Raw genomic sequence first — 56,478 nt, forward strand, 5'->3', positions numbered from 1 at the left:
CCGTCTTGCGCTTGGCCTTCTTCTTGGCTGGAGCCTTCTTGGCTACGGCCTTCTTCGCTACTCGCTTCTTAGCGACCTTCTTGGCAGCAGGCTTTCGCTTCGCAGCGGCCTTTCGCTTCTTTACAGCCATGTGATTACCTCCACTCTGACTAGCCCGTACTTCGGACTGTCATAACTCAACCCCATTGTTGGGGCTTGTGGAAAACTAAAACACAATGTGGATAACTGCAAGCGTGATTTTTCGATTTCGTGCGTGTGGCCACTCTTGACCCCTCTCTCTGTGAGCTGCTGATACCCGGCCACGGGGTGTGCTGACGCCCAGCGCGGAGCAAATCGCCTTTTGGCAGGGGGTGTTTTGTGCGGAATCAACACTCTGGCCCGCTCAGATGCACGCAGAGGCCCCTATTACCGCCGCCGCACGCGAAACTTGTGCGTATGGGGTGAAGTTGTGCGTGTTTTTGCGCTATCGCCCCGCTTCGTGGCGCATTTCCCGCCCTGCGGCGATGTACGGAGCACCAAACTTTTGTGACAAATCCCGCTTTCTTGACCCACGGCGCGCGCCGCCGTAGAGTTTGGGCATGGTGAACCGCTTCTACTTTCGATACCCGGCATGACCAGCCCAGGCGCGTAAGCGTCTGACCGGCGGTCCTGCCGGGATGTGAGCAGAGGGAGACCTCTGCTCTTTTCTTTTCCCCCAGAAGCGGCACCAGGGAGTCCGCCAAGAGAGTGGAGTGACCAATGTTTGTACGAATCAACCAGTCGGCAACCAGCGAACAGATCGCAGCGATCCGTAGCCGCGCTACGGAAGCCGGTCTCGCCGTGTACGACGAGCCATCAGCACGCGGGTTGACCCTCGCCCTCCTCGGCCCGAAGGGCTTCGATGAGAAGTTGAGTGACCAGCTCGTGGCAATGGAGGGTGTTGCCTCCGTGGCGCGCCCATCCCGCGCCTATCGCTTGAGCTCGCAAGAGTTCCGCGAGGAGCCAACGGTCGTCAAGGTGCGTGATGCGGTCATTGGTGGCGGCTCACTGACGCTGATGGCGGGGCCGTGTTCAATCGAATCACGCGAACAGCTCTTCGAAGTGGCCGCTGGCGTCGCCGCTGCGGGGGCAACCCTACTGCGCGGTGGTGCCTTCAAGCCACGCACCTCGCCGTATGCGTTCCAGGGGCTCGGCCTCGAGGGGTTGCGCCTCCTTGCTGAGGCGCGCGAGCGCACCGGGCTGCCAATCATCACCGAGGTGATGGAGCCGGCGCAGGTCGACATGGTCGCCGAGTTCGCCGACGTGCTGCAGATCGGCACGCGCAACATGCAGAACTTCTCGCTCCTCAATGCTGTGGGGCGAACACGCATGCCGGTGATGCTGAAGCGCGGCCTCTCGGGAACACTCGAAGAGTGGCTGCTCGCTGCCGAGTACATCCTGGCCGCGGGGAACCGCCAGGTAATCCTCTGCGAGCGCGGTATTCGCACCTTCGAGACGGCGGCGCGCAACACGCTCGACTTGAACGCGGTACCGATCTTGCGCCGACTCACTCACCTTCCAGTAATCGTTGACCCGAGCCACGCCACGGGGAAGCGCTGGATGGTTGCGCCAATGTCGTACGCCGGCGTTGCCGCTGGTGCCGACGGGATCATGGTCGAGGTTCATCCGAAGCCCGAAGAGGCCTGGTCCGACGGCGAGCAGTCCCTCACCCTGCCGATGTTCTCGCGCTTGGCTGGCGAGCTGCGAACGATTCATTCGGTCGTCTCTCCAATGCACGCGAATCCGGGCGAGGCCTCAGGGCGATGAGCGATCGTCTGCGCGGCGAGCTGCGCCTTCCAGGTGACAAGTCGATGAGCCATCGTGCGCTCTTCTACGCCGCGCTCGCCGATGGCGAGACGCTCGTGGTGGGCGCAGGCGACGGCCATGACGTGCGCTCCACGGCGGGCATCGTTGCCGCGCTGGGCGCTTCGGTTTCGCGCGAAGCGGCTCAGCCTGGTGACGCACCGGGCACCGCGCGCTGGCGCGTGCGCTCTGGCGGACGTGGATCTCTGCGTGCGGCCACTGCGCCGCTCGATTGCGGCAATTCGGGAACCTCGATGCGACTCGGTGCGGGCCTCGTGGCCGGCGTACCTGGTGCTCACACACTGATCGGTGACGCCTCACTACAGAGTCGACCAATGGCACGGGTGCTTGAGCCACTTATTGCGATGGGGGCGTCTGCTGTTGGTTCTGGCGAAGCGGGCACGCGCGCGCCACTCACCATTACGGGCGGCGCACTGCGCGGCGCTACGTGGGCACCAGCCACGCCAAGCGCACAGGTAAAGGGGTGCGTGCTGCTTGCCGCGTTGGCGGCAACGGGCGAAAGCACCTATCGCGAGGCGGTTGCCACACGCGATCACTCGGAGCGCATGCTCGTGGCCCGTGGCGCTGCGCTGCGAACGACTCGCGATGCGAGTGGAACGACCGTTTCAATTGCCCCGGGCGAGCTCTCTGCCCTTTCCCTCGTCACCATTCCGGGCGATCCATCGTCGGCCACCTTCTGGCTGGTGGCGGGGAGCCTGCACCCAGACGCCGATCTACTCATTCGCGGCGTCTCACTGAACCCCACCCGACGCCACGCCATCGACCTGTTGCAGCGCATGGGCGCCCGCATTGACGAGTTCCCTGCCGCCGATGACGGCTCAGGCGAGCCAGTTGGCGACCTACGGGTGCGCAGCGCCGCCCTCCACGGCATCGACATGACACCAACCGACGTGGCGTTGGCCATTGATGAGGTGCCGATCCTCTCCCTCGCGGCCGCCATGGCCACCGGCGCAACCAGCATTCGCGGCGCTGGCGAGCTGCGCGCCAAGGAGAGCGACCGTATTGCCGGCGTTGCCGCGGGCCTTGCGGCACTCGGACTGACGATTTCGGTGACCGGCGACGATCTGCACTTCGTTGGCGGCGGCCGACCAGCCGCTGGATTCACTGAGTCACTTGGCGACCACCGCTTGGCGATGACCTTTGCCATTGCTGGCCTTGTGAGTGGCGCCGCCGTTTCGGTCGATGACCCTTCTGCAGCAGCGGTGAGCTACCCAACCTTTTACGACGACCTGGCGCGCATTGGGGCGGCAGCATGAGCGGGCGACGTATTCTCCTCTTGGGGCATCCGGTGGAGCACAGCCTCTCGCCCGCTTTTCAGCAGGCGGCGTTCGATTCAATCGGCCTGCCAGTGAAGTACGAGGCGATGGATGTGGCGCCAGCTGATTTGGCGCGCGTCGTAGCCGAGTTGCGCGCCGATCCGCTCGTAATGGGAGCGAACGTGACGGTGCCGCACAAGGAGAAGATCGCGCCGCTCCTCGATTCGCTCACCGACGACGCCGTACAGATTGGCGCCGTCAACACGATTACCCGCGCTGGGAGCCGACTTGTTGGTCGCAATACCGACGCGGCGGGCTTCCGCGGCGCGCTCGACGGCCTGCTCGACGGTCGACGCACCCCGCGACATGCGCTGGTGCTTGGTGCTGGCGGCGCAGCGAAGGCGGCGATCTCGGCACTCGTGACCGCAGGCGTTGCTCAGATCTCCATTGCGAATCGCCATCTGGCCCGCGCCGAGCGCCTTGTTGCCGAAGTGCGCAAGGCTTCGCCACACCTCACCGTGCGCGCCGCGCCGTGGCATGAGGGACTCCTTATTGAAGAGGCGCAGATTGCCGGTCTCGTCGTACATGCCACCACGCTCGGCTTGAGTGACGGCGCTCTGCCGCTCCCAGCGGCGGCGTTCCGCGCCGGTCAGTTCGTGATTGACGTGGTCTATGCGCCGGGCGAGACGGCCCTGGTGCGCACGGCACGCGCCGCGGGCGCCGAAGCGATCGACGGACGCGAGATGTTGCTGCTGCAGGGTGCGGCGGCCTTTGAACTGTGGACGGGGCGACCGGCCCCTCTTGCGGTGATGCGCGAAGCGTTTGACACTGCAGCGAAGCAGAACGCGAAGTAGAGGGGGAGATCATGGCCTTTCGATTCTTGACCGCAGGCGAGTCACACGGTCCAGAGCTCGGCGTGATTGTGGAGGGGATGCCCGCGGGCGTGCCGCTCACCGAAGCCGCCCTCGAGATTGATATGCGACGACGCCAGGGTGGCTACGGCCGCGGCGCTCGCCAAACCATTGAGCAGGACCGCGCGCGGATTCGCAGCGGCGTGCGCCACGGCGCGACGCTCGGCTCCCCCATCCTGTTGCTGATTGAGAACCGTGACTGGGAGAACTGGACCAGCGTGATGCAGGTCGCCCCGCTGAGTGCCGACGAAGCGGCGGCTCTTGAAGCGGCCGCAGCCGAGGGGACGAGGCGCGCCATTCCAGTGACACGCGTTCGCCCCGGGCACGCCGATCTCGCTGGCGCGATGAAGTACGGCTTTGATGATGTGCGCAACGTTCTGGAGCGCGCCTCAGCGCGCGAGACGGCGGCACGCGTGGCTGCTGGTGGCGTCGCCAAGGCACTCCTAAACGCCCTCGGCATTGAGATCTGGTCCTTCACCGCCGAGGTTGGCGGCGTGGCGGTGGATCCGGCGAACTGCACGCGCACCCGCGACGAGGCCGACGTGAGCCCGCTGCGCTGCCCAGACCCTGCGGCGGAGGAGCGCATGATTGCGCGCATCGACGAGGCGCGCACGGCTGGAAACACCGTCGGTGGGATTTTTGAAGTGGTAGTGAAGGGGCTCCCGATGGGGCTCGGCAGCTACGTGCACTGGGACCGCCGACTCGACACTGCGCTCGCTGGGGCGATCGCCAGCATCCAGAGCGTGAAGGGTGTGGAGTTCGGCCTCGGCTTCGAGCAGACGCGCATCTTCGGCTCCGAGGTGCATGACGTGATCGAGGGCCGTTCGGCCGACGGCAGCTGGGTGCATCGCACCAATCGCGCTGGCGGTCTCACCGGTGGCGTCTCGAACGGTGCACCGATCGTAGTGCGTGGTGCAGTGAAGCCGATCAGCACCCTGGCACGACCGCTCCCATCTGCCGACCTGATCACCGGTGAGAAGGTCGAGAAGGCGCACTACGAGCGCTCCGACATCAGCGTCGTCCCTGCTGCGGGCGTGATCGGCGAAGCGATGGTGGCACTCGCCATCGTGCCCTTCCTGCTTGAGAAGACGGGCGGCGACTCGCTCGCTGAGATTCAGGCGAACCTCGCAGCACTCCGTGCCCGATCCGCAGCACCGCGCACCACCCCGTCGGCGGGTGGCACCAGCGCCGGCTCCGGCGGCGACGACTAGGTTGCCATGAACGCCCCCCGCGATCTTGCACTCGTTGGCCTCCCCGGCGTGGGGAAGAGCTCGCTCGGCAAGCGTCTCGCAGCGAAGCTCGGCGTTCCTTTCCTTGATACCGACCGCGCGGTGATCGCGGAGACCGGCGTGAAGAACGACAGCGTGGCGTTGATCTTTGAACGCGAGGGCGAGGCGGGTTTCCGACTGCGCGAGCGTCAGCTGATCGCTTCGCTCGTATCCCCTGAACCGCCTGCCGGATCGATCGGCGCAGAGCTCGGCATTGGCCGTGTTGTGGCGTTAGGTGGTGGTGCTGCAGCCGACCCGCGTAGTCGCTGGGCGCTCCGCGAGCGAGCGATCCTCTTCTGGCTCGACGCCCCCGACAACTCCATTGCGCGACGACTGCGCACGGCACGTGTCGTTCGCCCACTGATGAATCACGCCGATCCGGTCGCCACACTCGAGCGACTTCGTGGTGACCGCGAGCGCTTCTACCGACCAGGGGCGCACCTGCGAAGTACGCGCAGCCCAGGTTCGCTTGCCGACGAGGCGATTGAATTACTGCGAACCACTGTGCGATCGACCCGACCGCTGCTGAATGCCGAGACCGTCTCCGGTCGTTGGCTGGTGGGCGACGGGATTGCCGTTGATGCGTTGCGTGCCCTGCTCGCCGAGCGCGGCCTCTCACGCATGGTGCTGGCCACCGAGCCGAATGCGGCGCGCGCCTTTGCCAACGGCCTACGCGATGCACTTGCCGCCACGGGCATTACGGTGATTCCACTCGAGCTGCCGAGTGGCGAGGCGGCGAAGGAGCTGCACGAGATTGGCGCCGCGGCACAGCGACTCGCCAACGCCGGTGTGGAGCGTCGCGATCTGATCGTTGCCGTTGGTGGCGGTGCACTCACCGATGCAGCTGGACTGCTGGCCGCTCTCTATCTGCGTGGCATCGACTGGATCGCCGTGCCAACCACACTCGCCGCTCAAGTTGACGCCTCACTCGGCGGCAAGACTGGCGTTGATCTTCCCGAGGGGAAGAATCTCGTTGGCGCGTTTCATCAGCCGCAGGCGGTCATCGCCGACCTTTCCGCGCTGCGCACCCTCCCCGCTCGCGAACTGATCGCAGCATCTGCCGAAGCGGTGAAGATTGCCCTGCTCGGTGATGTGCGTCTCTTCACCGTCCTCGAGGAGGCGGCTCCGCGACTTGTGGCCGGTGATCCAACACTGCACGACGACGGCACCCTCGCCGAGATCGTGGAGCGCGCCGGTTGGTGGAAGTGCCGCGTCGTTGCCGCCGACGAACGTGAATCAGGCGAACGCATGAGCCTCAACCTTGGTCACACCCTTGGGCACGCCCTCGAACAGGCGGCCGGCTACCAGAACCTGTTGCATGGCGAGGCGGTCGGCTACGGCTTGCGCGCCGCGCTGCAGATTGGCGTGGAGCTTGGCGTGACCCCCGCGGCACTGGCTGCGCGCGGTGTTGCCCTGCTCGACGCACTCGGTCTCGGCGTTGCGCCACGCAGCGAGCCCGTCGCTGCACTGCTGGCTGCCGCCGGTCGCGACAAGAAGGTGGTCGAGGCGAAGATTCGCTGGGTGCTCGCGAGCGACGACGGCTACGTTATTCGCAACGACGTTCCTGCTAGCCTCGTAGAGCGCGCGGCGGCGGCCATGTTGGCCGGCGTCAAGTAAGGGGGAGCCATGGCGGAGATCTCGAAGCGCATCGAACTCGCGGCGATGAGCGCACGAACCCGCGCACATGCCGCTGGCGATGGCCTCCTGATGTTGAGCGGCCCCAACCTGAACCTGCTCGGTGAGCGCGAGCCAGAGACCTACGGCACCACCACCCTCGCCGAGATTGAGGCTTCTGTGGCAACCGCGGCAGCAGCCGCTGGTCTGCACCTTGTTGATGCGGTGCAGTCGAATCACGAGGGCGAGCTGATTGACCGACTCCATGTGCGCGACTTCTCGTGGCTGATCATCAACCCGAGTGGGCTCACCCACACCAGCGTCAGCCTGCGTGATGCGCTCCTCGCCGTGGAGCGACCCTTCGCCGAGGTGCACCTGAGCGATCCTGCGACGCGCGAAGCGTTCCGCAGCGTGAACTTCGTGGAAGACCTCGCCGCCGTTACGGTGCGTGGCTGCGGTGCTACCGGTTATCTGCGCGCCGTTGCCCTCATCGCAGAACTGTGGAACGCCGCTCGTGTGGCGGATGGGCACCAGTGAGCGATCCCGCCGCACGCCTGCAAGAGATTCGCGCCGCCATCGACACCATCGACGACCAACTGCTGACGCTGCTCGCCGCACGAACTGAGCTTGCCCTTGAGGCAGGCGCGGCGAAAGCGGCACTCGGACGCGCGGTACACGACCCCGAGCGCGAGGCGGCACTCCTTGCACGCGTTGCGGCGCGCGGCGCCGGTGCCCTTACTCCTGAGGACCTTGTAGATCTGTGGACGATGCTGATGGCGGCGACGCGTCGGGCGGAGTCTCAGCGCTAAATCCAGCGCAGCGCATTACCGGCAGTCGCGGGTAGCGCGGGAACCGATCATCGGTATCGGAGAGTCCGCAGCGCATAAAGTTCGACCCGCGTCCACTCACGACGAGCCGCGCATGGATGCAGATGGAACAGAGGCCGCTACTCATGAGGCGCAGTGTGGCGCAGAGTCAGCGATTGGGGTGTGGCGGAGGGGGAGGGATTCGAACCCCCGCAGACCGTTACCAGCCTGGGCTGTTTTCAAGACAGCTCCGTTCAACCACTCCGGCACCCCTCCACGAGGGAGTGTATCGGATGCGGCGGCGGCGCTCAGCCGAAGTGTGCGAAGTGATCGGCCCAGTGGGCGCTGCTCTCCATCTTGATGATCTTCTTGAGCGGGTCGCCCTCGAGCGATGGGAAGGCTGCCTCGTCGTAAAGCTGCGCCTCGGAGAGCCCTGCCGCTGCCGCGCGAAGCTCCGCCCACGCGGCGGCCTCGGCGGCTCGCACCTCGCTCGCCTCACGACCACGGTTCTCGGCGGTAATTCTGGCATTCAGTTCGTCGAGGCTCTCCGCGGTGATCTCGGGGGTGCCGCCCCCAATCAGGGTTCGAATCTCATAGGTGCCACGGCGCTCCCACCACTCAATGTGCGCGAGCAGATCGGTGCGAGTGAGATCACCGTCGGCAGCCTGTGCCCATGCGGCCTCGGGGGTTGCGGCGATGGCGGCCTCAAACTCGGCGCGGGCGGCGTCGAGCCGGGTGAAAAAGTTCTGAACGCGTTCGCTCATTGACTACTTCTGCTTCGGTGGGGCGAGATGCGTCCGCCCACCAAGGTACGGGTGCAGCACAGCGGGAAGTTTCACGCTGCCATCAGGCTGCGCGCCGTGTTCCAGGAGCGCCGCCAGCACACGCGGTACCGCGAGCCCTGAGCCGTTCAGCGTGTGCACCAGCTCTGGCTTCTCGCCAGCGGCGGTGCGGTAGCGAATCGCCATGCGGCGTGCCTGGTAGTCGCCAAAGTTCGAGCAGCTCGAAACTTCGAGCCAGCGCTTCGAGCCGGGGGCCCACACCTCCAGGTCGTATTTGCGCATCTGCACGAAGCCCATGTCCCCCGTTGCCATCAGCAGCACGCGGTACGGGAGTTCGAGTTGCTTGAGCAGTGACTCGGCGCGGGCGGTCAGCCACTCAAGTGCGGCGGCTGATTCGGCAGGGCGCTCAAAGCTCACCATCTCCACCTTGTCAAACTGGTGCAGGCGCAGGATGCCGCGCGTCTCGCGGCCAGCGGCGCCCGCCTCGCGACGGAAGCATGGTGTGTAGGCGGCATAGCGAATTGGCAGATCCGCACCGTCGAGGATCTCGTCGCGATGCATGTTCGTCACCGGCACCTCGGCGGTTGGCGCGAGGTAAAAGCCGTCGCGACCAACGACGTACATCTGGTCTTCCTTATCAGGGATCTGCCCCGTGCCGCGTGCCGACGCCTCGTTGATGAGGATCGGTGGCCAGATCTCGGTGAAGCCGTTCTCACGCACATGCGTGTCGAGGAAGAGGTTGATCAGTGCGCGGATCAGTGCGGCGCCATCGGCGCGATACGCAGGGAAGGCGGCACCCGCCACCTTTGCGCCGCGCTCAAGATCAAAGATGCCGAGTCGCTCCGCGACCACGTCGTGCTCTGGCGCTGCTGCAGTGGCTGGATCCTCACCCTTCGCCCCGATTGCAGGGTGCCCCGCAGGTGCCCAGGTGCGAATCGTGGTGTTCGCCTCGGCGCCGCCAACAGGAATATCTTCGTCGGGCGGGTTCGGAATGCGCAGGAGTAGATCTTCGAGTTGTGCCTCGGCGGCGGCGAGCTCCTTCTCGAGCCCCTCCATCTCGGTGGCGACCTTCTGGGAATCAGCCTTCAGCGCGACGACCTTCGGATCAGTGGCAGGGACGGCCGGCTTGCCGCCGAGCAGCGCCCCGACTTCGGCCGAGAGGCGCTTGCGCTCGGTGCGCAGCGTGTCCACACGAACGGAGAGCGCGCGGCGTGCGGCGTCTGCCTCAAGGGCGGCATCAACAACCTTCGGATCTTCGCGCTTGGCGATCGCGCCCGCGCGCAGCCGGTCGGCGTCGTCGCGGAGTCGCTGTGTACCAACACTCATGCGCTTACCCCCTGTACCGCTGCGGCATCGCGCAGCCTAGTAAGGATAAGGGTGCGATCGATCGCTGCGAGCAGCCAACCCGCGCGTGGGCCGTTGGTTCGCCCGAGGAAGGCGGCGTAGAGCGAGGCGAAGGCACGAACCGGCTGCAAGCCAGCCTCCTTGGCGGCGCTGAAGATGAGCGCCTGCCAGGCGTCGCCGCTGCCGAGGGCGGCCGCATCGGCGGCGATTGCGGCTTCAATCTGCGGGGCGAGGGCACCGAGCCAGGCGCGCTCCTCGGCACTGAGGGCGGCAACGGCATCGGTCGGTAGATCAGGGCGCACGGCGATGCGCGCCTCATTGGGGGCGTAATCGCGCAGCCAGGTGGTGACGGCGGCGATGCGCTCGTTCAGTTCGACCGATTCGGCAGCGGTGAGTGGGCTCCCCTTCTCGGCGGCGGCACGCTCAACAACGTTGACCCCAGGAAGCTGCAGCAGCAGCGAGAGCTGCCCGAATGCTGGACGCCACGCTGCGGCAACCTCTTTCGCCGCCTCGGCGGTGCTGTCGGTGATCTGGCTGAAGAACTGCAGTCGCTCGTGATCGGGTGGCAGCTCGCCGCGCACCGTCTTGCCCGCAGTTGCGGCGCTGATGCGGTCGTACTCATCATGCAGGCGCGGAATCGCGTCGCTGCCCGCCGGATCGAAGTCGATCGCGTGGTTCGGTCGTGGCCGCAGGAAGAGGAAGCGCAGCACCTGGGGAGGGATCGACTCGGAGATCGAGTGCACCGCGGCGCCGAGCCCCTTCGAGGTTGACATCTTCTTACCACCCACGTTGAGGAACTCGTACATCACGTTGATCGGCGGCTCGCGGTCGAACACTTCGCGCGAGATTGCCTCGCTGCGATCGCGCGATCCGCCCTTGGTGCCGAGATCCTTGCCGCACCCTTCAATGGTGACGCCCATCAGCGACCACTTCGCCGCCCACTCCACGTTGAACGGCATCTTCGCCTTGCCGCCGAATGGTGCGAGGCGCCCCTCATGGCCGCACCCCTGCGCCCACTTCACATAGTCGGGGAGGCAGCGATAGCGAATCGTCTCGCCATCCCAATCGTCGGAGAGGGTGGTACCAACGCGACCGCAGGCTTCGCAGATCGCCTGAATAGGCAGCCAGCCGGCGGGGCGCTCCACGTTGCTGACGCGCACGTAGAGATCGCGAATCACCTGCGCCTTGTCGAGGGCGGTGCGAATAAATGGATCAAGCTGCCCGGTTGGATAGATCTCGGAGAGCCAGTAGAACTCAGGTCGAATGCCGAGGCGCGCAAACGTCGGGAAGAAGAGCGTGCCAACAAAATGTCGTGCGTAGTTTTCGGCGCTGCTCTCCTCAGGTGCGGGGACGTGTGCGAGCGGCACGCCCATGTAGCGCTCCACCGCATCGGGGGTGAGTAGCGCCTGCGCATCCATCGCATCCATATCTTCGACGCCGTAGCGGAATTGCACGGGGATGCCGCGGTCGCGCAGGGCACGAGCAATGGTGTCGTGCATGACTGGCCCACGAAGGCTTCCAACGTGCACCGTCCCCGACGGGGTCTTCGAGTCGTTGACGACCTGGGGCCCGGAGACGCGTGCGGCGAGTTCGTCTGCCCAATACATGCTGGGAATCCTAGCGCCCGCGGCGGCGGTTAGCCTCGCTGGGCGAGTTCGGTCAAGCGCTTGCGGAGTTTGCGCATCGCCGCCGCATCACGCACAGCCACGAAGAGGGTGTCGTCCCCCGCCACCGTGCCAACAATCTCGGGGAGTCGAAGGCGGTCGAGGGAGGCGGCAATGGCGTGTGCGCTCCCGGGGAGCGTCTTGAGCACCAGGATCGACCCTGCCACCGAGGCGTCGAGTGGGATCGCGCCGAGCAGGGCATGCAACCGCTCTTCCGAAGCGATCTCAATCGAGCGACCTGGGGCGAAGGCGTAGGCCGGCGAGCCGCCGCGATCCACCTTGATGAGGCCGAGCTCGGTGATGTCGCGGCTGAGTGTTGCCTGTGTGGCGGGGATCCCCTGCCGCTTGAGCGCCGTCGCAAGTTCCCGCTGGGTGCGGATCGCCTGCCGCGAAACGACATCGCGCAGGGCACGGTGGCGAACGCTCTTGCCGAGATCCATTACAGACCGCCTTGCAGCACGACAGAGGCAACGAGCACGGCGGCGAAGGCGAAACGATACGCCACAAAAATGCGCGTGCTTCCGCCATCCAAGATGCGGAAGAGCAGCTTGATGGCGAACAGCCCTGAGATGAACGCACTCACCACACCGATCACCAGGAGTGGCGCACTCGCCGCAAGATCTTCGCTCGACTCAAGAAGGTGCTTCAGCTCAATTGTGCCAGCGCCGGCGATAGCGGGGATGCCGAGCAAGAAGCCGAAGCGCGCCGCCGCTTCACGACGGAAGCCGAGAAGGAGTCCACCACTAATGGTTGCGCCAGAGCGACTGATCCCAGGGATCAGCGCCAACGCCTGCGCCAGGCCGACCATGAGGCCATCGGTCACGCCGACACTCTGTAGCGGTCGCTCGCGCGAGCCAACGCGCTCCGCAAACCAGAGCAGCAGTGCTCCTGCAGTAACCGCGCCCGCAACCACGAGTGGTGTGCGCACGGCACTCTCGAGGAGATCACCGGCTGCGACGCCCAGCAGTACGGCGGGGGCGGTGCCAATAACGATCGCAAGGATCAGCCGTTCGTCGGCAGGCTCGCCGCGGTGGCGACCGAACGAGGTAAGGGTGCGCAGCGCAACCCGGGTCAGTCGCATCACGTCACGCCGCAGTGCCACGAGTACGGCGGCGAGGGTGCCCAAGTGAATCACCGCGCCGAAGGCGAGCGACGAGAGCAGCGGATCGCTGATGCCGAAGAGATATGGGATCGCATAGAGGTGTGCCGATGAGGAGATCGGCAAGAACTCGGTTGCGCCTTGCACCAGTCCGAGCAGCAGGGCGATGAGTGCCGCAGATACTGGATCGCTGCTCATCGCCCCTCCTCTCGTGCCGCTATGCGCCTAGCTGGCGCTGTGGGGGCATAGCATGAGGCGGCGCCTTCCAAATGGGAAGCGCCGCCTCAGCGGACTGCTTGAGCGCGCGGACTAGCCGCGAATAAAGAGCGGAGCGAGCACCAGGGTGACCGTTGCCAGCAGCTTCACGAGAACGTGCAGCGATGGACCAGCGGTGTCCTTGAATGGGTCGCCGACGGTGTCGCCAACAACGGCGGCCGCGTGGGCGTCGCTCCCCTTGCCGAGGACCTTCCCCTTCTCGTCCTTGAGTCCGCCCGACTCGATGAATTTCTTGGCGTTATCCCATGCGCCGCCGGAGTTGTTCAACACCGTGGCCAGCAGCACGCCGCTGATCGTTCCGACGATCAAGAAGCCTGCAACCGCCTCAGCGCCGAGCAGCAGCCCAACGAGAACCGGGGTCGCCACCGCAACCACACCTGGGGCGATCATCTCGCGCAGGGCGGCAATGGTGGTGATGTCAACGACGCGCGCGTAATCCGGACGAGCCTTGTAGGTCATGATTCCTGGAATCTCGCGGAACTGGCGACGAACTTCCACGATGATCGCCTGCGCCGTGCGCCCAACGGCGCGAATGGCGAGCGAGCTGAAGAAGTACGCGAGCATCGCGCCGATGAAGGCGCCGATGAAGACGTTCACGTTCGCCAGGTTGACCGACTCGATGAGCGGCTTGCCGGCACGCTCCAAGATCAAGTTCACCTTGTCGAGATAGGCCGAGAAGAGCAAGAACGCGGCGAGCGATGCCGAGGCGATCGCGTACCCCTTGGTGAGGGCCTTCGTCGTGTTGCCGACGGCATCGAGCTTGTCGGTCACGGTGCGCACCTTCTGCGGGGCGCGGCTGAACTCCGCGATACCACCGGCGTTGTCGGTGATCGGCCCGAACGTGTCCATCGCCAAGATGTAGGCGGTGGTCATGAGCATGCCGACCGTTGCAACGGCGGTGCCGAAGATGCCGAACTTCTCGAGCGCGACGCCCGAAAGGCCTGCGGCAAGTCCAGCCTGGGTGCCGAGCCAGTTCGAGGCGAAGATCGCCGCCGAGACGGAGACTGCAGTCACCAGCGTGGTCTCAAAACCAACGGCGGTGCCAGCGATGATGTTCGTGCCTGCGCCCGTGCGGCTCGCCTCTGCGATCTCGCGAACCGGTCGATACGAGCCAGCCGTATAGAACTGGGTGATGTAGACGAACGCGACGCTGGTGGCGAGGCCCACCAGGCCAGCACCGAAGAACCAGAGCCATGCGTTGGAGTCACCAGCGTTCAACATCACTGCGCAGGCGAGTGCCAGACCCGCTGCGGAGAAGATGGTCGTTGCCCAGTAGCCGCGGTTCAGGATGTTCATTGGATTCTCTTGGTCGTTGCCGCGCACGAAGGCCATGGCCAGGATCGTGCTGAGCAGTCCGAAGGCGTGCACCACGAGTGGGAAGAAGATCCACGACTCCGGGTGCGCCCAGCCCATGGCTTGCGCGATGTTGTAGGCGCTAACGCCCAAGATCATTGCGCCGATATTCTCGGCGGCGGTCGACTCAAAGAGGTCGGCGCCGCGGCCGGCGCAGTCGCCAACGTTGTCGCCCACGAGGTCGGCGATCACGCCTGCATTGCGGGGGTCATCCTCTGGGATCCCCTTCTCGACTTTGCCAACGAGGTCGGAGCCAACGTCTGCGGCCTTGGTGTAAATGCCGCCGCCGAGCTGGGCGAAGAGCGCAACGAACGATGCGCCGAAGCCGTAGCCGACGATCAGGAAGGGCGCCTCTGCTGGGCGCTCGAGTCCACCGAAGAAGACGAAGACGGCGTAGACGCCGAGCAGTGAGAGCGCCGCAACGAGGAAGCCTGAGACGGCTCCACCACGCATAGCGACCTGCACCGCCTTGACGACGCCCTGACGGGCGGCGGCGGTGGTGCGCAGGTTTGCCTTCACGCTGACGTACATGCCGACGACGCCCGACACCATCGAGCAGGCGGCGCCAAAGATGAAGGCGATTCCGGTACGAATGCCGAGGTCCGCCCCATAGATTGGGGTGGCGGCAACAGCGGCCGTCTCAAAGTTGGCGATGAGCACGCCGATCAGCACCGCCATTGCCACGGAGAGGACACCGATGGTGAAGTACTGGCGTCGCATGAACGCGACGGCCCCCTCGAAGATCATGCCCGCAACGTCTTGCATGGCGGGCGTCCCCTTGTCGCGGCGCAGCACATCGCTGGCCATCCACAAGGCGAAGAGAATTGCGATAACCGCTGCTGGGAGCACGAGCCCCTGCAGCATGAGTGACGTGATTTCCATATTCGTATTTCCTCCGATGCGTCCAGTCCGTCGCGTGGCCGCGGTGCTTGGCACCGCGCTTCGGGTCGGGCGTCTGTCGGGCTGCAGGTCGCAAGTGCGACCCGCCAGGACGGGCTCCTGGTGAGGTGATGGTACGGGGAGGCCCCGCCGTGGGTCAACCGCACACCCTCCCCCGCCTATACTCAGCGGGATGCGCCTCCGAAGACTTGCCATAGAGATCGTGCAGACGGTGGCGCTGACCATCCTCGCCTTCTATCTCCTACAGACCTTCGTGGCGCAGCCCTTCAGGGTCGAGCAGGGCTCCATGCGCCAAACCCTTGAGCCAGGCCAGTACGTGCTTGCCGACAAGCTCACCGCGGCGCTCACCGGATACCACCGGGGCGACATCGTGATCTTCCGACCCCCCAGCACCTGGCCTGGTGACGCAGCCGGGACCCCGTATATCAAGCGCGTGATCGGCCTTCCCGGCGAGACGATCGACATGGTTGATGGGGTGATCAGCGTGGATGGGGTGCCGATTGACGAGACCTACACCTATCGCGATGGTGGCGGCGGCGGGGCCGGAGAGTCCGGTCGTTGGGTTCTGGGAGCAACTGAGCTCCTCGTCTTCGGAGACCACCGCTCGAACTCCTCCGATTCGCGTGCCTACGGCCCAATTCCCACAGCAAGCGTGATCGGGCGCGCCATCTTGCGCTACTTCCCGATTGACCTGCTCACCATCATCACTCCGCCAACCTACCGACAGGCTGCACCCTAGATGCCCGACCTTGAACTGCCACTCGTCCTCATCGCCATCCTCTCTGGCACGCTGGCCGTCACCAGCGCCAGTCGGGGTGCATGGGTCGCCATCGCTGTCCTGGCGCTGAGCTCGAGCGCGCTGGAGTTCTCTGTCGCAGATCCGAACCGTATCGGCCTGATTCTGCGCCTCTCCGCCATCGGCATCGGCCTCGTTGCCGCAGTCCCTGAGAACCTCTTTGAGCGAGAGGCGTTGCGTCGCGATCTCTCCCTGCGCACCCTGGTGCGCACACTGCGCGAGCACCCTGTTGTCGTCGCCAGCGGTTTGGCTGGCCTCCTGCTAGGCCTCGTGCCACTCGCTCTCCCCATTGAATCGAGTAGCGATGCGCTTCGAGCCGCCGGCATCGCCCTCCTTGTTGTCGGCCTGCCGCCGCTCCTTGCGAGTCGCTTCATTGAGGCAACGACGCGCGCCGCCGTCGTAACCCTTGCGGGCACAATGCTCCTGCGCACCTCAATCTTTGGGGCGCTTGACCCGCTCAGCGCGCTGGCGATTAGCGCAGGGTTCACCTGCATCCTGGTCGTTGGCGGCAGTGTTGCAACGCGCATCTCGAATGCGGAGGAGGAGCGATGACCGAAGAGGGCGTCCTGACGGCAATCCGCGCGCTCTTCCCCGTTCTCACGGCGCTAACCTCCCTTGCCCTGGTTCCACTCATTCAACTCTGGCGCGGATCGCAACGCGACGACGCCGCGACCTACGAAACGCTCGGGGTACAGCTCCTGCTGCTGGCGACCTCTGTTGGCGCGGCGCTCGCTGGCGCCGGCTATCTCTCAACGTTCAAGATTGGCCAGATCACCATCGACCCTTCCGAGCCGGGTCGCCTGCTGGTGCTACTGGGTGGCATCGTCTTCGCCGTCATCGTCGGCGCTGGCGAGGGTCGTCGAGCAGGCACCATGGGGCAGATTGCCCTCTTCGGTATCGCCGCGATTGACCTGGCACTAGCGATTCCATCTGGCATCGCGCCGATTGCGCTCCTCCTCTTCGCCAGCTTGGGTATCTCTGGCGCAGCGGCGAGCGGCAAGGATGATGTGGGTCGTGCACGTGCCGTCTTCCGCGACCTTCGAACCGTCTCGCTGCTGCTCCCTGCAGTTGTGATTGCGGAGATTCTGCGCACCGCAATCTCATACGCCGCAGTCGACGCCTCTTATGCGACGCCCGCATCGCTCGCCGCAGGAACGGCGCTCGGCGTCTCCATCGTGCTCATCGTGGCTGCAGGGGTCTTCCCCTTCCATGGTCGACTGATCAAAATCTTTGAGGCGCTCCCGATCGTGGGCTCGCTCCTTGTTGGTGTGTGGATCCCCTCGGCACTCGCCCTGATTGTGATGAGTGAACTCTCAGCGCTCTCAAGCAGCATCATCGATCCCCTTGGCGGTGCGATCGTGCCCGGTATCCTGCTCGCTGGAGCGGCAACGCTCATCTTCGGTGCAATCTCTGCCCTGCTGCACGACGATATCGGTGAGATCGTTGGGTTCATCGCCGTGGGTAACGCCGGATGGTTGGCACTCGCCGCGGCAGCAGCCCTACAGTCACCGACCGACACCTCGTCACGCCTGATCGTGCTCCCTGGAATGTTGACCATCTCGCTCTTTGGCCTCTGGCTCGTGAGCGTTCGCCGACGATATGGAACCACCTCCATTAGTGAGCTTGGTGGGTGGGCGCGTCGCACTGGCGCAAATGGGATTGCGCTCGTCGCGGCGATCGTTGCGCTGGCTGCGCTACCGCCTGGTGCCGTGCTGGCCGCCCGACTGAATCTTCTGCTGCTCGGTGGCAATCCACTCATCGCACTCTTTGCGGTGATCGGTCAAGTCATGTTGATCGTTGCAGCGGCTCGACTTCTCCTTATCGGTTTCACGCCGCAGAGTCAGACCGTGCATGAAGCGGAGACCCGACCGTTCGCCAACCTCATCACCTTCTCGCTCGTCGCTGGATCACTCTTCGTTGCGGCAGCGGCATCTGGCTGGCTCGCCCTTGAGTCGGGTGGGACTGGTCCACTCCCTCCAGCGCCAAGCGTGTCGCCAGGAACTAGCTTTGACCCGGCTCCGAGCGTTGAGCCAACGCCGAGCGTGACCGCATCACCAGAGGTGTCGCCAGATGTGAGCCCGTCAGGTAGTGGGGAGATCTCGCCAGCGCCGTAGCGACCAATGGCCGCGGGGTGAACTACTCCTCGTCGGAGAGGATCCAGGCGTCGGTGGCGCGGGTGTACTCGACGAGGCCGCCCTCTGGGAACCAGAGTGCGATCTCTGCCGCGGCCGTCTCTGGGGCATCGGAGGCATGAATCAAATTCTTTGCAGTCTCCAGCGCGAAGTCGCCGCGAATCGTGCCAGGGGCTGACTCGTGCGGCTTCGTTGCGCCGACCATAGAGCGGACGACGGCGATGGCGTTCGGCCCCTCAAGGACTATCGCCACAACGGGGCCCGACGAGATGAATTCCACGAGACCCTTGAAGAAGGGGCGCTGTGCGTGCACGGCGTAGTGGGTCTCAGCGAGCTTCGCGCTCACCGGCGTGATCTTCAGGGCGACGATCTTTAGGCCGCGCTCTTCGAATCGCGTGATCACTCGACCGGCAAGCTGGCGCTGTACGCCGTCTGGCTTTACGAGGACAAGGGTGCGCTGGCTGGTGCTCATTGCTGCAGGTTAGCCGATCTCATTCGAGTGCGGTTTGTCGTCGATCGCCGTTGGCCACGCGCCAGTTGGGAGTTCAATCTGCACGTACTGCTCGCCGCGATACTCCAACCAGCTCTTCACGGGTGCAGAGTCTGGAATCTGGGTGCCGGCCTGGTACGCAATCTCCACCGCATCGGCGCCCGAGCGCAGCACGTAGCGAAGGTTCCCCGGCTCGCTCAGATCAAACTCGATGCTCTCGAAGGCATCAACGTTGATGGTGATCGTGAGCGGGGTGAAAATTGACGAGACCTCGGGGTCGTCGCCCAACACCTCCTCGACCCAGCCGTGACCGCGGACGATCTGCTCGCCATCGCGGAGGTGACGGTAGGAGACCGTCTGGTGCAGGAGGGGGCGGAGGATATTCGCCTTATCGGCGCGCTGCACCACGAGGCCTCGATTAACGAAGAGGCCGGGGGCGCGGTCGTGCTGTTCGTGATCCATGAGGGTGAGAGCCTACCGCAGAGCGGCTCCGCGCCGCACCCGCGCCGCCCGCCCTATCATTGAGCGGTGCGCTACGCCGTTGATCTCGGGAATAGTGCGGCGAAGGCCGCCCTGCTTGGCGGTGCCGTGGTGCGCCTCCCCGCCCCGACCGATCCCCGCGACGCCGTCGCCTGGGGTGGCGTTGCCGCCGAGCTGATCGCGGCGATACGCGCCGATGCGCAGCGCGCAGGTGGGGCGGCAACCCTCCGTGTTGCGAGCGTAGTGCCAGCCGGCACCGAGGCGCTCCGTGCTGCAGCGAAGGGCGCGGCCATCCCCATCGAATTTGTGAGCGCCGCCGATGTTCCGCTCGAACTGGCACTCACCCCACCAGCCCAGATCGGCATCGACCGTCTCCTTGCCGCATGGCTCGCCTATACGGAGTACGGCGCACCCGCAGGGCGCGGCGCGATCGCCGTGACCCTCGGCACGGCGCTCACCCTCACCTGCGTCGATCGAGGTGGCCGCCTCATCGGCGGAGCGATCGCTCCGTCTCCGGTGCTCGCCTCCCGCGCCTTGGCCAGCGGCGCCGCCGCACTTCCACTCGTTGCTATCTATGACGAGAGCCCCGATCTCGCTGGGCCGATTGGGGCCGACACCGCCGAAGCGCTCAGCGCCGGAATTCTTCGTGGTGCACGCGGTGCCCTCACCGCGCTAATTGGGGAGTCGATTGAAGAGATGTCACGCCGAGATCCAGGTGCGCCAGCTCCCGCCGTGGTGCTGAGTGGTGGTGCCGCACTGGCCGGATGGTGCGCCACTGTTGCTGCCGATCATCGCGACGCCGAGCTTGTGTTGCGTGCGATCAAGGCACTCCCCGCAGCGGTGCGCGCATGAGCAAGCGCCTCGCCGGACGACTCATCGTCCTCGGCATCACCGGCTCCATTGCCGCCTACAAGTCGCCAGAGGTCGTGCGTGCACTGCGCGCTGAGGGTGCCGATGTGCAGGCGCTCCTCACCCCAGCTGCCACGCGGTTCGTCTCGCCACTCACCCTACGCACCCTTACCGGGCACGCCGTTGATGCCGACCTTCTCGACCTTCTCCCCGACGGCCGTATCGGTCACATCGTTGCCGCCGACTCCGCCGATGCGATGCTGATTGCGCCAGCGACCGCGCAGTGGATCGGCGCCATGGCGAACGGTCTCGCCGGAGATGTGGTCACCGCCGCCTGCCTCGCCACCACCGCACCCGTGATCGTTGCGCCAGCGATGGATGGCGAGATGTGGGCGCATGCCGCAACGCAAACAAATGCAGCGCGACTGCGCGATGACTTTGGCTACGCACTTGTTGCACCAGACAGTGGCGCGCTCGCGAGTGGTGCCACCGGCGTCGGCCGCCTCGCCGAAACTGCGGCGATAGTTGATGCCGTAGTGGCTGCCATTGGCGCCGCACCGATTCGCGAACCGAACGAGAGCCGCCGTCCGCCGGCGGTGCCCGCTGGCGACCTCTCGGGGCGTCGGATCGTTGTCACCGCTGGTGGCACCGAAGAACCGATTGATTCGGTGCGCATCTTGGCGAACCGCTCGTCGGGTCGTCAGGGGATCGCCCTTGCCGAGGCGGCGCGCGATCGAGGCGCCGACGTCACCCTGATCGCTGCCCGTGTTAGCGTGCCGCTCCCTGATGGGGTCACCATCGTGCGCGCCATGAGCGTTAACGCACTTGATGCTGCACTGCGCCACGCACTCCTCGCCGCACCGCACGGCGGTGCAGCAACCCCCGCCGATGCGCTCATTGCCACCGCCGCCGTCTCTGATTTCCGTGTCGCGGGCGGCCCGCTGACAGAGAAGTTACGTCGCGATGGCGAGATCACCCTGCGCCTGACGCCAACCCCCGACCTTCTCTCCGGATTAGCGCAGGCGCTCGGCCCACGTGCCACGCGCCAAACCCTGCTCGTAGGCTTCTCGGCAGAGGCGAGTGCAACACCACGGGCACGCGAGAAGTTGCAGGGCAAGGACCTTGACCTCATCGTCGCCAACGACGTCACGGCACCCGGCATCGGTTTTGAGAGCGCCGAGAATGCGGCAGAGATCATTGGGGCCGACGACCTCGTCACCCGTGTGGGCCCGGCGCCGAAGCGTGTTGTGGCCGACGCCATCCTGGATCGAGTGGCGGCGCTCCTCTCAACGCGAGCAGGCTGATGGCACGGCACACCGTTGCCGACATGCGCGCCGCACGCGCCGCGGGTGGCCACTTCGCCGTTGTCACCGCATGGGATCGCCCCACCGCTGAGTTCGCCGAGGCGGCTGGCATTCAATTCTTGCTCGTGGGCGATTCACTTGCACAGGTTGTGCTCGGACATGAGTCGACCGTTCGCGTAGGAATGAGCGAGATGCTGCACCACACCGCCGCCGTCGTTCGCTCAACGAGCACCGCACTGGTGATCGGCGACATGCCCTTCCTTTCGTATGTGGATGTGCCAACCGCCGCAGAGAACGCCGCGCACTTCATCCGCGATGCTGGTGCTGGTGCCGTGAAGCTCGAGGGTGGCGTCGCCGTCGCCCCCGTCGTTGCTGCGCTCGTGCGCAGTGGCGTTCCCGTGATTGGGCACATTGGCTTCACGCCGCAGTCGTCACTGAATGAGAGCAAGCCGCGCGCGAAGGGTCGCCTCCCCGAGGCGGCGGCGGCGCTCCTCGAGGATGCGATCACCCTGCAGGAGGCCGGCGCATCGGCAGTCGTGATCGAACTCGTGCCGCAGGAGCTTGCAGCCGCGATCACCAGCCGCCTCACGATTCCAACCATCGGCATCGGCGCGGGTGCCGGCTGCACCGCACAGGTGCAGGTGCTCCCCGATCTGCTCGGCCTACTCGGCGCGGCCGCACCACGCCACGCTGGGCGCATCGCCAACCTTCGCGACGAGGCGATCGCCGCCCTCACCACCTGGCGAACCAGCGTGGAGTCGGGGAGCTTCCCCACCGCAGCGCAGGGGATTGCTGGCGACGCAACACTGATCGCCGCCCTTGACGAGCTTCCGCGCTAGCTCAGGCTCTGGGCGATGCGTACCGTCACCACTCGTTCCGAACTCGAGCAGGCTCTCGCCCAACTCCCCCGCCCGGTTGCGCTCGTACCCACCATGGGGGCGCTCCACGCCGGTCATGCGGCGCTGATCACCGCCGCGCGCCGCACCGCTGCCACCGTGGTCCTCTCGATCTTCGTCAATCCACGACAGTTCGGATCTGCCGCTGACGTGGCGCAATACCCGCGCACCCTTGCGGCCGACCAGCACGCTGCCGAGGCGGCTGGTGCGCACCTACTATTCGCCCCCGGCGTTGACGAGATCTATCCGCCCGGTGAACCAGTTGCAACAATTGATCCAGGTCCGCTCGCCACGCGGCTTGAGGGCGCCTCGCGGCCCGGGCACTTCGCTGGCGTGGCGACCGTTGTATCTCGACTCTTTGATCTGGTACACCCCGACCAGGCTCTCTTCGGCGCGAAGGATGCGCAGCAGGTGCGCGTCATCGAATGGATGGCGGCGCGGCGCAGCGACGGAATTACAATCCACCGCGTGGCAACGGTGCGCGATGGTGATGATCTTGCACTCAGCTCGCGCAATCAGAAGCTCTCAGCGAGCGGTCGCATCGCGGCGGCAAAGGCGATCCCCGTCGCCCTCTCGCTCATCGCCGAGGCGTGTGCCTCAGGGGTTACGAGCGTTGCCGCGCTCCGGGCACTCGCCGAGCGGGTGATCGCTGCAGAGCCAAGCGTCGCGCTCGACTACCTCGACTTCGCCGAGAGCGCAACGCTCGCGCCACTTGCAGAAGGTGCACAGGTTGGTGATGCCGCATCTGGCGAGGCGCTTATCTCTCTCGCCGCCGTTGTTGATGGAGTGCGCCTGATCGACGCGATCACGCTCCCGTAGGGGCGTCGGCTAGCGCGTTGGAACGGGGCGTGCCGCCGCAAGGATGCGGCTCACGTCGAGTGAGCCGGCAACGAGCTGCTTGATCTCTTCAATCTTGCGCAGGTCTTCAGGGTGTGTCTTCACCAGTAGGTCGTGCACGTTTGAGGCAACGCTGTACGTATCACCCTCCATCAACACCGCGAAGATGTTCGCCTTACGAATCATCTCCAGCACTCGGGCGCTCGGTCGATAGCCGCCGCTAAGGACGAAGCCGAGCGGTCGGTTCGGATGATCTTTCCCGTCAAGCCATAGCTGCGTGAGCACCTCGATCACATCCTCGCGGTCACCAGGAACGACTACGAGGGCGCTCTCGCCGATGCGCTGCATCACATGCTCAGGCTGCATCGCGGCAACGGAGACGCGACCGATGATTGCGTCCATGTCGCGGCCTGGCCAGAGCGTCTCCCCTTGCAAACCATCTTCGATGATCGCCAGCGTGGGGTTCGAAAGAATCTGGCGATACGGAAGGACACCGAGGAGCGGAATTCCGTGGCGCTCTAGCCCCTTCTCAAGGAGTCGCGGCAACTCTGGCTGCAGGTCAAGGTCAACCTTGTTGACGATCGCCCCCGCAACCTCAACGCCACGCGCGGCGAAGAGTGCCGCGTTCAACACGATCTCGTCGATCGGTCGGCCGATACCGCCCTCGCTGACGATGATCACCGGTGCGCCGAGCAGTGCGGCAACATCGGCGTTACTCAGGCCGATCACGGCACCAACGCCCGCATGCCCTGTCCCCTCGAGCAGCAGCAGTTCGTGCCTCTGTGCGAGCTCCACCTGGGCGGCGATGATCTTCGCGCTGAGGTCTTCGACCACCTGTCCCTCGATTACCTTGCGCGTGAAGCCGCGCGGAATCTGCACCGGCGAGAGAAGGGCGACCGCATCGGTCAGATCAAACACGCCGCGCATCAGGGCGGCATCTTCGTCGGCGGGGGTGTTGTCGATGGTGATCCAGCGTTGGCCAACAGGCTTCATGAATCCCGTGTCCAGCCCCTGCGCGCGGAAGGCGGCAAAGAGTCCGAGTGAGGTGGTTGTCTTGCCGCGGTTCTGCCCCGTCGCGGCGAGGAAGAGCTGCCGTGCGCCCGCGGCGCCGGTCATCGGGTTACGCCTCTTCGCGCGGCGCGGTGCGACGCTCAATCAGGTTGACCGCCTCTTTAAGGCGCGTCACCGACTCTAGGTCAACATCCTCGCGGCTGATGTGTGTGCCGAGCTTATCGAGCACTTCGGCGGCAACTTCAAGGAAGACATTGGCGTCGGCGATAAAGAACTCCGACTCGTTGCTGTAGCGCACGAAGGTGAGTCGCCCCTGCAACGTTCGTCGGTCGTCGGCATGGGCAACCTGCGTGGTGAAGTTATGCCCCTGAATGCCGTCGGGGTTGGAGAGGAAGCTCAGCGCGTTATCAATCGCGAGACCGAAGCGCGCGCGCCAGCCGGCGAGACGATCGATCACCTCGGCTGGCAGTCGTAGCTCTGTCACCTCGTCGAAGACCTCGGGGGCTGCCGTGAGTGCCGTCACCAAGGTGGCCCCCTGGCGCTGGCCGAGCATCGCCTGGAGCGAACGCTCCAGCGTGACCACCTCGGCGTCGAAGTGGCTCGAGGTGATCAGGTCAACGAGCAGGTCCTCAACGTTGTCGAGCGCCGAACCCTCGGTGAGCGCAGCGGCAAGCGCGAGGATCTCCTCGCGAAAGAGAAAGCGCTCTTCGTGGTCTAGGCCAGCCATGTGCGCATCCTAGCGCGCAGAGGGTTTACGGGTAGATACCCCGCACCGTCATGGCATCGGCAACACGCTGCACCGAGAGGAGATATGCGCCTGTGCGCAGGTGGCTCTTCTCCTTCTGGGCCATGTCGTAGACCTCGTGGAAGGCGCGAACCATCTTCTGCTCGAGGCGAACATTGACCTCTTCCTCCTCCCAGAAGTCGCGGTTCAGGTTCTGCACCCACTCGAAGTAGCTCACCGTCACACCACCTGCGTTGCAGAGGATGTCAGGGATCACCATGGCGCCGCTCGCGAAGAGGATGTCGTCCGCCTCTGGCGTCGTTGGTCCGTTCGCCGCCTCGGCGACGATCTTCGTCTTGATCTTGCCGGCATTCTCCGCAGTGATCTGATTCTCGAGGGCCGCTGGAATGAGCACGTCGCAGGCGATCTCCAGGATCGCCTGGTTGCTCACCAGCGTTGCGCCAGCAAAGCCGACGACACTCCCGGTCTTCTTCTTATGCGCATCGACTGCAGCAAGGTCGAGGCCGGCTGGGTTGTGGATGCCGCCGCTGCTGTCGGAAACGGCGATCACCTTCGAGCCGAGCTCGCTGATCAGCCGCGCCGCAATGGATCCGGCGTTGCCGTACCCCTGCACCACGACCGTTGCACCCTTCAGGTTGAGGTTGATCTTGCCCGCCGCTTCGCGAATGCAGAAGACTGCACCACGCGCCGTTGCCTCGTTGCGGCCCTTCGAGCCGCCGAGCGCAATCGGCTTACCGGTCACCACACCAGGAACGGTGTAGCCGACATGCATGGAATAGGTGTCCATCATCCAGGCCATCGTCTGGCTGTTGGTGTTCACATCAGGCGCAGGAATATCAGACTCTGGCCCAATGATGACCGCGATCTCTGTGGTGAAGCGGCGCGTCAGGCGCTCAAGTTCACCGAGTGACAACTTCTTCGGGTCAACGGTGACGCCACCCTTGCCGCCGCCATACGGAAGATCCATCACGGCACACTTCCACGACATCCACATGGAGAGGGCCTTTACCTCTTCGATGTTCACGTCCTGGTGGAAGCGGATGCCGCCCTTCGCTGGGCCGCGTCCGAGGTTGTGCTGCACGCGGTGCCCCTCGAAGACTCGGGTTGATCCGTCGTCCATGCGCACAGGGAAGTGCACCGTGAGCTGTCGGCGTGGCTCGCGCAAGACGGCGGCGATGCCGGAGTCGAGGCCGAGCCGCTTTGCGGCAAGGTCGAACTGCTGCTGCGCAACTGCCCAGGCGCTCTTCTGTGGAGTCATCGTTTCGTACCTCTCCTCTGCCGCCCTGGCGGGTGCCTGGCGGACGCCGTGCGGCGAACTCCCCCACCCTACAACGCGCCCCAAAAAGACGTTGCGCGTAGGTTGCGGCGTGCTCCCGCCCGTGCGGCGCGGCGAGCCTTTGTGGCTAGGCGCGGATCAGCGCGACGCCGAGACCCTTCGGGCCGGTGTGTGGGCCAATGGCCGCACCCGCTCGAACGATCCCTGGCTTCAGGGCGGCGATCTCAGGGAACCGAGCGCAGACCTCGTCACGGAACGCCTCGATGTCGGGCGCTTCCGAATGGAGCATGGTCAGCTCCTGAATTGGTGATGCGCCGATGAGCTCCATGAAACGCTCGCGCGCCTTCGCCGTAGTTCGTGGCTTATCGAGGGTGACAACCTCACCATCAATGATGTCGATGATCGGCTTCACCGAAAGGAGTCCACCGATCGCCGCTCGCGCTGGGCTAATGCGGCCGCCGGCCTTCAAGTAGTCCAGTGAGTCAAGGAAGAAGATCACGTGCGTCTTTGGAATGAGCTCACCGAGCTCAGCGACGATCTGTGGCGCCTTCCAGCCTTCGGCGGCGCGATGATAGGCGCGCGCAACGAGCAGCCCCTCGGCCGCCGATGCGGTCGCGGTATCAACGAGATGAATGTTCTTCGACTGCGGATGATCCGCGGCGGCAATCTCGGCGTTCCGATACGTCGCCGAAAGCTTCGAGGCGACGTGCACCGAGACGATCTCTTTTGCACCACCGGCAAACGCCTTGTCATACGCCGCGGTAAAGGCGGCGGGTGGCGGAGCTGCGGTCTTTGGGAATGGTGCCCCAGGTGCGGTGAGTCGCTTCCAGAACTGATCCATGGAGAGCTCCTCGTTCACCTTGAAGCTCTCGGAGCCGAAGGAGACGATGACCGGCACGATGGTGATGCCGAGCCGCTTGGCTGCATCAGGTGGAATGTCCGATGCGCTGTCGGTGATGATTGCAACCGTTGACTTCGCCATGGTGTCTCTGCCTCCCAGCATGCGTGCGGGCAGATCGCCCCCACGTCTCCTAGAGTCTATCGGCGCCGATCAGCCGTGCGCGCCGTGTTGCCCGGGTGCGCTAGGGAGCAGGATTTCGTGCTCAACGCGGCGCAGGATGAGCAGGAATGTGCCCGCAACCACGAGGAATCCGAGCGTGGCGTAGACCAGGCCGTCGACCCCGAAGGTGACCGCCAGGTCGCCCGCGATCTTCACGCCAATGACCTGGCCGAGTCCGAGGAAGATGGAGTAGAGGCCCATCACCGCGCTTCGATCCGCGTGATACCGCTCGGAGACGTCGGCCAAGAAGCCGAGCGCCGCCGGCGTTGCGCCAGCGATGAAGAACATCGAGCCGCAGAGCACCGCGAAGAGGAGTGCGATCAACGGCAGCTCGTTGCCAGAGAGGCGATTGATGGCAAAGATGGCGGCCATCGCCACGACGAAGGCGATCAGGCCGAGGAGGAGCATGGTGGTGCGGCGGAAGTTGGCGAAGCGATTCCCCCAGAAGAAGAGCCCAACGCCGCCAATGAGTGCAACGAAGGCGAAGCCTGAGGTGACGACGATAAACGGAAAGCCGCTGAGCAGGAACTGACCAGAGAGCTTCACCATCTCGTCACCGAGCAGCAGGTTGAGCCCTTGTGGCACCCAGACGCCGATGATGGCGTTGATTGAGACCCACGTTGGCACGAAGAGCAGGATCCCTCGCTGACTGAACAGCTTGACGTACTTGCGGAGGCGATTCTCAGTCTGAGGTGGTGGTGCGGCATGTTCATCTTTCACGCCGTAGGCGAAGAAGAGGAGGGCGAGAACGTAGATCACACCATTTACGGCGAAGGCTGCCGGCCCGAAGATCGCCCAGAGCGGGCCAGCCAGGGCCGTCCCCGCAACGAGGAGTCCGCCGAGAGTCGCCACTTCAAAGAGGGTGACGACGCGGCCCCGCAGCGCGGCGTCGTGACTCGTCTTCGCCGCGACGTACGAAAGGATCGAGGGGACGCTAGCCGCCGTTGATGCCCCTTCTAGAAGGCGCGTACCAATAAGGAGCGGGATCGTCATGGAGAAGGGCGTCATGATCACCGCTGCGAGGCCGAAGAGTGGCCCAAGCAGCATCACGGGCTTTCGTCCGATGCGGTCGGCAATGATGCCGAAGATCGGCGAGCCGATCAGCTCCGTCACGTAAAAGGCGAGCGTGATGGTTGCAAGATCAACAGGGGTGATCGTGACCGATCCAGTGGAGTTGAGGTACTTGTTCCAGACGATCAGCAGCGCGCCCGTGGTCCCCGTTGCTGTTCGCAACGTTAGGGTGCCGAGGAGCAGGGCCTTCATTGATCCAGTCACCTCTGAAGCATACGGGTTCCCGTCTTCGGTGGTCGGTATACTCAGGCCATGCCAACGAACGTCGCCCAGTCGTATCCCTACAAGCGTGAGAGCGAGGCGGATCGCGCCGCCGCTATTGCGGGGACGCTGGGCGCCCGCGAAGGACTCGCCGAGAAGCTCAGCGCCGAGGCGCTCCCATATGACGGCGCCGAAGGCGATGAGGCGTGGGCCTGGCGCTGCCGCACCGTCGGCTGCCCTGGAGTGCTCCACACCGCCGGCTACGCCCGCGAGAAGCACGCGATCGTCGCCCTCTGCGATGGCTGCGGCCAAATTGCACTCCGCTAGATGAGCGGCGAGCGAGTGCCCGAGATCGTGCCGATCAGTTCGGCGAATAAGCCGACGCAGGTTGAGATCGTTGGAGACCGCATTCGCATCGCCTCGCTCGAGGTGATCGACCGCGCCCTCGCCGGCTTCCTCGAGAGCCGCACCCCCGAGGACCGCGCCGAGACGGTTGAACGCGCCATGCGCGTCGGCCTGATGGCGCTGCAGAGCGCCAGCGGCTCCATTGATGTGGATCACGTGCGTCGCGCCTTCGACAAGCTGCTCAGCGACGCCGGCGAGTCGAACAAGAAGGCGACCGCTGAGGTCGAAGAGATCCTGCGCAAGACCTTCGCAAACGAGGGTGGTGCCCTCCCCGCGACCCTGGAGCGCTTCCTCGGCGATAAGGGCGAGCTCGCCCTCTTCACCAAGGACCTCTTCGACGAGAACCGCCGCGACTCGGCGCTCGGCAAGCTCAACACCATTCTCGGCACCTACTTCGATGGCGACGCCAGCAAGCTCGCCCACCTCCTTGACCCAACGCGCGAGGCGTCGCCACTGAGCGGCTTCCGCGCCGAGATCGCCAAGCGCTTCGACGATGTGCTGCTGAAGATCGTTGAGCTCGACGCGTCGCAGAAGGCGGCGAAGGGCGAGCGCAAGAAGGGGACGGCGAAGGGCGCCGACTTTGAGTCGCGTGTCATCGCGGAGTACACCGAACTACTGCGCGCGACGAACGATGAGATCGAAGGGACGGGCGGCGTCACCGGCGCCGTCCCCGACTCCAAGAAGGGCGACGCGGTGATCACCATCAACGGCCGTGACGCTTCCGCAAGCGTTCTGCGGATTGTGGTTGAGGTGAAAGACAAGGCGATGACAGGACCGGCCATCGAGAAGGAGCTCGCCGAGGCGCGCGAGAATCGCAAGGCTGAGATCGCCCTGATGGTCTTCAGTGAGGCGGCGGCCCCCGCAGGCGCTTCGCCATTCACCATCAGTCGCCACGGCGTCTACTGCGTTGTTGACCCTGAGGCTCCCGATGTTGCGGTCCTTGAGGCGGGGTACCGACTCGCGCGCATCTCGGCGCTGATTCGCGCCAAGTCCGAGGGGAGCGGCGTCGACCTCTCGGCGGTGAAGGATGCCATTGACGCGCTGCGCGATCGAATTAGCACGGTGCAGCAGATCAAGACGACGCTGACGGCGATTGACACAACGACCATCAAGGCCCGTGGCGAGCTTGATGCCCTGCGCACTGCGATCGTCACCGAGATTGATCGTATTGAGGAGCAGGTCCGAGCAAGCACCTCCGCCGCTCACGGGCGGTGAGTAGGGCGATCGCTGACTGGCGGCGCTTCCTCACCGGCCGCTACGCCGCCTTCCGCACCCTTGCCGTCTCCGACGCCGTCGCCGTCGCCCTGAATGGGGACAGCCTCTCGATCCCCCTCGTCACAACGCTTGGCGCATCGCCAGCACTTGCGACGCTCATCGGCCTCTTCCCCTTTGTCGGTGGAATTCTGCAGGGGCTTATGCCCGCCGCACTTCGCCGCAACGGCGGCGACCTGCGACGGCTGACGTTGCTGATCGGCGCGGCCGCACTCTTGCGACCCATCCTCTATATCGCCGTCGTGGTGGCGATTGCCGCTGGCGTTCTGCCGCCGCTCGCCGGCATCGGCCTGATCGCGATCGGGTTCGGCGTCGGCGCTACCGCGCAGGCGATTGCTGGGGCGAACGTGCAGACCTGGTTTGGTCGCATCCTCCCCGAGCGTGAGCGCCGCTTCGTTGCCCCACGCGCCCTCGCCATTCAGTTCGGACTCGGCTCAGTACTGCTTGTGCCCGTGGCACTCCTCGTCCGCGTTGGCGAGCAAGACTGGGGCGTCCTCATCTACGCGCCCGCATTCGTTGGTGGCCTGATCGCCAGCCTCCTCTTCTTGCGCGCGCTGCGCGGGCTGCCACGACCTGGTGCGGTATCGGCGGGTCGCGCCGCAAGCTCTGGTCCACTTTCAACACCAGTGCGCCGCTTCCTTCGCACCAACATCATCTCGGCTGTTGGTGCCGGGTTCGCGCCGTATCTCTCGGTATACGCGATCGTCGTGCTGAAACAGGATGCGGCGTACGCCATCCTCATGGCGGCCATCGGCTCCGCCGCGGCGCTCGTCGGCGCGATCCTTATTGGTAACTGGTTGGAGCGCGGCTCGGCGAGTCGTCTCTATCGCATCTCACTGGTCGTTCGCGGCGTTGGCATGGCCTCATCAATCCTCGCCGGTCCATGGAATCCATATGCGCCGCTGGTACTGCTCGTGGTCATCGTCATCATCACCGTCGGCTTCGCCGCCGGCATCCTCTCGGCACAGGAGCGCGTGCTACGACTCGCCGCCCCTGGCGAATCCATTCGCGCGCAGTCGGCCTACGGCGCCACCACCGCGGGGGCGCTCGCCGTCGGCCAGTTAGCCGGCGTGGTCGTGCTGGCCCTGCTCCCCGTCGCCTACCCCACCTACGTCGGCATCTTTATCATCACGGGGGCCTTCCGCCTCGTGGCGGCGGCGACCGCCGACGTGGGCGACGACTGGAATACGGCGACGCGCATCCACCACGGCGAAGAGATGCCCGTCGAGGCGGCCCTCGAGTCACAGCGCTAGGCGCGGGGCTACACTAACCCCAACGCCACCCCTCGTGGGGAGGCAAGAGCGTGCGAGCCGCCCGTGGCCCGCCCAAGGAGGGAAGCGATGCGCGTACCAGTAGAGATGCCCCGACTCGGCTACGACAGCGAGGTCGGCAAGATCGGCGCCTGGACGGCGAAGGTCGGCGACACCGTGACCGCAGGCCAGCCAATCGGCGAGCTTGAGACCGAGAAGGCCACCGTCGAGTTCGAGGCCCCTGTGGCTGGAACCCTTGTGGAGATCGTGCATGCCGCGGGTGCCGAAGTCGCGGTTGGCGCCGTGATCGCCTACGTCGAAGACGGCAAGTAAGCCGAACTCGCGCATGCCGAAGCCAGGGCGAACGCCCGTTGAGTTCACACCAATGCGCACGGCGATCAGCCGTCGCATGGTTGAATCCAAATCAAAGGCGCCACACTTCTATGTCTCCACCGACATTGAGATGGATGCGGTCGTTGCCGCCAATGAGACCCTGAACTCCGGACGCACTGGTGATGATCGCGTCACCCTCACTGCGTGGTTGGTGCGCGCCCTCGCGCAATCGCTCGCCGCTTACCCCGCACTCAACGCGGTGTGGGAGGGCGAGGCGCTCGAGCGCTCCACGCCGATCAACATCGGCATCGCGATTGCGATTCCCGATGGCCTCGTTGCGCCGGCACTCCTTGATTGCGCAGCGAAAGATCTCGCCACCATTTCCGCGGAGCTGCGTGACCTGGTCGCGCGCACCAAGATCGGCAAGTTGCGCCCTGCAGAATTCACCGAGCAGACGTTTACCCTATCAAACCTTGGCTCGTTCCCAGTGACACAGTTCACCGCCATCATCACGCCGCCACAGGTGGCGATCTTGGCGACGGGTCGCAGCGAGTCGCGCGCCGTGGTGCGCGACGGCGCCGTGTTGGCGCGTACGATGTTGACCGCAACGCTCTCCGCCGACCACCGCGCCGTTGATGGCGCTCTGGTCGCCGCCTTCCTCGGCGACCTCAAGTCGCGACTCGAGGCGCCGGCTGGACTCGCCTGACGCCGATGAGTAGTCAGCCGCTCGGCGATCGATCGAACTACCAGCGCGGACGCCTCGACGCCAACGATCTTCTCTCCGACCCGGTCGACCAGTTCCATCGTTGGGTCAACGAGGCGATCGCCCAGCAGGTCCCCGAGCCACTCGCCGCCGCCCTCGCCACCGCCGACGAGGCCGGGAACCCGAGCGTCCGCATGATCCTGATCCGCGGCATCGGTCCCGAGGGGATCGACTTCTATACGAACCACGGGAGCCGCAAGGGGCGCGACCTCGCCACCAGGCCAGCGGCAGCCCTCACCCTCTGGTGGCCGACCCTCGAGCGACAGGTGCGTCTCTCAGGGCTGGTAGCCCGTCTCTCGGAGGCCGAGTCCGCCGCCTACTTTGCGAGCCGCCCGCGCGAGAGCCAGCTCGGTGCCTGGGCCAGCGCCCAGGGGGAGCCGATCGCCGATCGTGCCGCACTCGAGGCCGCCCTGAGCGCGGCGGCGGCCAGCCATGCGCCCACCCCGGAGGCCCTGCCGGCCCTCCCCCCGCACTGGGGCGGCTACCGCGTCACCCCTGCCGAGTGGGAGTTCTGGCAAGGGGGCGAGTACCGCCTCCACGACCGCTTTGAGTACCTCCGAGCCACCCCTAATGGCCCCTGGGAGACCCGCCGCCTGCAACCGTAACAATCCCCCCAGGCCGCCGCGCTCCACCCTGCGCTCCCCCTCTGGTATTTCCCGCCCCGCATCAGATAGGATTCCGCCAAGCGCAGATCGCGCTTCAAGTCTGACGGTGACCCTGTCGGGGAAGCCGCTAAGGAGGAAACACATGCGAAAGAGGTCGCTACTCGCAACCTTTGCGGTCGCTGCCGCACTCGTTGCCGGGGCATGCGGCGGGTCGACCGGTTCGACGGTTACCGGAGCAACGTTGCTCATTGGTGACTATCAGGACGCGGACTCGCTGAACCCATTCTTCTACAGCACCGTGATGTCTTCGAACATCGTCGGCGCCACACATGATGGTCTGCTTCGACTCAACGAGAAGCTTGAGCTCGAGCCATGGATGGCCGAAGAGGCTCCAAACAAGGCCAACGGCGGCATTCAGGTTCCTGGCGTGGGCGGCGATGCCGCAACCGTCACCTGGAAGCTCCGCGCGTGGAAGTGGTCTGACGGAGTTGATCTCACCTGCGCCGACTACCAGTATGCGCGCGAGTGGATCCTCGACCCAAATAACACCGCCGTTTCCAAGGTCGGCACCGAGGACATCTCGGCGATCGACTGCAACGGCAACACGATGGTCGTGCACTACTCGAAGATCTATGCAAACTTGAAGTACGGTCCGGCCGTTGCGCCGAAGCACTACTTCAGCAAGTTCACCGTTGGTAGCGTCCTTGGCGGAAACCCTGCCACTGACGTTTCGAACGACATGCTCTTGGGCGCGGGCTACCGCACCAAGGACCTGCCGAACGCTCCAACGAGCGGCGCGTTCAAGTACGAGAGCCGCACGACGGGCGTCGAGACGGTGATCGTTCGAAACCCATATTGGAAGGATCCTCGCAACGGCAAGCAGGCCAAGCTTGCACGACTCAAGTACGTCGTGTGCGGCTCACCTGAAACCTGTACCGCGAAGTTCCGCACTGGCGAGCTCGACATGGTCACCGACCTTGACGGCAGCCAGTACGCCCCAACCCTGGACCTGGCCGATGCACAGCGCACGCTTCCAGCATTCACGGTTGAGTTCCTTCGCCCGAACTTCTCCACGACGATCTGCAGCGACGGGGCTCCCGCCGAGGCAGACATTGATGGTGTGCTCCCAACCCGCGAAGCGCGCGGTGGCGGGTGCCCAGCATCTGAGCTCGCGATCCGCCAGGCGATCGCTCACGTCGTAGACCGCCAGGGCTACCTTGATCAGATCGAGGGCGGCACCGGCTTCGTAGCAACCAACACGGAGCTCCCGGCATTCTTCTTCTACAAGGATCTTTCGAGCCAGGTTCCAACTGACAACAGCCCGGAGCTTGCCAAGTCAGTTCTTGCAGCGGCAGGCTGGGTAGACAGCAACAACAATGGCATCGTTGACAAGGACTTCGATGGTGACGGAGACAAGGATGAGGCCATCATTGACTTCTGCACCACGATGAAGCCAACCCGTGGCACCAAGCTTCAGCTGCTCGTTGCAGCGCTGAAGGACGTTGGCATCAAGGGCATCGTTGACCAGGTTGGCGCAGGCACACTCTTCGGTCAGCGCACCGACATCGAGGCGGGCACCAAGTGCAACTTGGCGTACGGCTCGTATGACGTCGCGCTCCACGCCTTCGGCATTACGTCGGTTGAGCCGAGCGGGTACGACTCGTACCACTCGACGCAGACCAACGAAAATGGTGGCGGCAATGACCAGTTCGTCAACATCCCAGCTCTCGATGCAGCCCTTGAAGGGATCAAGGTCTCGGTAGACCCTGAAGAGCAGAAGACGTTGATGAGCACCGTGCAGGACCTCATGGCGGCAAACACCGTCGTGATTCCACTGCACTACTGGCTCGATATCACGTTGGTCTCGGCCAATGTGTCCGGGTACCTCCCGCATCAGGCGTGGGGCCCTATCTGGAACGCCTACGAGCTTGACGTCGCAGTCGCGAACTAAGAGCTCCTAGGGGTTCTACAGCGGTAGAAACCACTCTCGCCGCGAGGATCCTCCTTCGGGAGGGCCTCGCGGCGAGTGATATCTGGCCTTTCTAGCGATCAACTAGGCTGAGGGCTACACTCCCTACCAAATCAGACCCGTAGAAAGGTCGGCCAATGATCAGGTACGCGCTCCGCAGAATCGCGCTCGGAATAATGATCATGCTCGGGTCGAGCGTGCTCATCTACGCGCTGATTCTCGCTGCGCCCGGCGGCCCGGAGCAGAAGTTCGCCGAGAACCCGAAGTACACCCAGGAGCAGAAAGAGGGCTACCTCAAGTCACTCGGCCTCGATAAGCCAGTCCCTGTGCAGTACTGCCGCTGGCTTGGTGCTTGCCGCCGCGACAAGGATGGCCTCGATGCGCTCGTCGGACCGACGGGCTTCCCCACATTCCTCCCGAGTCAGATCTCAGGGATCTACACAGGCATTCTTCATGGAGAGCTGGGCTACTCCTATGCCACGGGGGAGGGCGTCGGCGATCTGATTGCGGCCGCCGCGCTTCCAACGCTACTCCTCGCAGGCCTCTCCATTGTTATCTGGTTGACCCTCGCGGTCATCCTTGGCGTGTGGACGGGGCTCCAGGCTGGTTCGAGGTTTGACAACACGGTCACGACCGTCACCTATGTCAGCTCGACCTTCCCCACATTCATTTTCGGATTCATGATGATCTGGATCTTTGCCGTCACCCTCGGGTTGACTCCGGTGAGCGGGATGACCGACGGTCGACTCTCACCCGCCTTCGGCAGCGAAGCGTACTGGCAGTACTTCGCCAGCGCGCCACTGGTCGCCATCCTTGACCTCGCCCGCCACCTCATCCTTCCTGTCTCCACCCTCGTCATCATTAGCGTCGCCGGTGACTCGCGGTATGTACGCGCGTCGGTCATTGACACACTCAGTTCCGAGCACGTCCGCACGGCGCGAGCAAAGGGGCTCTCCTCGCGGCGCATCATCCTCCGGCACACAATGCGCACGGCGCTAGTCCCGTTTGCGACTAACCTCGGACTCGCCTTCCCCTTCCTCTTCGGAGGAGCGCTCATCACCGAGACCATCTTCTCGTGGCCCGGCGTCGGTCGACTGACGCTTTTGGCCACGAATGGCTTGGATTACCCGGTTCTTATGGCGATCCTGTTGATCGGCTCCCTGATGGTGGTGATCGGCAACCTGATCTCTGACCTGCTCTACGCCATCCTTGATCCGCGAGTTCGCCTGTGACCGCCGCAGCTCGCGCTACGAAGGGAACGAAAATTCAAAGGGCTGAGAGCCCATGGGTGCTGGCACAACGGCGATTCTTCGCTGGTCGCCAAGGGCCACTCGGACTTGCCATCCTCGGGTTTGTCTTCCTCCTTGTGGTCGTTGGGCCGCTGCTAGCCCCGTACCGTGTCGGAGAGATCCCAAAGCCAAGCGAATTCGTCTTCCTGGGGCGCGGCCCGTCAGCGGAACATATCTTCGGTGAAACGGCGCAGCTGCAGCTCGATGTCTTCATGCTTGTTGTGAACGGTGGGCGTGCTTCACTCTTCATCGGCTTTGTTGCCGCAATTGGTTCCATCACGATTGGAACCTTCGTCGGTATCGTTTCTGGATACTTTGGCGGCAAATTAGATTCATTCCTGATGCGCCTCGTTGATGTCTTCCTCGCGATTCCAAGTCTCTTCGTTATCATCGTGGGGGCAAAGATCCTGAGCTCCCTTGGCGGTACTGGCCTACAGACGGTCATCATCGTCTTCATCGTCTTCGGTTGGATGGGTACCGCTCGCCTGGTCCGGGGCCAAGTGTTGGCCCTCCGCGAGATGGAGTTCATTGAGGCGGCACGTGCCCTTGGCGTTCGTCCGATCCGCATCGCCATTCGACATGTACTACCGAACGCGATCGGTCCTGTTGTCGTCTCGTTCCCCTTCGCCGTTGGCGGTGCCATTGTCGGAGAGGCATTCATCAGCTATCTCGGGTTCGGTGTCTCCGCGCTGACCCCAACCTGGGGGAACATGCTCTCGAACGCTGAGAACTTCCTCCTGCAAGGGAACTGGTGGTGGCTCGGATTCCCCGGCCTCTTCATCATCATGACCTCGCTCTCCGTCAACATGATTGGCGACGCACTCCGCGAGAGCCTTGAGCCAGAGGGTCGACGGTCGTGAGCGCCGTGAAGAGGAGCCCCGTGAGCAAGCGCGCGTCGACGTCGACTGCACCGCTCCTCGAGGTGAAGGACCTGGCGATCAGCTTCCGCACCAGCCGCGGCATCCTGAAGGTTGTTGACGGCGTCTCCTTTGATCTCACCGCTGGCGAGTGCCTGGCGATCGTCGGCGAGTCGGGCTCCGGCAAGACCGTCTCGGCGATGGCGATCATCTCGTTGCTCAGTCGCAAGCAGGCGATCATCGAGGGCTCGGTTAAGTTCAAGGGGCGACAGCTCGTTGGCCTGAGCGAAGATCAGTTGCGCCCAATTCGAGGCGGCGGCATCGGCGTGATCTTCCAGGAGCCGCTCTCGGCGCTCAACCCGGTCACCACGATTGGCGAGCAGATCGCCGAGGTGATCGTTGCGCACCGCAAGTTGAGCTGGAAAGAGGCGCACAAGTTGGCGATCGGCTATCTCGAGCAGGTCGAGATCGCGCAGCCAGAACAACGCGCCAGGCAGTTCCCACATCAACTCTCGGGCGGTATGCGCCAGCGCGCCATGATCGCCATGGCCCTCTCGGGCGAGCCGTCCATGATCATTGCCGACGAGCCGACCACGGCCCTCGACGTCACCATTCAGGCGCAGGTGCTCGACCTGCTGCGTCGCACCACCACCGAGCGTGGTGCCGCACTCTTACTGATCACCCACGACCTTGGCGTCGTTGCCGAGACGGCTGACCGCATCGCCGTGATGTATGCCGGCCAGATCGTTGAGACCGGCAAGGCCGCCAGCGTGCTGCGCGAGCCGGCGAGCCCCTACACGCGAGACCTCATCACGTCGATCCCCTCATTCGCGGCGCGCGGCAAGAAGCTGAACACGATCACCGGCATGGTGCCGTCGCCTGATGCCTTCCCAGCGGGCTGCCGTTTCGCTCCGCGCTGCCGCTACGCGATTGACGCCTGTACCACCGCCGTGCCACCGCTTGAGCCGCTCAAGGATGGTCGCCTCGTTCGCTGCATTCGCACCAAGGAGGTGCTTGACGGCACCGCCGCAGGGAAGCGCCCCGCCGCAACAACCAAGCAGGGGGCGGCACGATGAGCGGCAAGCCTGCAGAGGGACGCGAGGTGCTGAAGCTCGTTGGCGTGAAGCGCCACTTCCAGGTGCGCGGTGGCATCCCACTGATTCGCAAGCCGCTTGCGGTTCGTGCCGTCGACGGGGTCGACCTCACAGTGGCACGCGGCGAAACGCTCAGCCTCGTCGGCGAGTCGGGCTCTGGCAAGACAACGCTCGGCCGAGTGGCCCTCGGCCTGCAGCCAGCCACCGCGGGCACCGTCACCTTTGATGGACGTGAGATCAAGAAGCTCTCTGTCACCGAACGCCGAGCGCTGCGCAAGCGCATGCAGATCGTCTTCCAGGATCCGTTCGGCTCGCTGAATCCACGCCTCCCGATCGGCGACCAAATCGAAGAGGGCCTCCTCGCCCACAAGCTCGGCAACCCTGCGGCTCGCGAGAAGCGTGTGCGCGAAGTACTGGACCTGGTTGGCCTCGATCCGAACTATGCGTCGCGCTACCCGCACGAGTTCTCCGGTGGCCAGCGCCAGCGTATCGGCATCGCGCGCGCCCTTGCCGTGAACCCAGAGTTCATCGTGCTCGACGAGCCGGTCTCCGCGCTCGACGTTTCGATCCAGAGCCAGGTGCTCAACCTGCTCACCGACCTCCGCAACGAGAAGGGGCTCACCTACCTTTTCATCAGCCACAACCTCGATGTTGTCGGCTACTTCTCGGACCGCGTCGCCGTCATGTACCTCGGCAAGATCGTCGAGATTGGCCCGGTCGATCGCGTCTTCACCAAGCCGCAGCACCCGTACACCGTGGCGCTAATCTCGTCAGTGCCAAAGGTGGAGGCGCACGACGTCAAGGATCGCCTCATTCTTGAGGGTGAAATTCCATCGCCGATCTCACCACCATCGGGCTGCCGCTTCCGCACGCGCTGCTGGCTGCGTGAACAGCTCGGCAACCCAGAGAAGTGTTCAGCAGAAGAGCCGAAGCTGGTCGCCACACCCCGCGATGTGACGGTCAACGTGGCCTGCCACTTCCCTCTCGCCGATGGTGCCGCTGCAACAACCGCCGCCGGACGCTTGGAGATTACACAGGCCATTAAGGCTGCGAACTCTCCGAAGGTTAGGTCTGCAGCGAGGCCGAAGGCGGCGGCAAAAGCCGCTCCGAAGGCGAAGCGGAAGGCTTAGTCTTCGCGGCGGCCCGCGCCGCTCTCCCCCGTTGCCGACGAGAGCGCACCGTATCTCTGCAGCAGCTCCCCCGCGCGATCGCGCGCGCTTGGATTCGGCGCAATGCGCTGCGCTGGCGCCGCAACCGCCTCTGACGCTTCGCGGAGGCTGGCAAACACGCCAGCTGCCACGCCGGCAAGAGCGGCAGCGCCAGCGCCCGAGGCTTCAGCGTTCTGGCCCACCACTACAGGGATGCCGAAGAGATCGGCGCGGAGCTGAACCAGTGGCGCGGAGACTGGCTCGCCGCCAGAGAGCGGTCCTGGCGCTGCACCGGTCGCTGGGCCTGAGAGTCGCATCTCGCTGATCTGCAGCCCAGACTCGATTGCCGGTGCAAGCAGGTGCGCAACCGCAAGAGCGCCCCCCTCAATCGCTGCGCGCACCAGATGTGCCGCGGTGTGTCGATCGGTTCGCCCATCGAACGCATCATCAGCGGAGCGCGGGCTGCTCCAACCAAGATTGGAGATCGGTTTCGCCATGAGTCCATCAGCGCCGAGCGGTAGCGAGGCGGCGGCGCGGAAGAGCTCAGCGCGGCGCTCTGGCGCCGCCGCTGGATCGTTGGCGAGCAGTTCCGTAACGACCCACTCCAAGAGTCGACCGGTGCCCGCGAAGGCGCCGCCGAGGATCACCCCGTCGCCGAACGGCGCAGGGGCTGGTCCCGCCCAGAGACGCCCAGGGAGTGCGGCGGTGATGCGCTGGGCTTCCGATGGCGTCGCGGCCACGGCGACGCCGCCCGCGGTGCCGCCCACATCAACACCGAGTCCAGGCTCGGTAAGGCCCGCGCCGATCACGGCGGCGAGTCCATCGTTCATCCCTGCCGCGATCGGCAGCCCAGCAGGGAGGCCGAGATCTGCAGCTGGGCCAGGGAGCAGTGTGCCGATTCTGGTGCCCGGGAATACCTCAGGCGGGAGTGCGCGCTCATCGAGGCCTGCAGCGAGCAGGGCGCTGCGCTGCGCGGGCGAGACGCTTCGCGCCGGATCCCAGAAGGCGCTGACCGCCTCACCAGAGAGCCGCAGCGTGAGCGCATCCCACGAGGAGAGGAGCCACGTTGACGCCGCGGCGACCTCAGGGCGCTCACGGAGGAGCCAGCGCGCCTTCGGCAGTTCGCCGAGCAGCCATCCGCCGCGTCCGAGAATCTTTTCAAGTGCGGCCTCGTCGTCGGCTGAGCGGCGGTCGCGCCACATCAAGACTGGCCCAGCGGCACTTCCATCAGCGCGTACAGGGACGAGGGATGGGCCGTGACCGTCGACGCCGATTCCGCGAACCTCGATCGCCTCTGCGCTCTGGGCAGCGGCCAGGGCCAACACCTCATGGGAGACGGCGCAGATCGCGCGCCACCAGACGTCGGCATCTTGCTCGCGCGGATCTGATCCGCCACTGGTCGCACGCCGCGCAATAGCGATCGGCGCACCAGTCTCAGCGTTGATCAGGAGCGCTTTGACCGAGGTGCTCCCGAGGTCGAAGGCGAGGAGTGCGGCGCGAACGGGTCGACGCATCAGGTGCGTCGCCGTTAGATCAGCGTGGACCGTCGCTCCGGCCGTGGTTCACGTACCACCAGGCCGAAGGGAAGACCGCAGCTGCAAGCCCGAGCTTGATCGCATCGCCGAGCAGGAATGGGAGCGCACCCTTCTCGATCGCAACGCCGATCTCGAGATGCGCAGAGGCGGCGAGCCATGGCACGCCCACGCTGTAAATGATTAGGCTGCCAATCGCCATGGCCGCAACGGTGCCGAACACGCTGCGATCCCAGCCAAGGTCGGCGAGGCGCCCAACGATCCATCCGGCGAAGAGCATGCCGACGAGGTAGCCGCCCGTTGGCGCGAGCTGCAGCGCTCCGCCATCGGCAGCGGAGAGGAACTTCTCAATGCCGTGGCTCCCCTCGCGGAAGACCGGGGCGCCGAGAATACCGAGGGCAAGATAGAGGCTCATAGAGGTGAGGCCGCGGCGCGCGCCAAGGGCTGCGCCAACCAGGAGCACGCCGAAGGTCTGCCCGGTGATCGGCACAGGGGTGCCAGGGAGCGGAATGACGATTTGGGCGGAGGCGGCCACGATGAGGGCGCCAACGACTGCGAGCGCCAGGCCTTGAAGGCGGGCGCCTAGACGCTCGCCGAGGAAGACCGGAAAGAAGAAGTCGCCCAGCGTCACGCCGAACTCGGCGGCAGGAATGCGGCCCATCGCGGGCAATGCGCGTCGAACCTTCATCTAACCCTCCCTACAGGCGCCACCACCGTGCGACGGCGCTGACCGCCAGTCTACACTGCGCCACGCCCCTCACCGCAGGGTAAGATAACGGCTGACTTGGTGGCCATCGTTCAATGGTTAGGACCGTGGTTTGTGGAGCCGCAGATGAGGGTTCAATTCCCTCTGGCCACCCCACCACACGTGAGGAGCGCCCCGTGCCCACAGTCGCACCTCGCCGCCGCCTAATCAACGACCCCGGCTTCGTTCGCCTCTGGGCCGCCGAAACGATCAGCCACCTCGGCTCAAGTTTTACGGGCTTGGCCATGCCGATTGTCGCCATCCAACTGCTGAACGCCGGCCCAATGGAGATCGCGGCAATCAACCTCGCCGATTTTCTCCCCTTCCTGGTCTTTGGCCTGCTCGTTGGCGCGCTCGTGGATCGCCTGCCACGACGCGGCGTGCTGATCGTTGCTGACCTTGGCCGAGCCTTGTTGCTGCTCACCCTGCCAATCTCGTACGCGCTCGGCGTCCTCTCCATTCCGCAGCTGGTCATCGTTGGCCTACTACTCGGCACCCTCACCGTCTTCTTCGATGTCGCTTATCAGGCCTACCTCCCATCACTGATTCCGAAGGAGGATCTTGTTGAGGGGAACTCGAAGCTCGAGATCAGCCGTTCTGCCGCGGGGCTTCTAGGACCGAGCCTCGCTGGCGCACTGATCGCCGCTGTTAAAGCGCCTGCGGCGGTGGTGATTGATGCCATCTCGTACCTCTTCTCGGCGCTCTTCATCTTCTCCATTAAGCCGCATCACGAGTCCGTTGCCGAACAGAGAGACGCAGCGGCACCAGCGGCAAGCAAGCCGCGCGCCTCGTTGCGATCCGACATTGCCGCCGGCCTTCGCTACGTCTTCGGCCACCCTGCGCTGCGCACGATTGGCGGCGCCACCGCAACGTCAAACCTGTTTGGCAGCATTGCCGGAACCGTCGAACTGCTCTTCGCCTACAACGTGCTCGGCCTCTCCGTGGCGCTCATCGGCTTCGCATCAACGCTGGGATCGGCTGGGGGGCTTCTCAGCGCCGTGTTGGCCGACAGAATCTCCAAGAAGATCGGCGTAGGACGAACGATTCTCCTCACCATCCCGTTGGGCGGACCGATGATGGCGGTGCTCGCCTTCTGCCAGCCCGGGAACGACCTGCTGAATACGCTCGTGATAGGCGGCGGCTTCTTCGCTGCCGCCGCCTCGGGGACGCTCTACAACATCAACCAGGTCAGCTTGCGCCAGGCGCTCACGCCGCCAGAGATGTCTGGGCGCATGAATGCCACGATGCGCTGGTTCGTCTGGGGGACGATTCCAATCGGCGCCTTGCTCGGCGGGATCATCGGCACCAACCTCGGCCTGCGCGAGGCGCTCATCATTGGCGGGATCGGTGGCACGTTCGCCTTCGTCCCCCTCCTCTTTGGGCCAGTCTGGAAGATCAAGGAGATGCCGACCAGGGTCGCCCAGAAGTAGCGCCACCCACCGCCCTGGCCCCTGCGCGCTGATAGACTCGCGGCGCGGCGGGATGCCCCCATAGAGGGGCCAGCCAGCGAGGAGGGTGCGCATGTCTACGGTGACGTTCCAGGGTGTCTCCAAGAAGTACGGCGAGGTCCTCGCCGTTGACAACCTCACCCTTGAGATCAACGATGGCGAGTTCATGGTGCTCGTGGGCCCCTCGGGCTGCGGCAAGACCACCTCGCTGCGCATGATCGCCGGGCTGGAGGAGATCACGAACGGCACCCTGCTGATTGGCGACAAGGTCGTCAACGACATCGCCCCGAAGGACCGCGACATCGCCATGGTCTTCCAAAGCTACGCCCTCTACCCGCACATGACCGTGCGCGAGAACCTCGCCTTCGGCCTGAAGCTGCGCAAGATTGAGAAGGGCGAGATTGAACGCCGCGTCAACGAGGCGGCGGCGATCCTTGACCTGACCAAGCTCCTCTCCCGCAAGCCGAAGGAGCTCTCCGGCGGCCAGCGCCAGCGCGTTGCCCTTGGACGCGCGATCGTGCGCGAGCCAGCCGTCTTCCTGATGGACGAGCCGCTCTCCAACCTCGACGCGCAGCTGCGTGTGCAGACGCGCGCCGAGATCTTGCGCCTCCACGCCCGCCTCAAGACCACCGTCGTCTATGTGACGCACGACCAGGTTGAGGCGATGACGATGGGGACGCGGATCGCGGTGATGAGCGACGGAAAGCTGCAGCAGGTTGGCACACCACAGGATCTGTACGACCTGCCCGTAAATCGCTTCGTTGCTGGCTTTATCGGCTCACCAGCCATGAACCTGCTGGAGGCGACCGTTGATGGTCGCCACGTGACAGCGGGCGATATCGCCATTGAGATCAGCGACGCGCGTGCAAAGGAGCTTGAGGGGCGCACCAGCGTCACGATCGGCTTCCGACCAGAGCACCTTGAGTTCGGTAAGGCCGAGAAGGGCTCAGCACAGATCGAACTCACCGCTGACGTCGTTGAATATCTCGGCGCTCAAGAGTTGCTCCACTTCTCTACAAAGAGCGGCGAGGTGCTGGCCCTAATTGGTTCGGAGCACAAGACGCCGCGCGGCACCAAGGTGCAGCTCGGACTCTCTCTCGAGAAGCTGCACCTCTTCGACTCGGCCACCGGCGCCGCAATCCGCTAGATCGGCAGCAGCGCATGCGATTTGGTGGCGATGCTCTCGGTGCGCGCCTCGCCGCGCTGCTTGAGCCTGGCGATCTCAACGAGGTCGTCGTCTCTTCGGACCTCGTGCTGCAGGCGGCGTACATGGAGTGGCGACGAACGACGGTGCAGCGCACCGGCGGTGATCAGTACGTGCGCTACATCGTTGGTCACCCGGGCGCTGTGGCCATCCTTGCCATTGATGCGGCCAGTGAATCATCGGTCACTCTGCAGAGCGAACTCCTCTTCGTGCGCCAGTTCCGCGCCCCAGTGGGGCAGCTGCTCCTGGAGGTGCCGGCTGGAACGCTCGACCTGCATGACGGCGTGACGGAGGAGCCGCAGTTGGCCGCCGAGCGCGAACTCGAAGAGGAGACTGGCCTACGCGCAACAACCTGGCGGCACCTCCGAAGTTTCTTCACCGCCCCGGGGTTCACGAGCGAGCACATGGAGCTCTACCTCGCCCTGGGACTTTCGGAGGCTGGCCCTGGCGCCCGCACCCCCGACGAGGATGAGGCGATTGAGGCGGTCCGGCTGACCATTGCGGAGGCGGCCGAGGCGGTCCGTCGAGGGGCCATCGTTGACGCCAAGAGCCTGGTCGCGATCGCCGCAGCGGAGCGTCTCGCCACCCGCTAGCCCCCGCACGGCTCGTGCGTAAGCCCCTCGTGAGTTGCGATATCCGCACCCCAACCCCCCCTACGGTGCTAGAATCGTACCCACAGGGGTCCGCACTGCGGAATCCGCAGAGAAGGATGTATGGACATGGCAATCGCACCACTTCGGCACCTCGCGCCAACCTCAGCGCCGGCTCCCCATCGCGCGGAGCCACCCCTCGGACCCACCGTTCAGATTGACCCTGCCCGCATTCGTGAACTGACCGCCCGCGAGTCCGAGCGCCTCGACGGCCGCACCCAGGGCTCAGCGGCCGCCTACGAACGCGCCAAGCGCTCCCTCGTTGGCGGTGTCTCGTCGAGCTACCAGAAGCGCGCGCCGTGGCCGATCTACCTGGACCGCGGACAGGGACAGTACGTTTGGGATGTTGATGGGCATCAGTACCTCGACGTGCACAACGGCATCGGCAGCATGGTGCAAGGGCATGCGCATCCAATCATCACCGAGGCCGTGGATCGACGCATCCGTCTCGGCTCGCACTTCGCTGCACCAACCGAGGACACCTACATCGTTGCGGAGCAGCTCGCCGCGCGCTGGGGCCTCCCCCGCTGGCGTTTCGTGAACTCTGGCTCCGAGGCCACCATGGATGCGATCCGACTCGCCCGTGGCGCTACGGGGCGCGATGGCGTGATGAAGATCTTTGGCAGCTATCACGGCCACCACGACTATGTGATGGTCGACATCGGCCTCTCGGTGTACGACGGCAAGGATCGCGAGAACTACCCGTCCATCGCCTACGGCAAGGGGATTCCAGATTCCGTCTCGCAGATGACGACGGCCGTGCCATTTAATGACGCTGGCGTTCTTGAGCGACGACTCACTGCGCTGCAGAGTGAGGGACGTCTCCCCGCCTGCTTGATCATGGAGGCCGCAATGATGAACTGCGGCGTGATCTTGCCAGAGCCCGGCTACCTCGCCGATGTTCGACGCATCACCAAGAAGTTCGGCGTGATCTGGATTGTTGACGAGGTGAAGACCGGCCTCACCGTTGCCGCCGGCGGTGCAACAGAGCTCTTCGGCATCAAACCTGACCTCGTCTGCCTGGCGAAGGCGCTCGGCGCTGGCATCCCTACGGGTGCTATCGGCGGCAGCGACGAGATCTGGGCGATGGTCGACTCTGGCGATGTGTATATGGTGGGCACCTTCAACGGCAACCCGCTCGCCATGGCGGCGGCGCGCGCCAATATGGAGCGCGTGATGACACCAGACGCCTACAAGCATCTCGGTAGCCTCAATAGCCAACTCCTTGACGGTGCTCAAGGGATCATCAATCGCTACAAGCTCGCCGCCTACGCGGTGGGGATTCAGTCCAAGGGCGTCATTACCTTCGCCCAGTCGAAGGTTGTGGACTATGACTCGTATAAGTCCGCCCAGCAGAAAGAGATCATTGACCTTGTCTGGCTCTGGAACATGAATCGCGGCATCTTTGGAACGCCGGGTCGTGACGAGGAGTGGACCCTCTCAATCGGAATGACCGCCGCTGACGCCGACCACTACCTGGGCGTCTTTGAGGAGCTGGCCGCCGAACTGACGCGCTAACTCTCCTCGCGGAGTTGTCGCAGGCGCTCATCAAGCACGGCGGTTGCCGCACGAACGCTCCCCATGAGTGGCAGTACCGCCACGAGGGTGAAGGCTCCCCCTGCGATCATGATCACACCCCTCACGCGCTGGGCGGTAACGATTTCGTTCAGTTGTGCCTGTACGTTGGTGTTCAGCGCCTCGGCGATGCCGAGCGACGGCTGCGCATAGACCCAAGGAGCCGCCGCGCCGCCCAACAGCCACGCGCCAAGGAGCAGCGCGGCAAGGACACCCCCGAAGGCGAATGGGCCATCGGTGATCAGGCGCGCTACGCGTGCGCGGCGCACGAGCAGCGCTACCAGACCAACCCACACCACATGCCCAGTGAAGACGAGCAGGGCAACCGGTGGCGTGGCGATTGACTGGGCGAGAAGGAGTGGGGTCCACGGGAGGCCTCCAGCAAGGATGGCGAGGCGTCGCTCGCGGCTCGAGAGCAGCCCCTCATGCTGCAGGCGCGCCATCCAGCTGAGAACTGCAAGGCCAGCGGCAACATCGAGAACGACCGCAACGAGGCGAAGGACTGAGAGGGCGAGCTGCTCGCCAAGAATTCCTGGAGCTGAGGCGACGGGATCTGCCGCGTAGGCGAGGATGTTGTCGCCGCTACGAAAGAGGAGCCACCCGCGCAGCGCGAGCAGCAGTGCACTGGCAACAATCGCGCCGGTAAAGATGGTCTCGTTCTTGGGGAGGAGTCGGCGAGTGGCCATGTCTGCCCCTATCTTGCCGCGCGCGCTGACGAACGTTCATCGGCCCTTTGTAGGGCACTCATAAGCTCCTCACTGAGCTGAATCTTTGCGATGGCTTGCCGCAAGAGGATCGCGACGGCACTCAAGGCAACCCAGGCAGCTGGTACCCAAATCACCGACTGGGCGTATGTACCTGAACTCATCAAGCCAAACACCCAAAGAGGCGCAACGATCAGAGAGAGTCGACCAGCCCAGCGAGCTGAACTGTCGTCAGCCTTGAGGCGCGAAGCGCCCGTGTGGAGGTGTGCGTCGGCCAGGCTCCTCGTGTGTGCAGCCATCAGGCGACTAGGCTGGCCAATCAGCGGGCCGGGGAGTGCGGCGAGCAGGACCTCACGATTGATCATCGCCAACGCCACGACGGGTCGCGGCGTTGCGAGTGCGTGGGCATTCCGAAGGCTGGCGGCTAGCCATCGAAGAAGGAAGAACCAAGCCACTGGCACCGCACAGAGCACGACAACGTTCGCTGTAAGGACCGTGCTTAAGGCGCGCGAGGCATCATCTTCAGTTGCTCGATTAATTGCGACGAGATCGAGCACCGAGAAGTAGCCCATGACCGTCCCCGCGGCAATTAGGGCAAGGAGCGCTAACAGGAGGAGTGCACGTCGGGCCGTCGCCGCCTTCGTGGCGGCGGAGAGGTAGGGGGTCACTTGCCGCTAGTGCCCTGCTGTCGCAACACGCGCATCAGGCCATCACGCTCAAGCAGCGCGAAGCGTCGCAGGCGTACCGCGTCAACCGCTGGGATGCCATGCGCTGGGTCGGCAATGTTCGCAAGGAGTGCGTCAATAGCGGCGAGCATTGATGTTGGTGATCCCCAGAGCCCGAGTGAGGCGCTACGTGTGACCAGGTCGCGCGCAAACGTTGCGTCGGCTGATCCGAGGGCGAGGAGTGCCGTTGGGATCTGGGCAACATACGGCGCAAGCAGTTGGTGCTGCCACGGCCAGGCGAACCCGCTCGCGGCGGCGAGTGTCTTACGTACACTGCCGTATCCGCCAGAGCGCAGGATGCGCGCCCATGCCGCGCGCTTCGCCGCAACGTTTGGCGTAGCTACCTCGGCGGCAAGGAGCGAACGTTCGCCGCGGTCACTCGGGTCGCGCTGCGCCTCTGCCGCAAGTCGTTCCGCAACGTTCGGTGCGCCGAATGAGGCCGCGCGTACGAGCAGCGACCAGCGGTGATCCTGATCAATTTCGACGCCGTCGAGTGGCGTCTCGCCGGCCGCAACCTGCCATGTCTCCTCAACATCTCGAGGCGTAACTGAGGCCATCACCATGACGCGCGACCAGACGATGCGCATCCCCTCGCTGCCACCGCGGGCTAGCCGGGCGCGTGCGGCATCAACGATGAGGCTCCCCCAGCGCTCGCGCTCGCCATCAGGGAGATAGCGAAGCAGGAGGCCGCTCAGCGTTGACTCAACAACGCCCTGCACGATGGATGAGTCAACTTCATACGGGAGGCGGTCGATCAGCAGCTGCGCGTAGCGAGGCGCCGGGTAGCGGCCGTCGCGCACGAGCTCGTAGATCGCCATCCAGGTGAGCTGGCGCAAGAGCCCGTCGGGAATCGACTCCATCCGTGTCTCAGCGAAGCGGAGTGTCGCCTCATCGAGGGCGAGCTTGCCAACGGCGAGGTCGTCGTGATTCGGGATCACGGCAAGCGGGAGTGGCCGCCCAGCGGCGCTCGGCACATCGGTGCGCGCCCCGGTCACCAGCACCTCGTGCGGCTCAATGGTCACTGATTGTGCATCGCCCGGGTAGAGGAGGGCGACGCGCAGGAGGTGTTCGCGCAACACGTTGTCGCCCGAGACGACCTCTTGGGTGACCGTGAGGTTACCGATGGTGCCGCTAGCGCTCGAGGTAATCAGGGCGCCGAGCCTGTTTGGCCCACTGGTGCGCAGCCACTGTGCCGACCAGTCGGCGAGCGAGACGCCACTCCCCTCTTCGAGCGAGGCCAGGAAGTCGGCGAGAGTTGCGTTGCCAAACGCGTGTCGCTGGAAGTGGAGGCGTAGCCCTGCAGAGAAGCCAGCGCGTCCGAGACGTGCGCCGAGCTGCTTCAGCACCGCACCTCCCTTGCCGTAGGTGATTCCGTCGAAGTTCAGGAAGGTCTGGTCCGTATCGGCGACGGTGCCCGCGATCGGGTGTGTCGTTGGTGAGTCGTCTTCAACCAGCGACCAGCGCTTCAACTGCACGTTGAACTCCTGCCAGGCGGTCGTATGCTCCGACCCCTCGGTCAGGCAGAGGGCGGCCGCATAGGTGGCGAAGGATTCGTTGAGCCAGAGGTCGTCCCACCAGCGCATCGTGACCAGATTGCCGAACCACATGTGGGCGATCTCGTGGAAGACCACTTCGGCGAGATCGGTCACGTCGCTCGGCGTTGGCGTGCTCAGGAAGATGTAGCGCTCGGTGTAGGTGATCAGCCCGACGTTCTCCATCGCGCCAACGTTGAACTCGGGGCAGTAGACGTGGTCGAGCTTCTCAAATGGGTACTCGCGACCGAAGAGTTCACCGAAGTAGGTGAACGCTTGGCTCGTCATCTTCTGGAAGAGGTCGTACGAGAGGTGCCTCTCTAGGGAGCCACGCGACCAGAGGCCGACCTGCACTGGGGTGGCGCGGCCTGGGATGGCCACCTCAAAGCGTCGCCCAACAAACGGGCCGGCGGCGAAGGCGAAGAGATAGCTCGCAAGTGGCGGGGTCTCGGCGAAGGTGTGCAGCGTGCCGCCAGCACCATCGGCGCTCGTCGCTGTTTCGGCGCCATTGCCGAAGACCCGCCATGCGGCGGGGGCGGCGACCACCAACGAGAGCTTCGCCTTGATGTCGGGCTGATCGAAGATCGGCGCCATGCGATGTGCCTCATACGGCTCAAAGTTCGTATACACGTATTCGGCCTGATCTTCGGGATCGATGAAACGGAAGACGCCATCGCCACCAGAGTCGTAGGTGTTTTCGTAGGACACGTCGAAGAGGTTCTCGGAACCCGCCTTTAGGTGGGCAGCTGGCAGCGTGAGGCGATACCCGCTCCACTCAGGGGCGTCGATGACCACGCCGTTAAGCGTGAGGCTGTGGATGGTGCGCCCGCGGAAGCAGAGGAAGATCGGCCCAGTGTGCCCAGCGGCGAGAGAGAAGCGTGTAACGAGGTGCCCACGGAAGGTCGCCACGTTCGCAGCGAGGTCGAGCCGAAGCTCGTAGCGCACATCACCCACAGCGGCGGCGCGGGCGGCAGCCTCAACTTGCGTCAAGAGGTCGCGGGCCTCGGCTCCGGGGGTTTCAATGGTCAGGCTCATCGCCAGATCCTAGCGGGTCGCTGGGGTGAGGGCGGCACGCCAAGCGGCTAGATCAACCTCGCGGAGCCGCGGCGATGCGGTCGCCCCCGACGGTCGCCCGCGCTTCCCAATCGGCTGGCCGTCAATCTCATGAATGTCAGCGGTGAAGTCAATCGGTCGAATCCCCGAAATCGCACTCCCAACGGCATAGGTGTCCACGCGTGATCCCGCAGCCTTGAATTCGGCGATGCGCTCCAGCGAGAGGCCACCCGAGATGACGATCTGTGCCGCCGTTGCACCGGCGGCATCGAGAGCGGCGCGCACCTCTGCGACAAGGGCGGGCGTTACCCCACCAAGCTCACTTGCACGATCGAGCCGCACGCCACTAAGTTTGCTCCCCAGCGCTGCAGCGACACGCGCCGACTCCTCGGACTCATCGCGGAAGGTGTCAACGAGCACGATGCGCGGAACCTCGCTCTCAATCTGGCGATCGAAGGCGAGTGCAGCTTCGACCGTGTCGCCGTAGATCAGCACCAGCGCATGTGGCATGGTGCCAACTGCCAGCCGACCAGCGCGAGAGCTCCCCGCCGTCGTCGACGCGCTCGTCGCACCGCCAATGATCGCGGCGTAGTCGAGCCGATCGGCAACGTTGGGGTGCACGTGGCGCGCGCCGAAGGCGATCACGGGGGTTGGTGCAGCAGCCTCGACGATGGCGCGCGCGGCGGTCGCCCAGCCGGTGCCGTGGGCCATCATTCCCAAATACGCCGTCTCAAGGCGTGCGATCGACTGATATGGCGCACGAATGCGTAAGACGACCTCTTTCACCTCAATTTGATCGCCATCCTTCAGCGCCCAGACCGTGGCGCGGCCGGCGGCTGCATCGGCCTCGAGTGCGAGTGAGAGGAGCCCCTTCGCCTCATCGATGCCGCAGAGGGTGGCGCCGGCGCGACGACAGAAGACCTCCAACGTTACGACTGGATTACGCCCCTCCCCCGCCAACACACGTTCGGTGCGCAGGAAGTAGACATCGGCGTTCTCGCCGATCAGGAGCGCAGGAAGCGGCCGTGGGACGGGTCGCGTGGGGAGATCAAGTTCTGCCATAGGCGAAGCATAGCCCTGCGGCGAGCGGTCGGAGGCTACCCCTCCAGACGATCGGCGAGATCGGGGACGGCGCGCAAGAGGGGCTGGTTCCGGCGCGGAGAACCGTCGTCGGCGGGGATACGGCCGCCGATCCAGATCCATGCGGCGGTCTCATCGAGGAGGCGATCCGCAATCAACACCGTACGGGCGAGTGCCTCGACTAGGTCATGCTCGGTCGCCTGTTCGGCGCGCAGCTCAATACTGAGCACCGGCCGGCCATCTTCGGCAATGCCGAACTTCGCAAAGAGATACTTGTCGTTCCACTCCAAGAGTCGGCGATACGCCTTGCGTAAGCCGTCACCGAGCGGTGGCGCCAGATGCGCCCACACCACAAGGACGCCACCAGGGCGCGCATCGTGAATGAGCGAGAGGCGCAAGGCACGGCGGCGCTCTCCATCGAGCTCAAGATCCCACACCGTTGCATCATCGCGTCGGTGTGGTGCGGGCACCACGACACCATGCCGTTCGAGCAGCGCGGGGATTGATGCGACCTGCAGGAGTGTCACGTGGCTACCGCGCCGTGCGGCGCTGGTTCCAGGTGCGCCCAGCCTTGATCGTTGCGCCGGCCTTCACGCTGCCAGAGTCGGGCCAATCGCTCAGGCTGGCCTCGGCATCCACCAAGACGTTGCGGCCAACCGATGCGCCGTCAGGCACCTCAGCCTGCTTGCCAATGACAACGAGACCAGTCGCAAGCATCTCGGGGTTGGCGCGGTTCGGTGCACCTGGCAGCTCGCCGGCGCCGATCTTTGCGTCGCGCCCAATGCGCACCTCTTTGTCGATGATGGCGTGATCAATGACGGCGCCACGCCCAATCACGGCATCGAACATCACGATGCTATCGCGCACGATCGCGCCCCGACCGACGCGCACACCAGGCGAAAGGACGCTGCGCTCCACGATCCCCTCAATCACACAGCCGTGCGAAATCATCGAACGCTCGACGCGGGCGTCGGCGCCGATTCGTGCGGGGGCTCGCTCCTCGGAGCGGGTGAGGATCAGCCAATCGCGCTCGTAGAGGTCGAGCTCGGGCTTCGCCTCGAGGAGCGCCATGTTCGCGTCGAAGTAGGCGGGGAGGGTCCCCACGTCTTGCCAGTAGCCGCGGAATCGATGGGCCATCACCTTTGCGCCACCGGCGAGCATTGCCGGCAACACGTTGGCGCCGAAGTCGGGGCGTGCCTCATCGAGCCACGCGGCCAGCGCATCGGCGGTAAAGGCGTAGATCCCCATGCTGGCGAGGCGACTGGTTGGCCGCTTCGGCTTCTCCTGGAAGCCGGTGATGTGGCTCCGCTCATCCATGTCGACCACACCCATGCGGCGCGCATCATTGAGGCTCACCTCGCGCACCGAGACGGTCACGTCGGCACCACTGCGCTGGTGGGCAGTAATGAGGCGCTCGTAATCCATCTTGTAGATGTGGTCGCCGGCGAGCACGAGCACGGTCTCGGCACCACTCGCCACCACTTCACGAAGGTTCTGCCGCACCGCATCCGCCGTGCCACTGTACCAGTTGGCGGTATTGCCACGACCGACCTGCGGCTGCAGGAGCCGCACGCCGCCGATGGTGCGATCGAGATCCCACGCCCGACCGCGGCCGATATGGTCGTTCAGCGACCGAGGGTTGTACTGCGTGAGCACCAGCACGTCATCAATGCCGCTGTTCACACAGTTTGAGAGGGTGAAGTCGATGATCCGGTACTTGCCGCCGAATGGCACGGCGGGCTTTGCCCGAACGCCTGAGAGCACGCCCAGCCGGTTCCCCTCACCGCCGGCAAGGATCACCGCAACGGTGCGATCAGTACGCAGAGCAGGCTCCCCCAGGAAGGTACTTCTGAATGCAGACATATTTGCCGTTCAGCAAGAGCGAGAGGTGAAGGTGAGGTCCGGTGACGTTCCCGGTTGAACCAACAAAGCCAATCAGCTGCCCAGCCGCCACAAACTCACCCGCCTTCACGCGCCACTTCGGCTGACTAGAAACCTTCCCATCACCGATGTGCGCGTAGATAGAGACCATGCTCTTTGAATGGGCGATCCAAATCCAGGCGAGTGGGCGCATCCCCTTCCAGACGACGCAGTAGCTACAGATTCCGGCGATCATCACCTTCCCGCTCGCGGCCGCATAGAGTGGCGTGCCAGGTGCAGCGGCGATATCCACGCCGTTGTGCAGGTATGGATACGCCGACGGGCAGGTGGAACTCCTCGGATAGATCTTCCAGCTAACGCAGCCGAACTTTTGCGAGATATATGGCCGAGTGCCGCCAACCGGCTTGATGAAACTGGATCCGTTATGGACGATCGGCCACGTCCAACCACCCTTGTAGACGGTGGGGAGACCGGAGCCGAACTGGCCCTTGAGCAGCGCATTTACCGTTGCGGTGACGCGCGCCTCTTCGACCTTCAGGGCAGCAACGGCGGCGGCGAGCTTCTTCTTGTCGGCAATCACCTTCTCCATTGCCACCTTCTGCGCGGCGATTGCCCTCTTCTGCGCAGCGATCGCGGCGGCAAGTCGTGCCTTTGCCGCATTCAACAGTGACACCTGCTTATCGAGCGCCGCCTTCTGTTTTGCGGCAGCAACGCGCAGCTTCTCCGTTGCGGCGCGATTGACACGAACCTGATCTTCAATCTCCGCAAGGCGCGCCGCGTCACGACTAATGCCGTCCGCGAGCTTCACATCCTCTGCGCCGAGGGCGTTGAACCCGGCGATGTCGAGCAGGATGTCGGTAAAGCTCTGACTGGAGAGCAGAACCCACAGCGGTGGCGTCTGGTCGGTGATGTACGCCTCGCGGATGCGAGAGGCCAAAATCGCCTGACGTGCCGCAAGGTCACGGGCTTTCGCCTGTTGCGCCTTCACCAGCCGACTGATCTCAGCGTCAAGCGCGTTCACCGCCGCGTTCAGCTTATTCAGGCCAGCCTGTGCCTGCTGCACCGCGGTCGTGAGCTGTGCCACCTGCGTCGTGATGCTTGTCAGCGTTGCGGTGTTCTTGGCCAGGGCTGCAGAGGTGGAGGCGAGCTGCGCCGTGAGGGCACCCTGCTGCGCGATCAGTGCATCGAGCGCCTTCTGTTGGGCGGCGAGCTGCGCGGCGAGCGCCTTCTGTTGGGCGAGGGCGTCATCGAGAGGGTCGCCGCGAACCGGTCCAGCCTGTGCCAAGCCGAGGCCAACAATAAGGAGAGGGATGGTGAGCAGGACGCCGAGTCGGGCGCGCCAGGTACGTTGCTTCTGCGCAGGCGGGTGCTCCATCTGTGACCTCCTCTCCTCCGCTACGGCAAGAGTATCAGCCTCAGCGACGGACGCCACCCCCCATGGCTAGCTCAACGAGCGAGGTGTGGGCCGCGCCCGTAGAGCCGCGCCCAGCGAACGAGGCAACGCTGCGGCGATAGGCGGTTCCAGCAATATCGAGATGCACCCACGGCACGGTCACGAACTCGCGCAGGAAGAGGCCGCTGCGAATCAGCGAAGCCTCGCGCGAGCCTGAATTCTGGAAGTCGGCCGACCAGGTCGACATGTTCTTCATATAGGCCTCAGCCAGCGGGTACGGCCAGTAGACCTCTCCCGCGCGGCGTGCGGCGAGGTGGAACTCATCGAGGAAGGCTGCATCGGTGCCGCAGGTGGCGGCGACCTCGCCACCGAATGCGGAATAGGCGATTCCGGTCAGCGTTGCCACATCTACGAGATGCGTTGCGCCGAGCTCGCGCTCGGCGTAGTGCAACGCGTCGCCAAGGATGAGACGCCCTTCGGCGTCGGTGTTGGTGATCTCGACGCGCTTCCCGTTGAGGGCGGTAACGACGTCGCCAGGTCGTGTGGCGTTTCCGCCCGGCATGTTTTCAACACAGGCCGCCACGGCGTGAATTGGGCGACCTGGGTCGAGCCGCGCAATGGTTGCCGCAGCCTCAAGCACGGCGATGGCGCCGTTCTTGTCGTGCTTCATCTCTTCCATTTCGGCGGGAGGCTTCAGCGAGATGCCGCCCGTATCAAAGCAGACGCCCTTGCCAACCATCGCGAGGCGTCGCCCAAGAGGATCTTTCGCGCCAGGCTTTCCACCTGACAGCACAACGAGGCAGGGTGGGCTCTTCGAGCCTTTGCCGACGGCGAGCAACATGCCGGCGCCCATGCGCTGCAACTGTGCAGCGGTGATGATGGTGGCGCGCAGGCCAACGGCGCGTGCGCGATCGCGCGCCTCTTCGGCAATGCCGAGTGGCGGCATCTCGTTCGCCGGATAGTTAGACCAGCGTCGTGTACGCACAACACCGCTCGCAATGATTTCGGCGCGACGGGCGCCCTCGCTTGCAGCGGCGAGATCGGTACCACTCGGAACGATGATTTCGAGCACGGTGAGTGCTGCAGGTTGCGCCTCGATGACGCTCTTCCCGCCGATCCCTTCGTGGAATGAGCCGTCAATGACGCCGCGCACAATGAAGTCAACGGCGATCACCGCAGCGTCACTCTTCTTTGCCGCGTTCGCGGAAAGGCCTGGACCAAATGATGCGCCACCTTCGGCGCGGAGTGCCGGTGATGTGCTGGTTAGCGCAGCGATGATGCCGGTGGCATCAATGGCGAGTCGTGTGATCTTGCGTCCGGCGAGGCGACGCGTTGCCGCCGAGGCCCAACGCTGTAGCTCTTGTCGACTAAAGTCGGCGCGAGGGCCGGCGCCGACCAAAAGAAGGTGATCAGCGGGAAGGCGGCCAGCACTTGTCAGCGTGCAGCTGTAACGGCTCCCTGTCCCCTCGCCGATCGCGCGGAGTGCAGCGATGCGTCCGCCGCTCTTGCTGTCAGCTTCACGAAGATATGGTGCGTCGAGCTGATCGCTAAAGACTGGAGTGACGAAGACACCCGCCTTGGCCGCAGCACCCTTGGCTGTGATGATGATCCGCATCTGATCCTCCTCGCGCCTCTGACGCCTACTGCTTGCTGACCTTGCGCCTGAGGTAGCCGAGTCGGCCACCCATATCGACTGGGGCAAAGCCGA

General features: G+C 64.7%; 53 protein-coding genes and 2 tRNA genes (1 of these 55 only partly in view). 30 read left to right on the top strand and 25 right to left on the bottom strand.

The window, feature by feature from the left end:
* The first annotated feature begins 738 nt into the window (after window positions 1-738).
* From aroF to AC3LB0_RS04935, 7 genes are read left to right on the top strand one after another with little or no spacing between them, the layout of a single operon-like run.
* Window positions 739-1,785, top strand: a complete 1,047-nt coding sequence (gene aroF / locus AC3LB0_RS04905; protein ID WP_488650048.1) for a 3-deoxy-7-phosphoheptulonate synthase — start codon at window positions 739-741, stop codon at window positions 1,783-1,785.
* The gene (gene aroA / locus AC3LB0_RS04910; RefSeq protein WP_488650049.1) at window positions 1,782-3,098 is read left to right on the top strand and encodes a 3-phosphoshikimate 1-carboxyvinyltransferase; all 1,317 of its coding nucleotides are present in this window, start codon (window positions 1,782-1,784) and stop codon (window positions 3,096-3,098) included. Before aroF ends, aroA begins: the two co-directional genes overlap by 4 nt.
* Window positions 3,095-3,952 carry a shikimate dehydrogenase gene (aroE, locus tag AC3LB0_RS04915; RefSeq protein WP_488650050.1) on the top strand — a complete coding sequence of 286 codons (858 nt, stop codon included), beginning with the start codon at window positions 3,095-3,097 and terminating at the stop codon, window positions 3,950-3,952. Before aroA ends, aroE begins: the two co-directional genes overlap by 4 nt.
* An 11-nt stretch (window positions 3,953-3,963) precedes the next feature.
* Window positions 3,964-5,220 (top strand): chorismate synthase, encoded by a 1,257-nt coding sequence (gene aroC, locus AC3LB0_RS04920; RefSeq protein WP_488650051.1) that lies wholly within the window; start codon window positions 3,964-3,966, stop codon window positions 5,218-5,220.
* Window positions 5,221-5,226: 6 nt separating this feature from the next.
* Entirely contained in the window at window positions 5,227-6,894 is a 1,668-nt protein-coding gene (locus tag AC3LB0_RS04925) for a bifunctional shikimate kinase/3-dehydroquinate synthase (RefSeq protein WP_488650052.1), read from the top strand.
* 45 nt (window positions 6,895-6,939) lie between these two features.
* Entirely contained in the window at window positions 6,940-7,428 is a 489-nt protein-coding gene (locus AC3LB0_RS04930) for a type II 3-dehydroquinate dehydratase (protein WP_488650138.1), read from the top strand.
* The gene (locus tag AC3LB0_RS04935) at window positions 7,425-7,700 is read left to right on the top strand and encodes a chorismate mutase (RefSeq protein WP_488650053.1); all 276 of its coding nucleotides are present in this window, start codon (window positions 7,425-7,427) and stop codon (window positions 7,698-7,700) included. Before AC3LB0_RS04930 ends, AC3LB0_RS04935 begins: the two co-directional genes overlap by 4 nt.
* 181 nt (window positions 7,701-7,881) lie before the next feature.
* Here the strand turns inward: AC3LB0_RS04935 and AC3LB0_RS04940 are convergent.
* From AC3LB0_RS04940 to AC3LB0_RS04970, 7 genes are all read right to left on the bottom strand, one after another.
* Window positions 7,882-7,973, bottom strand: a tRNA-Ser gene (locus AC3LB0_RS04940).
* Window positions 7,974-8,005: 32 nt separating this feature from the next.
* Window positions 8,006-8,461 carry a ClbS/DfsB family four-helix bundle protein gene (locus tag AC3LB0_RS04945; RefSeq protein ID WP_488650054.1) on the bottom strand — a complete coding sequence of 152 codons (456 nt, stop codon included), beginning with the start codon at window positions 8,459-8,461 and terminating at the stop codon, window positions 8,006-8,008.
* 3 nt (window positions 8,462-8,464) lie between these two features.
* Entirely contained in the window at window positions 8,465-9,805 is a 1,341-nt protein-coding gene (serS, locus tag AC3LB0_RS04950; RefSeq protein ID WP_488650055.1) for a serine--tRNA ligase, read from the bottom strand.
* Window positions 9,802-11,430, bottom strand: coding sequence for a lysine--tRNA ligase (lysS, locus tag AC3LB0_RS04955; protein WP_488650056.1), 1,629 nt, complete (start codon window positions 11,428-11,430; stop codon window positions 9,802-9,804). The genes serS and lysS overlap by 4 nt, the downstream gene beginning before the upstream one ends.
* A gap of 29 nt (window positions 11,431-11,459) precedes the next feature.
* Entirely contained in the window at window positions 11,460-11,927 is a 468-nt protein-coding gene (argR, locus tag AC3LB0_RS04960) for an arginine repressor (protein ID WP_488650057.1), read from the bottom strand.
* Window positions 11,927-12,784 (bottom strand): undecaprenyl-diphosphatase UppP, encoded by an 858-nt coding sequence (gene uppP / locus AC3LB0_RS04965; protein WP_488650058.1) that lies wholly within the window; start codon window positions 12,782-12,784, stop codon window positions 11,927-11,929. Before uppP ends, argR begins: the two co-directional genes overlap by 1 nt.
* Window positions 12,785-12,895: 111 nt before the next feature.
* A complete protein-coding gene (locus tag AC3LB0_RS04970; RefSeq protein ID WP_488650059.1) occupies window positions 12,896-15,097 on the bottom strand; it encodes a sodium-translocating pyrophosphatase in 2,202 nt (733 codons plus the stop codon).
* Window positions 15,098-15,287: 190 nt separating this feature from the next.
* Between AC3LB0_RS04970 and lepB the strand changes: the two genes are divergently transcribed.
* Genes lepB through AC3LB0_RS04985 form a run of 3 tightly spaced genes read left to right on the top strand, consistent with a single transcriptional unit; the run spans window position 15,288 to window position 18,025 of the window.
* The gene (gene lepB, locus AC3LB0_RS04975; protein WP_488650060.1) at window positions 15,288-15,854 is read left to right on the top strand and encodes a signal peptidase I; all 567 of its coding nucleotides are present in this window, start codon (window positions 15,288-15,290) and stop codon (window positions 15,852-15,854) included.
* Window positions 15,855-16,463: a hypothetical protein gene (locus AC3LB0_RS04980; protein WP_488650061.1), complete on the top strand. Its 609-nt coding sequence runs from the start codon at window positions 15,855-15,857 to the stop codon at window positions 16,461-16,463.
* Window positions 16,460-18,025, top strand: a complete 1,566-nt coding sequence (locus AC3LB0_RS04985; protein ID WP_488650062.1) for a proton-conducting transporter transmembrane domain-containing protein — start codon at window positions 16,460-16,462, stop codon at window positions 18,023-18,025. The genes AC3LB0_RS04980 and AC3LB0_RS04985 overlap by 4 nt, the downstream gene beginning before the upstream one ends.
* A 22-nt stretch (window positions 18,026-18,047) precedes the next feature.
* Here the strand turns inward: AC3LB0_RS04985 and ndk are convergent, their stop codons facing one another.
* Entirely contained in the window at window positions 18,048-18,515 is a 468-nt protein-coding gene (gene ndk, locus AC3LB0_RS04990; RefSeq protein ID WP_488650063.1) for a nucleoside-diphosphate kinase, read from the bottom strand.
* A 9-nt stretch (window positions 18,516-18,524) separates the two neighbouring features.
* On the bottom strand, window positions 18,525-18,995 hold the full coding sequence (locus AC3LB0_RS04995; protein WP_488650064.1) for a hypothetical protein: 471 nt from the start codon (window positions 18,993-18,995) through the stop codon (window positions 18,525-18,527).
* Window positions 18,996-19,061: 66 nt separating this feature from the next.
* On the opposite strand from AC3LB0_RS04995, the gene AC3LB0_RS05000 reads away from it, so the two are divergent.
* The 4 genes from AC3LB0_RS05000 to panC are packed head-to-tail and all read left to right on the top strand — an operon-like array spanning window position 19,062 to window position 22,881.
* On the top strand, window positions 19,062-19,865 hold the full coding sequence (locus AC3LB0_RS05000; RefSeq protein ID WP_488650065.1) for a type III pantothenate kinase: 804 nt from the start codon (window positions 19,062-19,064) through the stop codon (window positions 19,863-19,865).
* Window positions 19,862-21,166 carry a bifunctional phosphopantothenoylcysteine decarboxylase/phosphopantothenate--cysteine ligase CoaBC gene (gene coaBC, locus AC3LB0_RS05005; protein ID WP_488650066.1) on the top strand — a complete coding sequence of 435 codons (1,305 nt, stop codon included), beginning with the start codon at window positions 19,862-19,864 and terminating at the stop codon, window positions 21,164-21,166. Before AC3LB0_RS05000 ends, coaBC begins: the two co-directional genes overlap by 4 nt.
* Window positions 21,166-22,005 (top strand): 3-methyl-2-oxobutanoate hydroxymethyltransferase, encoded by an 840-nt coding sequence (panB, locus tag AC3LB0_RS05010; RefSeq protein WP_488650067.1) that lies wholly within the window; start codon window positions 21,166-21,168, stop codon window positions 22,003-22,005. Before coaBC ends, panB begins: the two co-directional genes overlap by 1 nt.
* 15 nt (window positions 22,006-22,020) lie before the next feature.
* Window positions 22,021-22,881 (top strand): pantoate--beta-alanine ligase, encoded by an 861-nt coding sequence (gene panC / locus AC3LB0_RS05015; RefSeq protein WP_488650068.1) that lies wholly within the window; start codon window positions 22,021-22,023, stop codon window positions 22,879-22,881.
* 9 nt (window positions 22,882-22,890) lie between these two features.
* Here the strand turns inward: panC and AC3LB0_RS05020 are convergent, their stop codons facing one another.
* The 5 genes from AC3LB0_RS05020 to AC3LB0_RS05040 form a co-directional block, all read right to left on the bottom strand.
* Entirely contained in the window at window positions 22,891-24,015 is a 1,125-nt protein-coding gene (locus tag AC3LB0_RS05020) for a phosphotransacetylase family protein (protein WP_488650069.1), read from the bottom strand.
* Window positions 24,016-24,019: 4 nt separating this feature from the next.
* Complete coding sequence (locus tag AC3LB0_RS05025) at window positions 24,020-24,637, bottom strand: hypothetical protein (protein WP_488650070.1); 618 nt, start codon at window positions 24,635-24,637, stop codon at window positions 24,020-24,022.
* A 25-nt stretch (window positions 24,638-24,662) separates the two neighbouring features.
* Window positions 24,663-25,913, bottom strand: a complete 1,251-nt coding sequence (locus AC3LB0_RS05030; RefSeq protein WP_488650071.1) for a Glu/Leu/Phe/Val family dehydrogenase — start codon at window positions 25,911-25,913, stop codon at window positions 24,663-24,665.
* A gap of 145 nt (window positions 25,914-26,058) precedes the next feature.
* A complete protein-coding gene (locus tag AC3LB0_RS05035; protein ID WP_488650072.1) occupies window positions 26,059-26,913 on the bottom strand; it encodes a DegV family protein in 855 nt (284 codons plus the stop codon).
* A 69-nt stretch (window positions 26,914-26,982) separates the two neighbouring features.
* Window positions 26,983-28,266, bottom strand: a complete 1,284-nt coding sequence (locus AC3LB0_RS05040) for an MFS transporter (protein WP_488650073.1) — start codon at window positions 28,264-28,266, stop codon at window positions 26,983-26,985.
* Between the two features lie 48 nt (window positions 28,267-28,314).
* On the opposite strand from AC3LB0_RS05040, the gene AC3LB0_RS05045 reads away from it, so the two are divergent.
* The 11 genes from AC3LB0_RS05045 to AC3LB0_RS05095 all read left to right on the top strand — a co-directional run bounded on the left by AC3LB0_RS05045 (window position 28,315) and on the right by AC3LB0_RS05095 (window position 39,230).
* Window positions 28,315-28,590: a hypothetical protein gene (locus AC3LB0_RS05045; RefSeq protein WP_488650074.1), complete on the top strand. Its 276-nt coding sequence runs from the start codon at window positions 28,315-28,317 to the stop codon at window positions 28,588-28,590.
* Complete coding sequence (locus tag AC3LB0_RS05050) at window positions 28,591-29,883, top strand: hypothetical protein (RefSeq protein ID WP_488650075.1); 1,293 nt, start codon at window positions 28,591-28,593, stop codon at window positions 29,881-29,883.
* Window positions 29,880-31,193 (top strand): MFS transporter, encoded by a 1,314-nt coding sequence (locus AC3LB0_RS05055; RefSeq protein ID WP_488650076.1) that lies wholly within the window; start codon window positions 29,880-29,882, stop codon window positions 31,191-31,193. Before AC3LB0_RS05050 ends, AC3LB0_RS05055 begins: the two co-directional genes overlap by 4 nt.
* An 87-nt stretch (window positions 31,194-31,280) precedes the next feature.
* Window positions 31,281-31,523, top strand: coding sequence for a lipoyl domain-containing protein (locus AC3LB0_RS05060; RefSeq protein ID WP_445844510.1), 243 nt, complete (start codon window positions 31,281-31,283; stop codon window positions 31,521-31,523).
* A 13-nt stretch (window positions 31,524-31,536) separates the two neighbouring features.
* Window positions 31,537-32,229, top strand: coding sequence for a dihydrolipoamide acetyltransferase family protein (locus AC3LB0_RS05065; protein WP_488650077.1), 693 nt, complete (start codon window positions 31,537-31,539; stop codon window positions 32,227-32,229).
* Between the two features lie 5 nt (window positions 32,230-32,234).
* Entirely contained in the window at window positions 32,235-32,891 is a 657-nt protein-coding gene (pdxH, locus tag AC3LB0_RS05070; RefSeq protein WP_488650078.1) for a pyridoxamine 5'-phosphate oxidase, read from the top strand.
* A 142-nt stretch (window positions 32,892-33,033) separates the two neighbouring features.
* Window positions 33,034-34,842 carry an ABC transporter substrate-binding protein gene (locus tag AC3LB0_RS05075; protein WP_488650079.1) on the top strand — a complete coding sequence of 603 codons (1,809 nt, stop codon included), beginning with the start codon at window positions 33,034-33,036 and terminating at the stop codon, window positions 34,840-34,842.
* 155 nt (window positions 34,843-34,997) lie between these two features.
* Window positions 34,998-36,092: an ABC transporter permease gene (locus AC3LB0_RS05080; protein WP_488650080.1), complete on the top strand. Its 1,095-nt coding sequence runs from the start codon at window positions 34,998-35,000 to the stop codon at window positions 36,090-36,092.
* Between the two features lie 56 nt (window positions 36,093-36,148).
* A complete protein-coding gene (locus tag AC3LB0_RS05085) occupies window positions 36,149-37,009 on the top strand; it encodes an ABC transporter permease (protein WP_488650081.1) in 861 nt (286 codons plus the stop codon).
* Between the two features lie 20 nt (window positions 37,010-37,029).
* On the top strand, window positions 37,030-38,082 hold the full coding sequence (locus tag AC3LB0_RS05090; RefSeq protein WP_488650082.1) for an ABC transporter ATP-binding protein: 1,053 nt from the start codon (window positions 37,030-37,032) through the stop codon (window positions 38,080-38,082).
* Entirely contained in the window at window positions 38,079-39,230 is a 1,152-nt protein-coding gene (locus AC3LB0_RS05095; protein WP_488650083.1) for an ABC transporter ATP-binding protein, read from the top strand. The genes AC3LB0_RS05090 and AC3LB0_RS05095 overlap by 4 nt, the downstream gene beginning before the upstream one ends.
* Here the strand turns inward: AC3LB0_RS05095 and AC3LB0_RS05100 are convergent.
* The gene (locus tag AC3LB0_RS05100; RefSeq protein WP_488650084.1) at window positions 39,227-40,762 is read right to left on the bottom strand and encodes a xylulokinase; all 1,536 of its coding nucleotides are present in this window, start codon (window positions 40,760-40,762) and stop codon (window positions 39,227-39,229) included. The genes AC3LB0_RS05095 and AC3LB0_RS05100 overlap by 4 nt on opposite strands.
* 19 nt (window positions 40,763-40,781) lie before the next feature.
* Complete coding sequence (locus AC3LB0_RS05105; RefSeq protein ID WP_488650085.1) at window positions 40,782-41,468, bottom strand: biotin transporter BioY; 687 nt, start codon at window positions 41,466-41,468, stop codon at window positions 40,782-40,784.
* A 99-nt stretch (window positions 41,469-41,567) separates the two neighbouring features.
* Here AC3LB0_RS05105 and AC3LB0_RS05110 point away from each other — a divergent pair.
* From AC3LB0_RS05110 to AC3LB0_RS05130, 5 genes are all read left to right on the top strand, one after another.
* Window positions 41,568-41,642 (top strand) — tRNA-His (locus tag AC3LB0_RS05110).
* Between the two features lie 20 nt (window positions 41,643-41,662).
* On the top strand, window positions 41,663-42,955 hold the full coding sequence (locus AC3LB0_RS05115) for an MFS transporter (protein ID WP_488650086.1): 1,293 nt from the start codon (window positions 41,663-41,665) through the stop codon (window positions 42,953-42,955).
* A 91-nt stretch (window positions 42,956-43,046) separates the two neighbouring features.
* Window positions 43,047-44,120, top strand: a complete 1,074-nt coding sequence (locus AC3LB0_RS05120) for an ABC transporter ATP-binding protein (protein WP_488650087.1) — start codon at window positions 43,047-43,049, stop codon at window positions 44,118-44,120.
* 14 nt (window positions 44,121-44,134) lie between these two features.
* Window positions 44,135-44,770, top strand: a complete 636-nt coding sequence (locus AC3LB0_RS05125) for an NUDIX hydrolase (RefSeq protein WP_488650088.1) — start codon at window positions 44,135-44,137, stop codon at window positions 44,768-44,770.
* A gap of 126 nt (window positions 44,771-44,896) precedes the next feature.
* Window positions 44,897-46,345: an aspartate aminotransferase family protein gene (locus AC3LB0_RS05130; protein WP_488650089.1), complete on the top strand. Its 1,449-nt coding sequence runs from the start codon at window positions 44,897-44,899 to the stop codon at window positions 46,343-46,345.
* Here the strand turns inward: AC3LB0_RS05130 and AC3LB0_RS05135 are convergent.
* The 9 genes in view from AC3LB0_RS05135 to AC3LB0_RS05175 are tightly spaced (at most 40 nt apart) and all read right to left on the bottom strand, a layout consistent with a single transcriptional unit that may run on beyond the window.
* Window positions 46,342-47,088, bottom strand: a complete 747-nt coding sequence (locus AC3LB0_RS05135) for a hypothetical protein (protein ID WP_488650090.1) — start codon at window positions 47,086-47,088, stop codon at window positions 46,342-46,344. The two genes, AC3LB0_RS05130 and AC3LB0_RS05135, sit on opposite strands and share 4 nt — an antisense overlap.
* Window positions 47,089-47,096: 8 nt before the next feature.
* Entirely contained in the window at window positions 47,097-47,774 is a 678-nt protein-coding gene (locus AC3LB0_RS05140) for a hypothetical protein (protein WP_488650091.1), read from the bottom strand.
* Window positions 47,771-50,398, bottom strand: a complete 2,628-nt coding sequence (gene pepN, locus AC3LB0_RS05145; protein WP_488650092.1) for an aminopeptidase N — start codon at window positions 50,396-50,398, stop codon at window positions 47,771-47,773. Before pepN ends, AC3LB0_RS05140 begins: the two co-directional genes overlap by 4 nt.
* Window positions 50,399-50,407: 9 nt before the next feature.
* The gene (locus AC3LB0_RS05150) at window positions 50,408-51,478 is read right to left on the bottom strand and encodes a nicotinate phosphoribosyltransferase (protein WP_488650093.1); all 1,071 of its coding nucleotides are present in this window, start codon (window positions 51,476-51,478) and stop codon (window positions 50,408-50,410) included.
* A 35-nt stretch (window positions 51,479-51,513) separates the two neighbouring features.
* Window positions 51,514-52,023, bottom strand: coding sequence for a YbjN domain-containing protein (locus tag AC3LB0_RS05155; protein WP_488650094.1), 510 nt, complete (start codon window positions 52,021-52,023; stop codon window positions 51,514-51,516).
* 4 nt (window positions 52,024-52,027) lie between these two features.
* Complete coding sequence (locus AC3LB0_RS05160; RefSeq protein ID WP_488650095.1) at window positions 52,028-53,359, bottom strand: glucose-1-phosphate adenylyltransferase family protein; 1,332 nt, start codon at window positions 53,357-53,359, stop codon at window positions 52,028-52,030.
* On the bottom strand, window positions 53,310-54,752 hold the full coding sequence (locus AC3LB0_RS05165; RefSeq protein ID WP_488650096.1) for a murein hydrolase activator EnvC family protein: 1,443 nt from the start codon (window positions 54,750-54,752) through the stop codon (window positions 53,310-53,312). The genes AC3LB0_RS05160 and AC3LB0_RS05165 overlap by 50 nt, the downstream gene beginning before the upstream one ends.
* 40 nt (window positions 54,753-54,792) lie before the next feature.
* Window positions 54,793-56,385: a leucyl aminopeptidase family protein gene (locus AC3LB0_RS05170; RefSeq protein WP_488650097.1), complete on the bottom strand. Its 1,593-nt coding sequence runs from the start codon at window positions 56,383-56,385 to the stop codon at window positions 54,793-54,795.
* A 25-nt stretch (window positions 56,386-56,410) separates the two neighbouring features.
* Window positions 56,411-56,478, bottom strand: partial view of a complex I NDUFA9 subunit family protein gene (locus AC3LB0_RS05175; RefSeq protein WP_488650098.1) — the end only. Its footprint extends 865 nt past the window's final position; 68 of the gene's 933 nt are visible here — the last part of the coding sequence; the start codon falls outside the window, past its right edge — the gene reads right to left on this strand; the stop codon is at window positions 56,411-56,413.

This window comes from Candidatus Limnocylindrus sp. (assembly GCF_040397235.1).
Taxonomy (GTDB): Bacteria; Chloroflexota; Limnocylindria; order Limnocylindrales; family Limnocylindraceae; genus Limnocylindrus.

Excerpts from the sequence above, each read along its gene's own strand:
- aroF (WP_488650048.1), top strand. The coding sequence starts at position 739 with ATGTTTGTACGAATCAACCAGTCGGCAACCAGCGAACAGATCGCAGCG.
- aroA (WP_488650049.1), top strand. The coding sequence starts at position 1,782 with ATGAGCGATCGTCTGCGCGGCGAGCTGCGCCTTCCAGGTGACAAGTCG.
- aroE (WP_488650050.1), top strand. The coding sequence starts at position 3,095 with ATGAGCGGGCGACGTATTCTCCTCTTGGGGCATCCGGTGGAGCACAGC.
- aroC (WP_488650051.1), top strand. The coding sequence starts at position 3,964 with ATGGCCTTTCGATTCTTGACCGCAGGCGAGTCACACGGTCCAGAGCTC.
- AC3LB0_RS04925 (WP_488650052.1), top strand. The coding sequence starts at position 5,227 with ATGAACGCCCCCCGCGATCTTGCACTCGTTGGCCTCCCCGGCGTGGGG.
- AC3LB0_RS04930 (WP_488650138.1), top strand. The coding sequence starts at position 6,940 with ATGAGCGCACGAACCCGCGCACATGCCGCTGGCGATGGCCTCCTGATG.
- AC3LB0_RS04945 (WP_488650054.1), bottom strand. The coding sequence starts at position 8,461 with ATGAGCGAACGCGTTCAGAACTTTTTCACCCGGCTCGACGCCGCCCGC.
- serS (WP_488650055.1), bottom strand. The coding sequence starts at position 9,805 with ATGAGTGTTGGTACACAGCGACTCCGCGACGACGCCGACCGGCTGCGC.
- lysS (WP_488650056.1), bottom strand. The coding sequence starts at position 11,430 with ATGTATTGGGCAGACGAACTCGCCGCACGCGTCTCCGGGCCCCAGGTC.
- argR (WP_488650057.1), bottom strand. The coding sequence starts at position 11,927 with ATGGATCTCGGCAAGAGCGTTCGCCACCGTGCCCTGCGCGATGTCGTT.
- uppP (WP_488650058.1), bottom strand. The coding sequence starts at position 12,784 with ATGAGCAGCGATCCAGTATCTGCGGCACTCATCGCCCTGCTGCTCGGA.
- AC3LB0_RS04970 (WP_488650059.1), bottom strand. The coding sequence starts at position 15,097 with ATGGAAATCACGTCACTCATGCTGCAGGGGCTCGTGCTCCCAGCAGCG.
- lepB (WP_488650060.1), top strand. The coding sequence starts at position 15,288 with ATGCGCCTCCGAAGACTTGCCATAGAGATCGTGCAGACGGTGGCGCTG.
- AC3LB0_RS04980 (WP_488650061.1), top strand. The coding sequence starts at position 15,855 with ATGCCCGACCTTGAACTGCCACTCGTCCTCATCGCCATCCTCTCTGGC.
- AC3LB0_RS04985 (WP_488650062.1), top strand. The coding sequence starts at position 16,460 with ATGACCGAAGAGGGCGTCCTGACGGCAATCCGCGCGCTCTTCCCCGTT.
- ndk (WP_488650063.1), bottom strand. The coding sequence starts at position 18,515 with ATGAGCACCAGCCAGCGCACCCTTGTCCTCGTAAAGCCAGACGGCGTA.
- AC3LB0_RS04995 (WP_488650064.1), bottom strand. The coding sequence starts at position 18,995 with ATGGATCACGAACAGCACGACCGCGCCCCCGGCCTCTTCGTTAATCGA.
- coaBC (WP_488650066.1), top strand. The coding sequence starts at position 19,862 with ATGAGCAAGCGCCTCGCCGGACGACTCATCGTCCTCGGCATCACCGGC.
- panB (WP_488650067.1), top strand. The coding sequence starts at position 21,166 with ATGGCACGGCACACCGTTGCCGACATGCGCGCCGCACGCGCCGCGGGT.
- panC (WP_488650068.1), top strand. The coding sequence starts at position 22,021 with ATGCGTACCGTCACCACTCGTTCCGAACTCGAGCAGGCTCTCGCCCAA.
- AC3LB0_RS05020 (WP_488650069.1), bottom strand. The coding sequence starts at position 24,015 with ATGACCGGCGCCGCGGGCGCACGGCAGCTCTTCCTCGCCGCGACGGGG.
- AC3LB0_RS05025 (WP_488650070.1), bottom strand. The coding sequence starts at position 24,637 with ATGGCTGGCCTAGACCACGAAGAGCGCTTTCTCTTTCGCGAGGAGATC.
- AC3LB0_RS05030 (WP_488650071.1), bottom strand. The coding sequence starts at position 25,913 with ATGACTCCACAGAAGAGCGCCTGGGCAGTTGCGCAGCAGCAGTTCGAC.
- AC3LB0_RS05035 (WP_488650072.1), bottom strand. The coding sequence starts at position 26,913 with ATGGCGAAGTCAACGGTTGCAATCATCACCGACAGCGCATCGGACATT.
- AC3LB0_RS05045 (WP_488650074.1), top strand. The coding sequence starts at position 28,315 with ATGCCAACGAACGTCGCCCAGTCGTATCCCTACAAGCGTGAGAGCGAG.
- AC3LB0_RS05050 (WP_488650075.1), top strand. The coding sequence starts at position 28,591 with ATGAGCGGCGAGCGAGTGCCCGAGATCGTGCCGATCAGTTCGGCGAAT.
- AC3LB0_RS05060 (WP_445844510.1), top strand. The coding sequence starts at position 31,281 with ATGCGCGTACCAGTAGAGATGCCCCGACTCGGCTACGACAGCGAGGTC.
- AC3LB0_RS05065 (WP_488650077.1), top strand. The coding sequence starts at position 31,537 with ATGCCGAAGCCAGGGCGAACGCCCGTTGAGTTCACACCAATGCGCACG.
- pdxH (WP_488650078.1), top strand. The coding sequence starts at position 32,235 with ATGAGTAGTCAGCCGCTCGGCGATCGATCGAACTACCAGCGCGGACGC.
- AC3LB0_RS05075 (WP_488650079.1), top strand. The coding sequence starts at position 33,034 with ATGCGAAAGAGGTCGCTACTCGCAACCTTTGCGGTCGCTGCCGCACTC.
- AC3LB0_RS05080 (WP_488650080.1), top strand. The coding sequence starts at position 34,998 with ATGATCAGGTACGCGCTCCGCAGAATCGCGCTCGGAATAATGATCATG.
- AC3LB0_RS05095 (WP_488650083.1), top strand. The coding sequence starts at position 38,079 with ATGAGCGGCAAGCCTGCAGAGGGACGCGAGGTGCTGAAGCTCGTTGGC.
- AC3LB0_RS05100 (WP_488650084.1), bottom strand. The coding sequence starts at position 40,762 with ATGCGTCGACCCGTTCGCGCCGCACTCCTCGCCTTCGACCTCGGGAGC.
- AC3LB0_RS05105 (WP_488650085.1), bottom strand. The coding sequence starts at position 41,468 with ATGAAGGTTCGACGCGCATTGCCCGCGATGGGCCGCATTCCTGCCGCC.
- AC3LB0_RS05120 (WP_488650087.1), top strand. The coding sequence starts at position 43,047 with ATGTCTACGGTGACGTTCCAGGGTGTCTCCAAGAAGTACGGCGAGGTC.
- AC3LB0_RS05125 (WP_488650088.1), top strand. The coding sequence starts at position 44,135 with ATGCGATTTGGTGGCGATGCTCTCGGTGCGCGCCTCGCCGCGCTGCTT.
- AC3LB0_RS05130 (WP_488650089.1), top strand. The coding sequence starts at position 44,897 with ATGGCAATCGCACCACTTCGGCACCTCGCGCCAACCTCAGCGCCGGCT.
- AC3LB0_RS05135 (WP_488650090.1), bottom strand. The coding sequence starts at position 47,088 with ATGGCCACTCGCCGACTCCTCCCCAAGAACGAGACCATCTTTACCGGC.
- pepN (WP_488650092.1), bottom strand. The coding sequence starts at position 50,398 with ATGAGCCTGACCATTGAAACCCCCGGAGCCGAGGCCCGCGACCTCTTG.
- AC3LB0_RS05150 (WP_488650093.1), bottom strand. The coding sequence starts at position 51,478 with ATGGCAGAACTTGATCTCCCCACGCGACCCGTCCCACGGCCGCTTCCT.
- AC3LB0_RS05160 (WP_488650095.1), bottom strand. The coding sequence starts at position 53,359 with ATGTCTGCATTCAGAAGTACCTTCCTGGGGGAGCCTGCTCTGCGTACT.
- AC3LB0_RS05165 (WP_488650096.1), bottom strand. The coding sequence starts at position 54,752 with ATGGAGCACCCGCCTGCGCAGAAGCAACGTACCTGGCGCGCCCGACTC.
- AC3LB0_RS05170 (WP_488650097.1), bottom strand. The coding sequence starts at position 56,385 with ATGCGGATCATCATCACAGCCAAGGGTGCTGCGGCCAAGGCGGGTGTC.